This is a genomic window from Amycolatopsis sp. NPDC051045, from assembly GCF_040682955.1.
Taxonomy (GTDB): Bacteria; Actinomycetota; Actinomycetes; order Mycobacteriales; family Pseudonocardiaceae; genus Amycolatopsis.
In genome coordinates this window covers 342544-397863 of record NZ_JBFBCC010000005.1, presented here as the reverse complement: position 1 = coordinate 397863, position 55320 = coordinate 342544, and the positions used below count along the sequence as shown (strand labels likewise).

The 55320-nt window shown below is 70.8% G+C and carries 57 protein-coding genes, 1 tRNA gene and 2 pseudogenes (2 of these 60 cut by a window edge); 27 read left to right on the top strand and 33 right to left on the bottom strand.

Features of this window, described 5'->3' with window-relative positions:
- Positions 1-848: the 5' portion of a fatty acid desaturase gene (locus AB0M80_RS15695; protein ID WP_364564446.1), read on the bottom strand. 571 nt of this gene lie to the left of the window's left edge; the window shows 848 of its 1419 coding nt (coding positions 1-848); the start codon lies at positions 846-848; the stop codon falls past the left edge of the window.
- Between the two features lie 508 nt (positions 849-1356).
- Between AB0M80_RS15695 and AB0M80_RS15690 the strand changes: the two genes are divergently transcribed.
- The 7 genes from AB0M80_RS15690 (at position 1357) to AB0M80_RS15660 (ending at position 7955) form a co-directional block, all read left to right on the top strand.
- Positions 1357-3759, top strand: coding sequence for a nitrate- and nitrite sensing domain-containing protein (locus AB0M80_RS15690; protein WP_364564444.1), 2403 nt, complete (start codon positions 1357-1359; stop codon positions 3757-3759).
- A 54-nt stretch (positions 3760-3813) separates the two neighbouring features.
- Positions 3814-4239, top strand: a complete 426-nt coding sequence (locus tag AB0M80_RS15685) for a roadblock/LC7 domain-containing protein (RefSeq protein WP_364564441.1) — start codon at positions 3814-3816, stop codon at positions 4237-4239.
- Positions 4236-4607 carry a DUF742 domain-containing protein gene (locus AB0M80_RS15680; protein WP_364564438.1) on the top strand — a complete coding sequence of 124 codons (372 nt, stop codon included), beginning with the start codon at positions 4236-4238 and terminating at the stop codon, positions 4605-4607. The genes AB0M80_RS15685 and AB0M80_RS15680 overlap by 4 nt, the downstream gene beginning before the upstream one ends.
- Positions 4608-4623: 16 nt before the next feature.
- Positions 4624-5178, top strand: a complete 555-nt coding sequence (locus AB0M80_RS15675; RefSeq protein WP_364564435.1) for an ATP/GTP-binding protein — start codon at positions 4624-4626, stop codon at positions 5176-5178.
- Positions 5179-5478: 300 nt separating this feature from the next.
- Positions 5479-6462: a hypothetical protein gene (locus AB0M80_RS15670; RefSeq protein ID WP_364564432.1), complete on the top strand. Its 984-nt coding sequence runs from the start codon at positions 5479-5481 to the stop codon at positions 6460-6462.
- A 45-nt stretch (positions 6463-6507) separates the two neighbouring features.
- Positions 6508-7137, top strand: coding sequence for a hypothetical protein (locus AB0M80_RS15665; RefSeq protein WP_364564429.1), 630 nt, complete (start codon positions 6508-6510; stop codon positions 7135-7137).
- The gene (locus AB0M80_RS15660) at positions 7134-7955 is read left to right on the top strand and encodes a hypothetical protein (protein WP_364564426.1); all 822 of its coding nucleotides are present in this window, start codon (positions 7134-7136) and stop codon (positions 7953-7955) included. The genes AB0M80_RS15665 and AB0M80_RS15660 overlap by 4 nt, the downstream gene beginning before the upstream one ends.
- 47 nt (positions 7956-8002) lie before the next feature.
- Here AB0M80_RS15660 and AB0M80_RS15655 read toward each other — a convergent pair whose 3' ends face one another.
- The 3 genes from AB0M80_RS15655 to AB0M80_RS15645 all read right to left on the bottom strand — a co-directional run bounded on the left by AB0M80_RS15655 (position 8003) and on the right by AB0M80_RS15645 (position 11131).
- Complete coding sequence (locus AB0M80_RS15655; RefSeq protein ID WP_364564423.1) at positions 8003-9685, bottom strand: post-COAP-1 domain-containing protein; 1683 nt, start codon at positions 9683-9685, stop codon at positions 8003-8005.
- Positions 9686-9845: 160 nt separating this feature from the next.
- The gene (locus tag AB0M80_RS15650; protein ID WP_364564420.1) at positions 9846-10730 is read right to left on the bottom strand and encodes an RNA polymerase sigma-70 factor; all 885 of its coding nucleotides are present in this window, start codon (positions 10728-10730) and stop codon (positions 9846-9848) included.
- A 23-nt stretch (positions 10731-10753) separates the two neighbouring features.
- Positions 10754-11131 (bottom strand): DoxX family protein, encoded by a 378-nt coding sequence (locus AB0M80_RS15645; protein ID WP_364564418.1) that lies wholly within the window; start codon positions 11129-11131, stop codon positions 10754-10756.
- Between the two features lie 97 nt (positions 11132-11228).
- Between AB0M80_RS15645 and AB0M80_RS15640 the strand changes: the two genes are divergently transcribed.
- From AB0M80_RS15640 to AB0M80_RS15625, 4 genes are all read left to right on the top strand, one after another.
- Complete coding sequence (locus AB0M80_RS15640) at positions 11229-11792, top strand: TetR/AcrR family transcriptional regulator (RefSeq protein ID WP_364564415.1); 564 nt, start codon at positions 11229-11231, stop codon at positions 11790-11792.
- Positions 11793-11808: 16 nt separating this feature from the next.
- On the top strand, positions 11809-12537 hold the full coding sequence (locus AB0M80_RS15635; protein WP_364564413.1) for a cupin domain-containing protein: 729 nt from the start codon (positions 11809-11811) through the stop codon (positions 12535-12537).
- A 282-nt stretch (positions 12538-12819) separates the two neighbouring features.
- Positions 12820-14589 (top strand): DUF1996 domain-containing protein, encoded by a 1770-nt coding sequence (locus AB0M80_RS15630; protein ID WP_364564411.1) that lies wholly within the window; start codon positions 12820-12822, stop codon positions 14587-14589.
- 67 nt (positions 14590-14656) lie between these two features.
- Positions 14657-16105 (top strand): glycoside hydrolase family 43 protein, encoded by a 1449-nt coding sequence (locus AB0M80_RS15625; protein ID WP_364564409.1) that lies wholly within the window; start codon positions 14657-14659, stop codon positions 16103-16105.
- Here the strand turns inward: AB0M80_RS15625 and AB0M80_RS15620 are convergent.
- Positions 16087-16815, bottom strand: a complete 729-nt coding sequence (locus tag AB0M80_RS15620; protein ID WP_364564407.1) for a hypothetical protein — start codon at positions 16813-16815, stop codon at positions 16087-16089. The genes AB0M80_RS15625 and AB0M80_RS15620 overlap by 19 nt on opposite strands.
- A gap of 227 nt (positions 16816-17042) precedes the next feature.
- On the opposite strand from AB0M80_RS15620, the gene AB0M80_RS15615 reads away from it, so the two are divergent.
- A complete protein-coding gene (locus AB0M80_RS15615; RefSeq protein WP_364564404.1) occupies positions 17043-17774 on the top strand; it encodes a zf-HC2 domain-containing protein in 732 nt (243 codons plus the stop codon).
- Between the two features lie 124 nt (positions 17775-17898).
- Here the strand turns inward: AB0M80_RS15615 and AB0M80_RS15610 are convergent, their stop codons facing one another.
- The gene (locus AB0M80_RS15610) at positions 17899-18741 is read right to left on the bottom strand and encodes a TIGR03620 family F420-dependent LLM class oxidoreductase (RefSeq protein WP_364564401.1); all 843 of its coding nucleotides are present in this window, start codon (positions 18739-18741) and stop codon (positions 17899-17901) included.
- Positions 18742-18840: 99 nt separating this feature from the next.
- On the opposite strand from AB0M80_RS15610, the gene AB0M80_RS15605 reads away from it, so the two are divergent.
- Both AB0M80_RS15605 and AB0M80_RS15600 read left to right on the top strand, forming a co-directional pair.
- A complete protein-coding gene (locus AB0M80_RS15605) occupies positions 18841-19713 on the top strand; it encodes a LysR family transcriptional regulator (protein WP_364564399.1) in 873 nt (290 codons plus the stop codon).
- 124 nt (positions 19714-19837) lie between these two features.
- Positions 19838-20671, top strand: coding sequence for a MarR family transcriptional regulator (locus AB0M80_RS15600; protein WP_364564396.1), 834 nt, complete (start codon positions 19838-19840; stop codon positions 20669-20671).
- A gap of 113 nt (positions 20672-20784) precedes the next feature.
- Here AB0M80_RS15600 and AB0M80_RS15595 read toward each other — a convergent pair whose 3' ends face one another.
- The 4 genes and pseudogenes from AB0M80_RS15595 to AB0M80_RS15580 form a co-directional block, all read right to left on the bottom strand.
- Complete coding sequence (locus AB0M80_RS15595) at positions 20785-21762, bottom strand: DUF1707 domain-containing protein (RefSeq protein WP_364564394.1); 978 nt, start codon at positions 21760-21762, stop codon at positions 20785-20787.
- Positions 21763-21793: 31 nt separating this feature from the next.
- A complete protein-coding gene (locus AB0M80_RS15590) occupies positions 21794-22183 on the bottom strand; it encodes a fumarylacetoacetate hydrolase family protein (protein ID WP_364564391.1) in 390 nt (129 codons plus the stop codon).
- A gap of 108 nt (positions 22184-22291) precedes the next feature.
- Positions 22292-22666, bottom strand: a pseudogene (locus AB0M80_RS15585) (aldo/keto reductase); the annotation flags it as partial.
- A gap of 90 nt (positions 22667-22756) precedes the next feature.
- Positions 22757-23530 carry a FadR/GntR family transcriptional regulator gene (locus AB0M80_RS15580; protein ID WP_364564388.1) on the bottom strand — a complete coding sequence of 258 codons (774 nt, stop codon included), beginning with the start codon at positions 23528-23530 and terminating at the stop codon, positions 22757-22759.
- A gap of 153 nt (positions 23531-23683) precedes the next feature.
- Here AB0M80_RS15580 and AB0M80_RS15575 point away from each other — a divergent pair, with 153 nt between their 5' ends.
- The 5 genes and pseudogenes from AB0M80_RS15575 to AB0M80_RS15555 all read left to right on the top strand — a co-directional run.
- Positions 23684-24958, top strand: a complete 1275-nt coding sequence (locus AB0M80_RS15575; protein ID WP_364564386.1) for an extracellular solute-binding protein — start codon at positions 23684-23686, stop codon at positions 24956-24958.
- 44 nt (positions 24959-25002) lie between these two features.
- Complete coding sequence (locus AB0M80_RS15570; protein ID WP_364564384.1) at positions 25003-25866, top strand: sugar ABC transporter permease; 864 nt, start codon at positions 25003-25005, stop codon at positions 25864-25866.
- The gene (locus AB0M80_RS15565) at positions 25866-26693 is read left to right on the top strand and encodes a carbohydrate ABC transporter permease (protein ID WP_364564382.1); all 828 of its coding nucleotides are present in this window, start codon (positions 25866-25868) and stop codon (positions 26691-26693) included. Before AB0M80_RS15570 ends, AB0M80_RS15565 begins: the two co-directional genes overlap by 1 nt.
- Before the next feature lies 1 nt (position 26694).
- Entirely contained in the window at positions 26695-27870 is a 1176-nt protein-coding gene (locus AB0M80_RS15560; protein WP_364564380.1) for a mandelate racemase/muconate lactonizing enzyme family protein, read from the top strand.
- A gap of 11 nt (positions 27871-27881) precedes the next feature.
- Positions 27882-28139: pseudogene (locus tag AB0M80_RS15555) on the top strand (L-rhamnose mutarotase); the annotation flags it as partial.
- Here AB0M80_RS15555 and AB0M80_RS15550 read toward each other — a convergent pair.
- Positions 28049-28504, bottom strand: a complete 456-nt coding sequence (locus tag AB0M80_RS15550; RefSeq protein ID WP_364564782.1) for a DUF3253 domain-containing protein — start codon at positions 28502-28504, stop codon at positions 28049-28051. The pseudogene AB0M80_RS15555 and the gene AB0M80_RS15550 overlap by 91 nt on opposite strands.
- A 556-nt stretch (positions 28505-29060) precedes the next feature.
- On the opposite strand from AB0M80_RS15550, the gene AB0M80_RS15545 reads away from it, so the two are divergent.
- The 3 genes from AB0M80_RS15545 to AB0M80_RS15535 all read left to right on the top strand — a co-directional run bounded on the left by AB0M80_RS15545 (position 29061) and on the right by AB0M80_RS15535 (position 31040).
- Positions 29061-29375 (top strand): hypothetical protein, encoded by a 315-nt coding sequence (locus AB0M80_RS15545; protein ID WP_364564377.1) that lies wholly within the window; start codon positions 29061-29063, stop codon positions 29373-29375.
- A 160-nt stretch (positions 29376-29535) separates the two neighbouring features.
- Positions 29536-30486, top strand: a complete 951-nt coding sequence (locus AB0M80_RS15540; RefSeq protein WP_364564374.1) for a hypothetical protein — start codon at positions 29536-29538, stop codon at positions 30484-30486.
- Positions 30487-30548: 62 nt separating this feature from the next.
- On the top strand, positions 30549-31040 hold the full coding sequence (locus AB0M80_RS15535; protein WP_364564371.1) for a hypothetical protein: 492 nt from the start codon (positions 30549-30551) through the stop codon (positions 31038-31040).
- A 213-nt stretch (positions 31041-31253) separates the two neighbouring features.
- Here the strand turns inward: AB0M80_RS15535 and AB0M80_RS15530 are convergent, their stop codons facing one another.
- The 4 genes from AB0M80_RS15530 to AB0M80_RS15515 are packed head-to-tail and all read right to left on the bottom strand — an operon-like array spanning position 31254 to position 34051.
- The gene (locus AB0M80_RS15530; protein ID WP_364564368.1) at positions 31254-31550 is read right to left on the bottom strand and encodes a DUF1330 domain-containing protein; all 297 of its coding nucleotides are present in this window, start codon (positions 31548-31550) and stop codon (positions 31254-31256) included.
- A gap of 33 nt (positions 31551-31583) precedes the next feature.
- On the bottom strand, positions 31584-32984 hold the full coding sequence (locus AB0M80_RS15525) for an MFS transporter (RefSeq protein WP_364564365.1): 1401 nt from the start codon (positions 32982-32984) through the stop codon (positions 31584-31586).
- A 26-nt stretch (positions 32985-33010) separates the two neighbouring features.
- Positions 33011-33469, bottom strand: a complete 459-nt coding sequence (locus AB0M80_RS15520; RefSeq protein ID WP_364564362.1) for a MarR family transcriptional regulator — start codon at positions 33467-33469, stop codon at positions 33011-33013.
- A gap of 18 nt (positions 33470-33487) precedes the next feature.
- Entirely contained in the window at positions 33488-34051 is a 564-nt protein-coding gene (locus AB0M80_RS15515) for a hypothetical protein (protein ID WP_364564359.1), read from the bottom strand.
- A 477-nt stretch (positions 34052-34528) separates the two neighbouring features.
- On the opposite strand from AB0M80_RS15515, the gene AB0M80_RS15510 reads away from it, so the two are divergent.
- Entirely contained in the window at positions 34529-35506 is a 978-nt protein-coding gene (locus tag AB0M80_RS15510) for a glucosaminidase domain-containing protein (protein ID WP_364564356.1), read from the top strand.
- Positions 35507-35833: 327 nt separating this feature from the next.
- Here the strand turns inward: AB0M80_RS15510 and AB0M80_RS15505 are convergent.
- Positions 35834-35906, bottom strand: a tRNA-Asn gene (locus AB0M80_RS15505).
- A gap of 167 nt (positions 35907-36073) precedes the next feature.
- Here AB0M80_RS15505 and AB0M80_RS15500 point away from each other — a divergent pair.
- Positions 36074-36244, top strand: coding sequence for a hypothetical protein (locus AB0M80_RS15500; protein ID WP_003097798.1), 171 nt, complete (start codon positions 36074-36076; stop codon positions 36242-36244).
- Here the strand turns inward: AB0M80_RS15500 and AB0M80_RS15495 are convergent.
- From AB0M80_RS15495 to dnaG, 3 genes are read right to left on the bottom strand one after another with little or no spacing between them, the layout of a single operon-like run.
- Positions 36234-37001 (bottom strand): trans-aconitate 2-methyltransferase, encoded by a 768-nt coding sequence (locus AB0M80_RS15495; RefSeq protein ID WP_364564353.1) that lies wholly within the window; start codon positions 36999-37001, stop codon positions 36234-36236. The genes AB0M80_RS15500 and AB0M80_RS15495 overlap by 11 nt on opposite strands.
- A 47-nt stretch (positions 37002-37048) precedes the next feature.
- Positions 37049-37582 (bottom strand): hypothetical protein, encoded by a 534-nt coding sequence (locus AB0M80_RS15490; protein ID WP_364564350.1) that lies wholly within the window; start codon positions 37580-37582, stop codon positions 37049-37051.
- A gap of 3 nt (positions 37583-37585) precedes the next feature.
- Entirely contained in the window at positions 37586-39502 is a 1917-nt protein-coding gene (gene dnaG / locus AB0M80_RS15485) for a DNA primase (RefSeq protein WP_364564347.1), read from the bottom strand.
- A gap of 42 nt (positions 39503-39544) precedes the next feature.
- Between dnaG and AB0M80_RS15480 the strand changes: the two genes are divergently transcribed.
- The gene (locus AB0M80_RS15480; RefSeq protein WP_364564344.1) at positions 39545-40498 is read left to right on the top strand and encodes a sigma-70 family RNA polymerase sigma factor; all 954 of its coding nucleotides are present in this window, start codon (positions 39545-39547) and stop codon (positions 40496-40498) included.
- Here the strand turns inward: AB0M80_RS15480 and AB0M80_RS15475 are convergent.
- The 3 genes from AB0M80_RS15475 to AB0M80_RS15465 form a co-directional block, all read right to left on the bottom strand.
- Positions 40470-41240 carry a hypothetical protein gene (locus AB0M80_RS15475; protein WP_364564342.1) on the bottom strand — a complete coding sequence of 257 codons (771 nt, stop codon included), beginning with the start codon at positions 41238-41240 and terminating at the stop codon, positions 40470-40472. The two genes, AB0M80_RS15480 and AB0M80_RS15475, sit on opposite strands and share 29 nt — an antisense overlap.
- 62 nt (positions 41241-41302) lie before the next feature.
- Positions 41303-41869 (bottom strand): carboxymuconolactone decarboxylase family protein, encoded by a 567-nt coding sequence (locus AB0M80_RS15470; RefSeq protein WP_364564339.1) that lies wholly within the window; start codon positions 41867-41869, stop codon positions 41303-41305.
- 22 nt (positions 41870-41891) lie between these two features.
- Positions 41892-43250 (bottom strand): MFS transporter, encoded by a 1359-nt coding sequence (locus AB0M80_RS15465; RefSeq protein ID WP_364564337.1) that lies wholly within the window; start codon positions 43248-43250, stop codon positions 41892-41894.
- Positions 43251-43274: 24 nt separating this feature from the next.
- On the opposite strand from AB0M80_RS15465, the gene AB0M80_RS15460 reads away from it, so the two are divergent.
- Entirely contained in the window at positions 43275-43724 is a 450-nt protein-coding gene (locus AB0M80_RS15460) for a MarR family winged helix-turn-helix transcriptional regulator (protein WP_364564335.1), read from the top strand.
- Here AB0M80_RS15460 and AB0M80_RS15455 read toward each other — a convergent pair.
- Positions 43721-44431: a carboxymuconolactone decarboxylase family protein gene (locus AB0M80_RS15455; RefSeq protein ID WP_364564333.1), complete on the bottom strand. Its 711-nt coding sequence runs from the start codon at positions 44429-44431 to the stop codon at positions 43721-43723. The genes AB0M80_RS15460 and AB0M80_RS15455 overlap by 4 nt on opposite strands.
- A 101-nt stretch (positions 44432-44532) precedes the next feature.
- Here AB0M80_RS15455 and AB0M80_RS15450 point away from each other — a divergent pair, with 101 nt between their 5' ends.
- The gene (locus AB0M80_RS15450) at positions 44533-45132 is read left to right on the top strand and encodes a TetR/AcrR family transcriptional regulator (protein WP_364564330.1); all 600 of its coding nucleotides are present in this window, start codon (positions 44533-44535) and stop codon (positions 45130-45132) included.
- Positions 45133-45181: 49 nt separating this feature from the next.
- Here the strand turns inward: AB0M80_RS15450 and AB0M80_RS15445 are convergent, their stop codons facing one another.
- The 10 genes from AB0M80_RS15445 to AB0M80_RS15400 form a co-directional block, all read right to left on the bottom strand.
- Positions 45182-45721, bottom strand: a complete 540-nt coding sequence (locus AB0M80_RS15445) for a DinB family protein (protein WP_364564328.1) — start codon at positions 45719-45721, stop codon at positions 45182-45184.
- Between the two features lie 15 nt (positions 45722-45736).
- A complete protein-coding gene (locus AB0M80_RS15440; protein WP_364564780.1) occupies positions 45737-47542 on the bottom strand; it encodes a glycosyl transferase in 1806 nt (601 codons plus the stop codon).
- A gap of 2 nt (positions 47543-47544) precedes the next feature.
- A complete protein-coding gene (locus AB0M80_RS15435) occupies positions 47545-48639 on the bottom strand; it encodes a serpin family protein (RefSeq protein WP_364564325.1) in 1095 nt (364 codons plus the stop codon).
- Positions 48640-48734: 95 nt separating this feature from the next.
- A complete protein-coding gene (locus AB0M80_RS15430) occupies positions 48735-50015 on the bottom strand; it encodes a deoxyguanosinetriphosphate triphosphohydrolase (RefSeq protein ID WP_364564323.1) in 1281 nt (426 codons plus the stop codon).
- A 33-nt stretch (positions 50016-50048) separates the two neighbouring features.
- Positions 50049-50702 (bottom strand): YdcF family protein, encoded by a 654-nt coding sequence (locus AB0M80_RS15425; protein ID WP_364564321.1) that lies wholly within the window; start codon positions 50700-50702, stop codon positions 50049-50051.
- A 31-nt stretch (positions 50703-50733) separates the two neighbouring features.
- Positions 50734-51339: a response regulator transcription factor gene (locus AB0M80_RS15420; RefSeq protein ID WP_364564318.1), complete on the bottom strand. Its 606-nt coding sequence runs from the start codon at positions 51337-51339 to the stop codon at positions 50734-50736.
- The gene (locus AB0M80_RS15415) at positions 51336-52538 is read right to left on the bottom strand and encodes a sensor histidine kinase (protein ID WP_364564316.1); all 1203 of its coding nucleotides are present in this window, start codon (positions 52536-52538) and stop codon (positions 51336-51338) included. The genes AB0M80_RS15420 and AB0M80_RS15415 overlap by 4 nt, the downstream gene beginning before the upstream one ends.
- Positions 52539-52556: 18 nt before the next feature.
- Positions 52557-53297 carry an ABC transporter permease gene (locus AB0M80_RS15410; RefSeq protein ID WP_364564313.1) on the bottom strand — a complete coding sequence of 247 codons (741 nt, stop codon included), beginning with the start codon at positions 53295-53297 and terminating at the stop codon, positions 52557-52559.
- On the bottom strand, positions 53294-54226 hold the full coding sequence (locus AB0M80_RS15405) for an ABC transporter ATP-binding protein (protein ID WP_364564310.1): 933 nt from the start codon (positions 54224-54226) through the stop codon (positions 53294-53296). The genes AB0M80_RS15410 and AB0M80_RS15405 overlap by 4 nt, the downstream gene beginning before the upstream one ends.
- 97 nt (positions 54227-54323) lie before the next feature.
- Positions 54324-55320, bottom strand: the 3' portion of a protein-coding gene (locus AB0M80_RS15400; RefSeq protein WP_364564307.1) for a glycine--tRNA ligase. 392 nt of this gene lie beyond the right edge of the window; 997 of the gene's 1389 nt are visible here — the last part of the coding sequence; the start codon falls outside the window, past its right edge — the gene reads right to left on this strand; the stop codon is at positions 54324-54326.

The following is a 55320-nucleotide window of genomic DNA, read 5'->3' as shown; positions in this document are numbered from 1 at the left end:
GCCCGCTGCCGCAGCATGCCGTAGTGCTCCATGTAGTTGACCACCTCCAGCAGCGAAAACCCGACCACGGCCTGGATCACCAGGTAGGGCAGGATGCCCGCGCCGAGCCAGATCGTCATCGCCGCCCACAGCACCGCGGACATCAGCCAGGCGTTGAGGACGTCGTTGCCGAGCCGGAAGGGATGGCGGTCGCGCCGGGCGTAGCGCTTGCGCTCCAGCCGCCACGCCGACTTGAGCGAGCCGAACACCGTCCGCGGCCAGAAGCGGTAGAAGCTCTCGCCGACGCGGCTGCTCGCCGGGTCCTCAGGGGTCGCCACGCGGACGTGGTGGCCGCGGTTGTGCTCGATGTAGAAGTGCCCGTAGAAGCTTTGCGCCAGCGCGATCTTCGACAGCCAGCGCTCGTGGCTCTCCTTCTTGTGGCCGAGTTCGTGCGCGGTGTTGATGCCGATCCCGCCGATGCACCCGATCGACACGGCGAGCCCGATCTTGTCCGCCACGGCGAGGTCGCCGCGCGCGATCAGCCAGCACGCCGCCGTGAAGCCGAGGTACTGGACGGGCAGGAAGGCGAAGGTGATCCAGCGGTAGTAGCGGTCGTTCTCCAGCCGGGCGAGGACGTCGTCGGGCGGGTTGCTGCGGTCCAGCCCGGCGAGCAGGTCGATGACGGGCACGACCACCAGGATCACGACCGGTCCGATCCAGAACCAGCCGCCCCACCCGGTGGCGGCGTGCAGCCCGATGGCGAGGAACGCCAACGAGGGCACCACCAGGCCGATCAGCCAGAGGTACCGCTTGCGGTCGCGCCACCGCTCGGTCGAACCGGCGGGCACGGTCCCGGTCGCTTCGCTCATCACACCCTCCTTGGCGGCTGAGTTGACAAGACGATAGGCGCTGTCCAGCTCACTTGACAAGTAGCCCATGCGTGTAAATCAGCGCGGCGTCGGCCGCCCTCGGCGCGCGGTCGGCGAGGAGACTTCCGGGCACCGCGCGTTCCCGTTCTTTCCCGCGCCCCGGACACGCGGCACCCCGATCCGGCCGAATTCATTTTCACCCGTTCGGCCCAGTCGCCTGCGTCTCTCATTTACCGGCGGGGCCAGTACCTGAGGAAATGCCGGTAATCGTCTCGAAACACACGGTAAACAGCGTTCGCCGTCAGCCGGACCACTGTCCGGAAGGCGGGTCGCGAGGACCACCCCCGAGGGGTTCGTGGTAAAAAACGGACCCTGATCGATTCCGCGGCAACACGGAGGGTGAGGCGAAGACGGGTGACGGCGGCCGCTGTGTCCCATCGCCGTGTCCGCTTCCTCGTCCGGGTCCCCCTTTCCTCGCCGACCGTCACTCAGGAGTTCGTGAACCGCCGTGCTGAACAAAGACCCCAGGGACGAGTCGGACAAGCCGTACGACAAGTCGATCCGCAAAAGGCTGACCAGGACCGTTCTCATTCCCAGCGTGACGCTGCTGGTGCTGTGGATCGCGGTCTCCTCCTACTTCCTCTTCAACGGGGTTTATGTCCGGTTGGTCGCGGCTTCCGTGCGTGAGGTGTCGATCCCCGCCGCGACCGCGCTGGCCGAGTTCCAGAAGGAACGCCAGACCGCGCTGCAGTACCTGGACGACCCGTCGCTCGGCCCGGCCCGGCTCCAGCAGCAGCAGAAGGCCACGGACGAAAAGCTCGCCGCGTTGAAGGACGCGTTCGCCGCGACGATCTCCAACGCGCCGGACGAAATCGCGTCCAAGGTCAACGCGCTGAAGTCCCAATTCGACCAGCTGCCCGTGCTGCGCTCGCAGATCAGCTTCCGCAGCATCGACCGCGCCCAGGTCAACACCTACTACAACGGCGTGATGGACACGGCGTCGAACCTCTTCGACACCCAGGCCCGCATCGTCCCCGACTCCGAAGCGGCGACCGGCGGCATCACGGCGACGTCGGTCTTCCGCGCCGGCGACATGATGTCGCGCGAGACGTCGCTGGTCTCGACGGCCTTCGCCGCGGGGACGTTCGCGCCCGACGACTTCACCCAGTTCGCGCGGCTGTCCGGGCTCTACCGGACCCAGCTGACGCAGATCGCGCCGTTCCTCGACCCCGGGGTCCGCGACCGGTACCAGGCGCTGACCACCAGCACGGCCTGGCGGCAGCTGGGCACCGCCGAAGAGGCGATCGTCAAGCACGGCCCGTGGTCCGCCGGCGAGCAGAACTCCGTGCCGGTGTCCGAAACGGACTGGCAGAACGCGACGAACCAGGTCGCCCAGGGCCTCAACGACCTCGCCATCACCCAGGCGGACAAGGTTTCCGCGGCCGCGATCGACGCCGGTGACGCGCAGCTGCGCAACGTGATCATCGGCAGCATCGTCGCCCTGCTGGCGTCGCTGGCGGCGATCATCGTCGCGGTGCGGGTGTCCCGCTCGCTCGTCGACCGCGCGCTGATGACGCGTCTCGCGCGGCTGCGCAACGACTCGCTCGACCTCGCCCGCAACCGGCTGCCGGACATCGTCGAGCGGCTGAAGAACGGCGAATCCGTCGACCTGAAGCAGGAGCTCCCCCGGCTCGACCACGGCCGCGACGAGATCGGCCAGGTGGCGGAGGCGTTCAACGTCGCCCAGCTGACCGCCGTCAACGCCGCGGCCAGCGAGGCCAAGGCCCGCAGCGGGGTGCACAACGTCTTCCTCGGCATCGCGCACCGGAACCAGGTCCTCGTCCACCAGCAGCTGCAGATCCTCGACGAGATGGAAGCGCGGGAGGACGACTCGACGCAGCTGGCGTCGCTGTTCCAGCTCGACCACCTCGCCGCCCGCGCCCGCCGCACCACCGAGAACCTGATCATCCTCGGCGGGAAGCAGCCCGGCCGCCGCTGGCGCAAGCCGGTCCCGTTGATGGAGGTGCTGCGCGCGGCCGTCTCGGAGACCGAGCAGTACGCGCGGGTCCAGGTCGAGCAGGTGGCCGACGTGGCGATCCTCGGCGCCGCGGTGGCGGACACGATCCACCTGGTCGCCGAACTGGTCGACAACGCGACGTCGTTCTCGCCGCCCGGCTCGCCGGTCGAGGTGACCAGCCGGATGGTCGCCCGCGGCGTCGTCGTCGACGTGTCGGACCAGGGGCTCGGCATGAAGGACGGCGTCCGCGAGTGGGCCAACGCGATGATGGCCGAGGCACCCGAGTTCGACGCGATGGCCCTGCGGGCCGACTCCAGCCTCGGCCTGTTCGTGGTCGCGCGCCTGGCGGCCCGGCTCGGCATCACCGTCACCTTCGACCCGTCCCGCTACGGCGGGCTCCGCGCCACCGTCCTCATCCCCACCCAGCACCTGGCCGGCGAGAACGACGGCCAGGCCGACGGCACCGGATCCACGCCGGCGGAGGACACCGCGGTCCTCGCCCCGGTGGGCGGTCCCGCGCCACAGGCAGCAGAAGGCTCGCTCCGCACGATGGACACGCCCAGCTCGTTCAGCGGTCAGATCCCGATGAAGCGAGACACCAAGCCGAGGCCGTACCCGGCACGCGCGCTCACCCCGCCCGACGCCCTGCCGTCCGTGCCGGCGGCGGTGCCGGAGCCGGTGGTCGCCGCCGATCCGGAACCGGACGTGCGGCCGACCGACGACCGGCCCCGGTTGCCGCGGCGCGAGCCGCAGCAGAACCTCGTCGCCCAGCTCGAGCACGAACCGGACGACAGCGCCGACGACGTCGTGGCGCCGGGGGAAGGCACCGCGCGCACGCTCGCGGCGTTCCACAAGGGCACCCGCCGCGGGCGCGGCGGGCCGGGCGACTCGTAATCCGCGACAGCACACAGGAAAGTCCACACACCGAAAGTCAGGGTCTGACGTCGAATGAACGAGTACGGGAACCCCAAACCCGATCTCAACTGGCTGCTTGACGACATGGTGAACCGCGTGGTCGGCGCGCAGAACGCCATCGTGCTGTCCGCCGACGGGCTGCTGATCGGCAAATCGGCCGGGATGAGCAAGGACGACTCGGACCAGCTGTCGGCCATCGCCTCCAGCCTGCAGAGCCTCGCCAAGGGGGTGAGCAAGCAGTTCAGCCGCGGCCCGGTGCTGCAGAACATGATCGAGATGGAGCGCGGCTACCTGTTCGTCTCCGCGGCCGGCCAGGGCGCCTGCCTCGCCGTGCTGGCCGCGGACAACGTCGACGTCGAGATGATCGCCTACGAGATGAGCCGGCTCGTCAAGCGCGTCGGCGACTACATGGCGTCCGCTCCGCGTGAAGCGGCGGCCGTCCTGCGGGAGGCCACGTGAGCGGGGACGAAAGCTGGTATGACGAGGCGGCCGGGCCGCTGGTCCGGCCGTACACGATCACCAGCGGCCGGACACCGGCCGGCACCGCGCGGCTCGACCTGTCCACGCAGGTGATGACCCTGCGATCGGAGCAGGAGCCGGCCGGGCTGGGCCCGGAGCACGTGGCGATCGTGCAGCTGTGCCGCCACCCGGTGTCCATCGCGGAGATCGCGGTCTACGTGAAGATCCCGCTGGGGGTGGTGCGCGTGCTCGTCGGCGACCTGATCGAACGCGGCCTCGTCATCACGCGGTCCCCTGCCCACAACCCGGCGCAGGCGCCGGACCTCGAAACACTCCAGGCGGTTCTCGATGGCCTCATCAAGTACTGACGGTACGGGGACGGACATGGTCCCCGCGCCGGTCAAGATCATCATCGCGGGCGGTTTCGGTGCCGGGAAGACCACGATGGTCGGTTCGGTCAGCGAGATCCCGCCGCTGACCACCGAAGAGGTGCTCACCGAGGCGAGCGCCGGTGTCGACGACCTGTCCGGCGTCGAACGGAAGACGACGACCACGGTCGCGCTGGACTTCGGCCGGATCACCATCTCGCCGCGGCACGTGCTGTACCTGTTCGGGACGCCGGGACAGGCGCGCTTCTGGTTCATGTGGGACGACCTGGCCCGCGGGGCGATCGGGACGATCGTGCTGGTCGACACCCGGCGGCTGGAGACGAGCTTCGCCGCGATCGACTTCTTCGAACGCCGGAAGATCCCGTTCGTCGTCGCGGTGAACTGCTTCGACAACGCGCCGCGCTACACCAACGACGAGATCCGCGAGGCGCTGGTGGTCCCGGACCGGGTGCCGATCGTCATGTGTGACGCGCGTGATCGCGACTCCAGCAAGCTCGCGCTGATCCGGTTGGTCAAGCACGCGATGACGGTGGTGCCGGCCCGGGTCTGAGACCTGCCGGTTGTCCAGTGGTTGTCCACCGGTGTCCGCTTTTGTCCGCACTGGACGCCGCCGGTGTCCGTTGTGGCCCTCCGTGGCCGCGGCGGGCACCGGCGTACCCACATGGCGCAATTGGTTGGACCACCCGGGTGCAGCCTTTTAGTTGAGCATGCATCAAACTGGTAGCATCCGCTCGTGACCAGTCGCATGTCGGAATTTCCTGATTATATAAGGGAAAACTATCCGGCACAGGGTCGGCTGTTCGGTGACTTTCTGTGTGGACTGTGGTCCACAGCGTGCGAAGCGCTCGACGTGCCGTTGGAGCAGTCCGTCCGGACCATCCGGATGCTGCGCGACCTGCTGCCGCCGTGGGCGCACGAGCGGATCGGGCCGGCACCCGCCCAGCCGTCCTATGTGGCGGACGACGGCTTCCCGGCCGAGATGTCGGTCAACTGGTCCGGACGGCACCCGGAACTGCGCGTGCTGTTCGACAGTCTCGGCCACGACGTGGTTTGGCCTGGTGAGAGCGTTTTCCGCACCCGGCGTCTCGACCACGTCCGCGAGACGTTCACCCCGCGGGCGGGCCGGCCCTCGCCGGCGCCGCTGTGGCACTCGATCGCCTGGCGGCCACCGTCCGGAGTGGTTCACAAGACGTACTTCGGGCTGTACTCGTGGCCCCACGTCCAGCGCGAGGCGGCGGTGGCCGAAGCCATGGCCCGGCTCGGCCTGGCCGCGGCCTGGACCGAGACCCGCCGCCGCGTCGAAAATGTCGAAGGCGATCGCGAGATCGAGTTCTTCGCCGTCGACCTGACCGACGACGCGCAGGCCCGCGTGAAGATCTACTACCGCAACCACGAGGCAGGCCTCGACGCGGTCGACCGCCTCGCTGCGGTGGCGCTGCACCACGACGCGCAGCGGGCGCAAGCCGCCTACCGGACGTTGACCGGCGGCGACGCCGGCGCCGGCGAAGCGGCCTTGAGCTGCCTGGCGTTCCGGTCCGGCGTGGACCGCGCCGCCGAGTCCACGACGTACCTGCGGCTGCCCGCCCTCGCGCCGGACGACCTCGAAGCCGTGGAGCGCACCGCCGCGCTGCTGCACGACCAGGGCATCGACCCCGGCCGGTTCCGCACCCTCGTCGCCGCGCTGGCCCCCGGACCGCTGGCCGGCAGCCGGGGCGTCCTGGAACTGGTGAGCTTCCGCGCGGCGGACCGGCGCGGCGACGTGACCACGTACTTCCGGTTCCCGGTCTACGACCGGCCCCCGCCGTCCCCCCTTTCGCCTGTTGATCTTGCGTAGCCGCCCCGGAAAGATGATCCCGCGCAGGACCGGAAGGAGCAGATCGTGACCGAGCAGGACGTCGAACGCGTCGCCCGCCACAACGAGCAGCGGCAACGGGAGTACGAGGCGTCGGACCTGATCCGGCTGCTGACCGACGAGAACACCACGGCCGAGACGAAGAAGGCGGTGCTCACGTACCTGCAGCCGTGGTCGAACGCCTTCCAGCGGATGATCAGCGCCCGGGTCACCTTCGAGAGCGACCCGGAGCTGCGGGCGCTCGCGTGCGAGCACCAGGAGGAAGAGGTCGGCCACGACAAGATCCTGGCCCGCAGCCGCGCGGACGACCGGGAGCTGATCTGGGACCCGGTCATCGAGATGGGGGCGTCCTGGTTCGTCGACCAGTTCGCGATCCTGCCCGGCGTGCAGCGCGCCGTCCTGGCGCACCTCGCCCTCGAAGCGGGCAGCCTGGTGTTCAGCCAGGCGGGCACGCGCGCGTTCCCCGACGACGAATACTTCGAGCTGCACGACGAAGCCGACGTCGAGCACCTCGAGATGGGGTACGAAGTGCTGCGGCGGCGCAGCGACTGGACGCCGGAGGCGGCGATCACGGTGCTGGACCGGGCGTGGCAGGTGATCGGCGTGGTTTCCGACCGCATCGCCGAGTGCGCCCGCCGCGATACGGTGGCGGCATGACGACCACCGAACCGGCCACCGCGGCCCGCGCCATCGCCGCCGAGGCCGCCCAGGCCTACCAGGAAGCCTTGGGAGAGCGCCTGATCGGCGCGTACCTGCTGGGCAGCCTGTCCTACGGCGGCTATTCCGCGGCCGCGAGCGACATCGACCTGGCCCTCGTGCTCACCGACGTCGGCGACGGCGACCGCGAGACCGTCGCGACCACGACGGAGGCACTGCAGGAGCGAAGCCCGTTGCACCGCAAGCTTTCGGTGTTCTGGGCCTCCCTCCCGGCGCTGCGCGAAGGCCGCGACGACGGCCGGTTCCCGGCGCTGGACCGCCTGCAGCTGGCCGACGACGGCCGCGTCCTGCTCGGCGACAACGTCTGCGCGGAGGTGGCCCGCCCGTCCGCGACGGAGCTGCTGCTGGAGAGCGCCGCCTTCGCGATCGCCATCCTGGCGACCGACGAGGTCACGGCCGAGTTCCGTGCCCCGCGCCGGTTGCTGGCCGACAAGGTGTGGTTCACGAAGGCGGTCCTGTTCCCGGTCCGCTTCCTGTATTCGGGAACGACATCGACGGGCCGCGCGGCCAACAACGACGAAGCGATCGAGTGGTACCTGGCCCAGCCGGAGGTACCGGCGGCAGCACTGGTCCGGCTGGCGGAACGGGTCCGGGCGGGCCACCCGCTGGACCCGGCCGAAGCGGGACCGGAGCTGGCCGCGGGCCTGGTTCCGCTGTACCGCTACTACATCGAGGCGGAAACGAAGCGGCTGCGCGACACCGGCGCGCCCGAAGACCTCATCGACGCGTTCGCCGACTGGGAGAAGCGGCTGGGGTAAAGCGCTTCCGGCGGTGTCCGGCCCGGGCCGGACACCGCCGGCGCCGCTCAGTGGATCTGCACGTTCCCCCCGTCGAGTGTCCGGTCGTACCCCGCCGAATAGCCGTTCGCCAGGAGCAGTTCGAACCGGTCCGCGGTGCCGGGTTCACCCGCGTCCACGAGGTGGAGCCGGAAGCCCGTCGTCACCCCGTTCAGCACCGCGTGCCCGAACACGTAGGCGTCCGGACCCGAAACCGAGATCCCGGTGATGTCCGACGTGTGGAGGTCGATCCCGTTGCCGTGATCGTTGTATTCGAGCGTGCCGCGAGGTCCTTCCTTGCGCTGCATGAACTCGAACCCGGCGGTCGCGGTACCACCGGGCACCAGGATCCGGATGCCGCCGGTGATCTTGCCCGGCTGCGAGGTGACGAACGCCGGCGCGACCGCGGTCGTTCCGCACTCGGGCACCGTGACCGTCTTGACGATGGCGAACTTGCCGTCCAGTGAGGTGAGATCCGGGTCGGTGGTGAAAACGCCGTCCGGCAGGGTCAGCGTCACCCGGTAGGTGCCGGGCAGCAGACCGGCAACGGTCGCGGTGCCCGACGCGATGCGGGGAGCCGTCGGCTCGTTCACGAGGACACCCGGGACGGTCACCTCGTCGACGCGGATCGCCACGCCGGCGGGGGCGGTCACCGCGATCGCGCCGAGGCAGACGTTGCCGAAGTCGACACCCCCGGCGACCTGGCCACTGGCGACGGTGACCGTCGTGCTTCCCGAGGCCGGCGTCGTCCGGCGCCATCCCGCCTGCTGCCGCTCGCGGACCGTGTACGTTCCCGGCCGCAGACCGGAGAAGCCGTATCCCCCGTCGGCCCCGGTCACCGCGGTCGCGCCGCTGTCCAGGTCGAAGGTCCAGTTCGCCAGGCCGGGGTCGCCGGCCCCACTGCCGTCGGCCCCGTGGTCGTCGAACTTCCGCCCGCCGATCGCCGCCGGCCGGTAGTTCCCGAAGTCGTTCCCGCCGAAGTGCGCTTCGCCCACGCCGTACCCGACGACGACAGGAGCCGGCGCGTGCGACTGGACCCAGCCCGGCTGGGCGCGTTCCGTCACGGTGTACGTCCCCGCGCCGATCGGGATGGCGTTGGCGTTCAAAGAGAACGTGTAAGCGCCCCCGGCGTCGGTGACGGTCGTCGCGACCACCGTCCCGTTGTAGGACAGGTCGATCGTCCAGCCCGGCAGACCGGGTTCCGCGGCCTGCCGGGCGCCGTCGCCGTCGACGTCCTCGTACTTCGCCCCGCTGATCACCGGAACCGGCCCGGCGCCGCCGTGGTTCCAGTTCCCGCAGGCCACCCCGATGAACGCGCCGTGCCAGTACTTGACGTGGATCTGGCCGTTGCCGATCTCGTCGTCGATCCGCTGGAGGCCGTCGCGGACGTCCGGGCAGAGGCCGCTGGTGTTCCCGTTGCACGCCTTCCAGTATTCGTGGGGCCGGTCGATCGCCACGATCGGCGCCCAGACCGTGAAGTTGCGGTCGAAGCCGCCCTTCGCGCCGTAGAACGCGGCGACCGCGGGCTGCGCGAACTGCTCGGCGGAGATGGAGTTCCCCACGCCGACGTCGTAGACGTAGGTGGATCTGTAGGTGCTCGTGGTGATCATCGCCTGTTCGTCGGGCCAGAGCACCGCCGCCGAGGCCACCGGCGCGAAGCCGCAAACGGCGAGCGCGACCGCGGAGAACAACACCAACGGAATGCGGAGCACTCCGGAGATTCTTCGCATTTGTGTCAACCCTTCCCCTGGCGTGCCAGGATTCCGATCCGCCGAGGCCGGGGACGAGCCGTCGTTCACCGCGATTTCGCGATGCGCAGCCAGGGTCGCGGCGCGCCGGCTCCGCGTTACGGAAACCGGCGCCTCACCACCCTCAGCGCAGCGTCAACGGCGTCTCGGAGTCCACGCGGGTCAGCTTCTCCGGGTTGCGGACGTAGTAAAGACCGGCGATCCGGCCGCCCTCGACGCGGACCGCCATGATGCCGTCGAGCGAGCCCGCCAGGTGCAGGGCCAAGGCCGGGTTGCCGTTCACCACCATCGGTGCCGTCGTCAGCTCCTCCTCCGTCCTGCCGACTCCGCCGACGATGAACCGGCCCACCTTGCCCGACCCGGTGACCGGGCGCATCGCTGCCTGCTTGACTCCGCCGCCGTCGCTCAGCAACACCACGTCCGGTGCGAGCACATCGAGCAGTCCCTGCAGGTCCCGGCCTTCGAGCGCGCGCTGGAACGACTCCAGCACCGCCCGGGTTTCGCGCGCGGAGACCGTCTCACGCGGGCGGCGCGCATCGACGTGCCGGCGCGCGCGGTGCGCGATCTGCCGGACCGCCGCGGGGCTTTTGCCCACCGCGGCCGCGATTTCGTCGTATCCGAGGTCGAACACTTCGCGCAGCACGAAAACGGCGCGTTCGGTCGGCGCCAGCGTCTCGAGGACGAGCATGAGCGCCATCGACACGCTTTCGGCGAGCTCGACGTCCTCGGCGACGTCCGGCGTCGTGAGCAACGGCTCGGGCAGCCAGGGCCCGACGTACGCCTCCTTGCGCCGCTTCATCGTGCGCAGCCGGTTGAGCGAGAGCCGGGTCGTGATGCGGACCAGATACGCACGCTGGTCGCGCACCCCGTCCGGGTCGACCTCGGCCCAGCGCAGCCAGGTCTCCTGGAGGACGTCCTCCGCGTCGGCCGCCGAACCGAGCATCTCGTACGCGACGGTGAACAACAGGTTCCGGTGGGCGACGAAGCTCTCGGTCGCGGGGTCGCTCATGGTCTCTCCTTCGCAGTCGCCGATCACGCGGTGAAGGGACCGAAGCGGCCCCAGGCGACGAACGCCGCCACGGCCAGGTAGACCAGGTTCAGCGCGACGAACCCGGCGCTGCCGTGGCGGACGTGGGTGATCATCGCACCCACCATCAGCAGGACCCAGCAGACGGCGGTCACCGGCACGAGCACCGGGGCGATCCCGGTCGCGGCGGGCAGGATCAGGCCGAGCGCCGCGAGGAGCTCGAGCACCCCGAGGGTCTTGACGAAGCCGGCACCGGCGCCGGCGGTCCACGCCCCACCCGGTGCGGCCGCCAGCTTCTCCTTGGGTACGAACGCTTTGCCGACGCCTCCGGTCAAGGCCACGACGGCGAGCAGGCCGGCGGCGATCCACGGTGCGAGGTTCATGCCCTTCCCTTCCTTCCCGGTCGGCCTCAAGACACCGGCGAGCGCACTGTTGTGACAGCGTTGCTTCTGTACCTACTAGTATGTACAGTCAGGTCTCATGGGAACCAGGGACCAGCTCGTCGACAGCGCCCGCGAGCTGCTGTGGGAACGCGGCTACGTCGGCACCAGCCCCAAGGCCATCCAGCAGCGGGCGGGCGCCGGCCAGGGCAGCATGTACCACCACTTCGCCGGCAAGAAGGAGCTCGCGCTGGCCGCCGTGCGGCGCAGCGCCGAGGAACTGCTGGCCGCCGCCGACGCGCAGCTGCGCACGCCCGGCACCGCCGTCGAGCGCGTCACCGCCTACCTGCGACGCGAACGCGAAGTGCTCAAGGGCTGCCCGATCGGCCGGCTCACCCAGGATCCCGACATCGTGGCCGATCCGGCCCTGCGCGCCCCGGTGGACGAGACCCTCACCCGCCTGCGCGCACGGCTGGCCGAAGTGCTCGACGAAGGCCGCGCCGCGGGCGAGCTGCCCGCCACCCTGGACACCGCCGCGCTGGCCGTCACGATCGTCGCCGTCCTGCAGGGCGGCTACGTGCTGGCCCGCGCCGCGAACGCCCCCGAGCCGTTCGACCAAGCCGTCTCCGGCGTGCTCGCCCTGCTCGCCGCCCACGTCCGCTGACCCCGGGAGAACCGAAGTGCACGTCCGCCGCGTTCCGTCCACCAGCACCGCCGCCCCCGCCGACGCGGTCACCGGCAGCGCGTGGATCACCTCGCTCGCCGTCCCCGACGGCCCGTCCCGCACCCGGGTCGACCGCGTGCAGTTCGCCCCCGGGGCGCGCACCCACTGGCACCGGCACCCGCTCGGCCAGGTCCTCGTCGTCACCGACGGCACCGGCTACGTCCAGCGCCGCGGCGGCCCGGCGCAGCTGATCAGGCCGGGCGACACGGTCCGCGTCGACGCCGGCGAGTGGCACTGGCACGGCGCCACCGACACCACGCCGCTGACCCACCTGGCGATCGAGGAACTCCCCGCCGACGGCACCCCGACCGAGCTCGGCGGCCCGGCCGGCGAGGGCGAACCCGCCGCCGTCCCGGCCGTGACCCGCACGCTGCTGCTGGACCAGCAGCTCCCGGTCCCCCGCGTGGTCGGCCACGTCGAGGTCCGCCGCATCACCATCGCCCCGCACGAAAGCCCCGGCCTGCACGTCCACAACGGACCCGTGTTCGGCAGCATCGAAACGGGCTCAGCTGTCTACCGGATCGAGGGCGAACCCGAATCCGTCCTCACCCCCGGCGACATCTTCTACGAGCCCGAATCGACCCGCATCGCCCGCTTCGACGCCCAGGACGATGGCGTCACGTTCCTCGCCTACTTCCCCGTCGGCCCAGGGGAAACCCCGCTTCTGACGCCGCTGGACAGCTGACCGTCCCCGCTGGTCACACTGCACGCGACACCTGGGTACACGGCTCCCGGTTCATTTCGGTTCAACACATTTCCGAACTCTTTCGCCGGGTCACAAAACTCTGGACATCGCGGCTCGCGCGGGTCACGATTACCGTCGTGCCCGCCCCGCAATGATCTCCCGAAAAAATCAGTCACCGCTTCACGAGACGGGCATTGTTATCGCTAACAACCAACCGCTTCGCTGGTGTCGGGCCAGCGGATTCCGCGGTTTCCTCTTCCCTGCACCCATCGGAGTCACCCCATGCCCGGAAACACCGGAAAGCATCGCCTCTCCCGACGGACCAAGATCGCCACCGGTGCCCTCGCGCTCGCCGTGGCCGCCGGCGGAATCGCGCTTTCGACCACGTTCGGCGACCCCGGACAGGCCAGCGCCGACGAGGCCGACCCGGCCCTCTACATCGACATCCTGAAGGTGAAGCCGAACAACGCCGAACCCGCGAACTCCCGCGGCGCGGCCACCGGCACCTTCACCGTGGACTGCGGCCGCAACGAGAACCAGCACTTCAACCCCGACAACTTCGTCGCCCAGCCCGGGATCCGCAACGGCGCCCAGCACCTGCACGACTACGTCGGCAACCTGTCGTCCAACGCGGACTCGAACAACAAGAGCCTCGAAGCCGCCGGGACCACCTGCAAGAACGGGGACAAGTCCGCCTACTTCTGGCCCGTGGTGCGCATCGACACCGCCGACGAAGAGAAGAACCCGCCGGCGCAGTCCCCGGAAGGTGACCGCGACCAGGCAGCCCAGGACGGCGCCAGTCCGCTGATCACCTGCCCGGACGTCGCCAGCAAGCTGCCCGACGTCCCCGACTCGGCGATGGCCGAGGTGAACCGCAACCTGGACCTGCTCGACACGCAGATCGACGAAGCCAACAAGCGGCTGGTCAGCACCCGCGGCCAGGGCGGCCCCAACTTCGTGCAGAACGCCATCCTCGGCCCGCTCAAGGACAAACGCGTCGCCACCATCGACCGCATGGCCATCGCCATCGGCCGCACCGCCGCGCGGCCCCAAGGCCTCGACGCCCTCGCCCCCTGCACGCTGCGGGAGCAGGCCGGCGCCGGCGGCAATCCCGCGAGCAACGGCGGCGGCGCCCCCGCCGGCGCGGCGCAGCAGATCACCTGCCCGGACGTCGCGAGCAAGCTCCCCGCCGTCCCGGCCTCGGCCAAAGCCGAAGTCGACCGCAACCTCCAGCTGCTGAACACCCAGCTCCAGGAGGCGAACAACCGGCTCGCCACCAGCCAGGGCCAGGGCGGCCCCAACTTCGTGCAGAACGCCATCCTCGGCCCGCTCAAGGACAAACGCGTCGCCACCATCGACCGCATGGCCATCGCCATCGGCCGCACCGCCGCGCGGCCCCAAGGCCTCGACGCCCTCGCGCCCTGCACGCTGGGCACCGCGCAGCCCGGGACCGGCGCGGGCAACGCCGGTGGCGCCACGCCGCTGCCCGGTCCGGACGCCAACAACGAACTGCCCGACAACGACGGTCAGATCCAGCGCCCGGCGAAGGTCGGCATCACCTTCCGCGGCAGCCCGGCCGGCAAGGTCACCGCGATGCCGAAGTTCCTGCGCGCCCTCACCGGCGACGCCAAGCCGTCCATCAACGGGACCAAGAACACCCGGGCGGCGTGGACCTGCACCGGCTTCGAAAACCGGCTGACCGACAAGTACCCGATCTGCCCGGAAGGCAGCAAGGTCGAACGGCTCCACACCTTCCCCAGCTGCTGGGACGGCAAGAACACCGACAGCGCCAACCACCGCACGCACATCGTGTTCCCGGACGCCGCCGGGCGGTGCGCCGCCGGGTTCAAGGCGGTGCCGCAGCTGCGGATCACGCTCGTCTACGACATCCCGCACGACATCCAGGTCAAGAAACAGTACAAAGTGGACTCGTTCCCGTCCGAAAAGCACAACCCGCTGTCCGACCACGACGACTTTGCCAACGTGATGTCCCAGAGCATCATGAACCAGGTCGTGAACTGCATCAACCGCGGCAAGACCTGCAACGCCTGACCTGACCGCCGGCCCGGGTGCCCGCCGCCGCGCCATCCCCGCGGCGGGCACCCGCAAGGAGACAGCGATGACCCTCCCGATCGTGGCGGGCTTCCACCCGGACCCGTCGATCTGCCGGGTCGGCGACGCCTACTACCTGGCGAACTCGAGCTTCGAGTACGTGCCCGGCGTCCCGATCCGGCGCAGCACCGACCTCGTCTCCTGGGAGCTCCTCGGGCACGCGCTGACCCGGCCCGATCAGCTGCCGCCGAGCGACGGCGCCGCGAACACCGGCGTCTACGCCCCGACGCTGCGCCACCACGACGGCCGGTTCCACCTCGTCACCACCGACATCCTCGAGGCGCACCGCGGGCACCTGATCGTGACCGCCGAGGATCCGGCCGGTCCGTGGTCCGGCCCCGTGCACGTGGGCGGCACCACCGGCATCGACCCGGACCTCTGCTGGGACGACGCCGGGGTCTGCCACCTCACGTGGGCGTCGTTCGCGCCGGAGCTGCCCGGGATCGCCAGTGTGCCGATCGACCCGGCCACCGGGGCGATGCTCGGCGAGCCGCGGCTGCTGTGGAACGGCACCGGCCTCGCCGCCCCCGAGGGGCCGCACCTGTACCGCGTCGGCGGCTGGTGGTACCTGCTGCTCGCCGAAGGAGGCACCGAACGCGGCCACGCCGTCACCATCGCGCGCGCCCGGACCCTGGCGGGTCCCTTCGAGCCCGCACCCGGCAACCCGATCCTGAGCCACCGCAGCACCACCCACCCGGTGCAGAACACCGGCCACGGCGACCTGGTCGAGTGCGCCGACGGCAGCTGGGCGATGGTCTACCTGGGGGTGCGGCCCCGCGGCAAGACGCCCCAGTTCCACGTCAACGGGCGCGAAACCTTCCTGGCCGGCGTCGATTGGGTGGACGGCTGGCCCGTCGTGGCCGAGGACCGGTTCCCGATCGAGCCCGCCGACCACAGCTTCACGGACGGCTTCGCCACCGCCGCACTGCACCCGCGCTGGGTCGCCCCCGGCGTGGGCCCGGAAACCTTCACCCGCTGGGCCGGGCCGGGCGAACTGGTCCTCACGAAGGGGCGAGCGCTGCTGACCCGCGCGCTCGACGAACAGTGGACGGCGGTGGCGCACCTCGACGTCTCCCGGGGCACCGCGAAGTTCCTCGTGCGCATCGACGACCGGCACTGGTACGGCCTCACCGCCGACGGCGCCACCGTCACGGCCACGCTCGCCATCGGCCCGGCTCGCCACCCGGTCACCACCGTCGCGGCGGGGGCCCTGGTGTCCCTGCGGATCCGCGCGCTCCGGCCACCCGTTTCCGGCCCGTTCAACGAGGCGGCCGAGCCGGATCTGCTGGAGCTGTCGGTGCTCCGGGACGACGGCCGGGCGCGGGTCCTCGGCTCGTTCGACGGACGGTACCTGTCCACGGAGGTCGCGGCCGGCTTCACCGGACGCATGATCGGCGTGGAGGTCCTCGACGGAACCGCGACCCTGCGCGAATTCGGCTACTTGACCGGCAGGTAGGCGGCGACATCGGCGAGGGCGTCCAGGGTGCCGTGGTCGACGTGACCGGTGGCGGTGTCGGCCTCGGCGACGACCATGCCGTAGCCCTCCGGACGGGACTTGTAGTGCAGCCCGGTCATCCGCACCCCGGCGACCCCGAGGACGGCGGCGATTTCCAGCGGCCGCACGTCACCGCTGCCCTGCACCGCCTCGACCTTCTCGAAGGCCTTCGCCTGCTTCTTCGAGCGGAACCCCACCCGCACCACCGAGATCACGGCGGCGTTGCCGTGGCCGTCCCCGACCGCCAGCAGCATCCGGTCCAGCGACGTGCACGGCGTCCTGGTCAGGAAGTCGCGCACCTGGTCCGTCGCGGCGGCGACACAGTCGCCTTCCCGCTGCAGGCGCCGCACCGCACGCTTGAGTTCCTTGAACTTGAGCTTGCTCCACGCTTCTTTCGACTTCCCCCGCTTGGCCGACTCCCGCCCCTCGGCGCGCCGCGTCTCGAGAGAACGCCCGGGCAGGGAATCGACGACATCACCGGCGGTGTTCCCGGCCAAGACCTCCGGCGCGGCCCCGGCACCGCCGGCCCCACCGAACGCCCCGACCCCACCAGCGCCCCCGGCGACCGCCAGCGCAGCCACGGCGGCGACCACCACCCCTTTGCCCCGGCCACCGTCGCGGATGAAGATCCGACGGCCGTCCTTCGTGATCCAGTGACCCTTTTCCGCCATCCGAGCTCCCCTCGTCGTCCGGCCGGACACGCCGCTACCGAACTCCTACGCTCGCCCCGGTGGGAAAGTTGCCCGCCAAACCGCACTGCGCGGCAACTGTCACGGATCTGTCCAGTGCTCACACGACGATGACCGAAAGCGACGGCCGTGGAGGTCGCCGTGCTCCACTGGCGAGGGCGGGGACACCCGCCGGGAACCAAGCCGGGCCGTTGGCCGACTATCTATTCGTGAACTGCTCAGATATCCGCGAGTCGCTGTCGGCGCGGATCGACGGCGAGACCGCCGCACTGCCGGAAGCTGTGCTGGACCGGCACGTCGAGGGCTGCCCGGACTGCCGGAGCTGGCAGGAGCAGGCCCTCCGCCTGCGCCGCACGATGCTCGTCCGGGAAGCGCCGGTGGTGCCGGATCTGAGCGCCCGCATCCTGGCGGACGTTCCGGCGCCACGCGCCGAGAAGTGGGGCGTCCGGATCGCGCTGGCCGTTGTCGCGTTCGCGCAGAGCGGGCTGGGACTCGCCGAACTGCTCGGCGAAGGCGACGCACACGCCGGTCACGGCGCGCTGGTCGCGGCCACGCACCTGAGCAACGAAAGCGCGGCGTGGAACGTCGCCGTCGGCATCGGCCTGCTCTGGGCCGCGTTACGCCCGCGGGCCGCGGGTGGACTGCTCCCCGCGTTCGGCGGGTTCGTCCTGGTGCTGGGGGTCATGTCCGCGATCGACGCGTCCGGCGGCCAGGTCACCGTCGGACGGCTGCTGTCGCACTCCCTCGTCGTCGCCGGGGTCGGCCTGCTGTTCGCCGTCCACCGGCAGGTCCGCCGCACGCCGGTCCCCGGGCCCGACCTCAGGACGGCGATCCACACCGGGGACGACGTCGAACTGCCGGGCGCGGGTCCGGTGGCGGCGCCGAAGCCGGGTCGCCGCGGCTACCCGCAACGCCCGGCCAGCCGGCGCCACGCCGCCTAGGCGAGTTCCCGCACCAGCTGGGTGTTCGCGCCGACCTCGGTGGCCACGGCCGGCGTGACGACGTTCCTGCCCGCCGGACGCTCCTTCGAGACCGGGGCGATCGACACCGTCCTCGTCGTCCCGGCTACGTCCGCAGGACGCGCTGATCGGGCACGGCCTGGGCGATCGTGCGCAGAACGCCGATCGGGTCTTCGCCCATGGCGTGCAGGCCGACGTGGTTCGCCCCCGCCGCCAGCTCCGCGTGGATGCCGGCCGCGATGGCCGCGGCGTCGCCGTGGAGCACCAGCGCGTCGATCAACCGGTCGCTGAAAGGTTCGGTGAGGTCCTGGTCGGTGTAGCCGATCCGCCGGAGGTTGCCGGCGTAGTTGGCGATCCCGAGCAGCGGGCCCACCGCGGCCCGGCCGGTCGCGCGGGCCCGTTCGACGTCGGTGGCCAGCAGCACGCCGTGTCCGGGCACCACCAACTTGTCCGCGCCGACGATTTCCCGGGCGCGCCGGGTGTGTTCCGGCGTCACCTGCAGCGTGACCGTGCCCGCTGCGCGGTCGGCGGCCAGCCGGAGCATGGTGGGCCCGAGTGCGGCCAGCAGCAGCCGGTCGGCGGGCACACCGGCCGCGGTCAGGGTGTCCAGGTAGGTCGTGATCTTCGCGACCGGGGACGTGTACCCGGCGTCGATTTCCCGATGGCCGGCGCCGATGCCGAGGACGAGCCGATCGGGGTGCTTCGCCGCGATCCGGTGATAGGAATCCGCGACGGTCCCCGCGTTGGCCTGCCAAGCGTTGATCACGCTGGTACCGACGACGATCCGGCTGGTGGCGTCGAGCAGGCGCTCCGCCGGGAGGAGATCGGCGGCCGGCGACGCGGCCAGCCAAACCGCGCCGTATCCGGCGTCTTCCAGCGCGACGGCCTGCGCCGCAGTCGCGTCGGCGGCGGTCAGGTAGGCGCCGAGGAGTCCCAGATCGATGGTCATGGTCATGAGTTCAGCACCGGTCGGCGAGGCGAGCCAGATTCAACCGGCCCGTGCTGCGATAAGCTCGCCTTATCGTCGAGACCGGACCGGGCGGAGGCCATGGAGCTGCGGGCGCTGCGCTATTTCGTCACCGTCGCCGACGAACTGCACTTCGGCCGGGCCGCCGAGCGGTTGCACATCGCGCAGCCCGCCGTCAGCCAGCAGATCGCCCGGCTGGAACGGGAACTCGGGGTCCGGCTGCTCGACCGGTCACCCCGGCTCGTCCGGCTCACCGCAGCCGGACAACGGGTGCTCGACGCGGCACGCCGGACACTCGCCGCGGCCGCGGAGGTCCAGGTCGCGGCCGGGCAGGTCACGACGACCGTGCGCATCGGCACCGCCGCCGGCCTGACCGCCCGCCTGGAACGCGGCATCGACGCCCTCCGCGAGCGCGCGCCCGAGTTCGACGTGGTGCTGGTCGATCTGCCGATCGAAGCCCGGCTCAACGCGCTGCGGCAGGGTGACCTCGACCTGGCGCTGACTCGTGGCGTGCGCTCCGTGCCCGGGCTGACGGTGCTGCCGACCTGGACCGAACGCCTGTTCGCGGTGGTGTCCCAACGCCATCCGGCCGCGGACCGCCCGGCCGTCGGCCTGGCCGAACTGGCCGGCGACACGCTGCGCGTTCCCGCCCGTGAACACGACGTGTCGCTGCACGACGCCGTGGTCCTGGCGTTGCACGAAACCGGGCTGTGCCCGAAGGCGGGCCGGCCGACCGGCACACTCCAGGACACGATCGTCGAGGTCGGCTCGGATCCGCGGAGCTGGACCGTGCTCCCCGCCGACCAGGTCGCCGAGATCCGCTCGACCCGCGTCCGGTTCCTTCCGCTCGACCCGGCGATCACGATCGTCGGCAGCGTCGTCGTCGCCGCCGACAAGGCGAGCAGTGCAGCCGAGTGCGTCGTGGCCACGTTCCGCGACGACGCGACGAGCTGAGCCGGCTGCCGCCACGCACCCACCTGCCGAAAGAAATCCGGCTCGGTGTCGGATCCCGGGTGAGCCGTTCGTGGAGGAGGTGAGCGGCCGCCACGAGGGCACCGCCAGGATCGCAGGAGACGAGATGTCGCACCCGGAGGCCGTAGCCCGCCGCATGTACGACCTGATCGAGCCCATCGGCCTCGTGCCCTACTTCGCCGACGAGTCGGACGAGGCCCTGCTGGCTTTGGGCCTGCGCAACCCGTGGGACGCCTACTTCGCGGGACGGGCCGCGCCTTTCGGCCCCGGGGTGCCGGCCGAGGTCGTCCACGCCGTCTTCTACAGCTTCGCCCCCGGCGAGGTGGCCCACCACCTCCCGAAGGTCTGGGACCTGACCACGCCCGAAGCAGCAATCGCCGCCCGCGAACGAGGATGCGTCGCGGGGATGCGGCGCATCCTCGGCGAACTCGCCGACGGCCCCGGCGTCGCGAGCGCCGGCGACCTCCTGCTGAAAGCGGCGACCAGCGCACCGGTAGAGGGCCGCGCCCTCTACGCCGCTCTGCGCGCGCTCCCGGTACCGCAGGAGCCCGTGGCGCGGCTGTGGCACGCGGCCACCCTGCTCCGCGAGCACCGCGGCGACGGCCACACCGTCGCGTTGCTGACCGAGGGTGTCGGCGGGACGGAAGCCCACGTGCTGCACGCCTTGTCCGTCGACATGCCCGCGAAGGAGTTCGGCCGGCTCGGCCACCTCCCCGCCGCGCAACTGACCGCGGTCATCGACGGCATGCGCGCCCGCGGCCTGGTCGGGGCCGACGGCTGGCTCACCGCCGACGGTCGCGCCACGAAAGAACGAGTCGAGGCGCTGACCGACCGGCTCGCGGAGGCGCCCTACAACGCGCTGAGCCCCAGCGAACTCGACCGCCTCGTCACCGACCTCGAACCGATCTCGGCTGCCCTCCGGACGGTCTTCCCGTCGTAGCGGTCGACGACGCCTTCGTCTCGCCGCGTTCGTTGATCACCTCGATCGTTGCCGACCGTAGCGATCCGCGCGCGCATGCGGCTGACCGGTCGTCTCGGCCGATGAGCGGTTGGCTACCAGCCGGGTGGCAGGCCGGTGGTCGCCGGCGTCAGTTCCTCGAAGGTGCCGGCTTTCACTGCCACGTCCAGCCGGGTCTCGTACTCCCACAGGGTGAGCACGCCGCCGGCCATCGCGCGGGCCAACCGGTCGAGCACGACCTGGCGGTGGGCCGGGGTGATCAGGTCGTCGGAGTGGGGGTCCGGTTTGCGGTCACGCAGGGGCTCATCGACCGGCAACGGGAGGTCGACCACCAGCTTCGCCAGCTCGCGGGTCGTCGTCGCCGACCAGACGGCGATGGTCCGGGCCGCGTGCTCGCCCGGACCGAGTCGTTCCGCGACCAACGCCTGTTCGAGGTACTTGGCGATCCGGGCCCGGTCGACGTCGAGCGCCGGCGGGTCGCCGACCGCGGGCTCGGCCACGACAGGCTCGACCACCACCGCCGGCTCGACTGCGGGCTCTGCAGCCCGGTTGCCGCCGTGGCTGTACGGCCGGCCGGCCTGACGGCGGCCGTCCAACGCGCCGCGCAGGATGTCGAGGCTCTCGCCCGAGGCCGCGCGTTCGAGGAAGCTGTCGAACTCCGCCCTGCTCAGCCTGCCGCGGCCTCTGACCAGGAGGGCTTCCTGCACGAACGCGAGCCGCTCGAGACCCACCGCCATCGCGGGATCGTTCCGCCGGTGCCTCAAGTGCGGTTCGATGTCGAGGAACAACACGAGCAGATCGGCCGCGGTTCGCGCCTTGGCCGCAAAGACGGTCCGCCACTTGCGGTCGGCGCCGCTCAACGACTCGTTCTGGACTGCGATGTCCAGCAGGGCGACCGCGAACTCGCGCTCGAGGTCGCCGACGGGCGTGGTGCCGGGCACCGTGTCCCACCTCGGCGCGGGCAGGTCGGCCACCACCGCCGGCAGGTCGTGATAGCCCGCTTTCGCCACCGCCTGACGGAGATCCTCGTAGCGGTTCTGGTCCAGCCAACCACAGGCCAACGCGTAGTCCACCACGGCCAACGCATGGTTCCGCCGGGGACCCCTACGTACCTGAGGACTCCACCACCCGACCAACGATCTTCGCATCCTCCCGGCACGCCCAGCGACCCCCGGGCCGAACACTCCGGCCACGAGTCTGACGGCAGCGCCGCCACAGATCAACACCTTGCCATTGGCCGCCCCGCTTGTGCTGGAAGTCGCGCTCGCTGACGTCGTTCGAGATCGCGTAGCCCGCGATCACCGCCGCCGCGTCCTGCGGGCTGTCCAGCGCCGGGAGGTCCGCCAGGGCGTGGCGTAACCGCGAAAGGCCGCCGCCCGCCAGGAAGTCACCGTCGATCTCACTCGTCACGGGCCGCAGGTCGCGTGCCTGGCCGGCCTGGGCCAGGACCACAGGCACCGCTGATCCGGAGTCGCCCACTCGCAGCAGTCGCATGCCGTTCCTCATTCTGTCGAAGCGGTTCTGGTTCAGGGAGCGGGCGCGCCGGCCGCGAGCAGTCCTTCGTCGCGCAGATCCGCCCACAGCTCAGCGGGAGAATCCGGCCAGCGCGGGCTGTTCCAGCAGGGTGTAGCGGCCCGCGAGCATGACGACGTCCACAGTGTCCGAGCCGGACTCGCGCACGGCTGCTCCCAGTGGTCGTCCGGGTCGTGCAGGTAGACCACGTCCACCCGGTCGAGACCGAGGCTTTCGAGCGAGGACTCCAGGCTGCGCAGCACGCCGGCCGCGCTGAAGTCCCATACCCGGCGATGGGTCGCGGGGACCGCGAAGCCGCCGTCGTCCTGCCGTCCCGCTCCGGCCGGATCGGGCACCAGCAGCCGTCCCACCCTTGGTGGACAACACGAATTCCGAACGCGGACGGTCCGCCAGCGCGGCGCCGAGCCGTCGTTCCGCCAGGCCCAGTCCGTAGTGCGGAGCGGTGCCCAGCCCCAGCCGGGACAACGGGTTCTGGCCGGTGGTCATCGTTCCTCGTCTCGGGCGCAACCGGTGCTCGAACCCGCGCCGCCGGGGCTAACGGTCCAGGCGGCCGGGGTCGCCGGCCGCGCTGCGGCGCACGAGCCAGGCTTCGGTGATGTGGTCGAACATGGCTTCGGCGGCGCCGGCCGGGTCGCGTGCTGCGATCCGTTCGCAGATGCGGCGGTGGCCTTGGTTGGACGCCACGCACTGTGCGCGTTCGCTGGTGCCCATGTAGCGGGCGGTGTTGATCACCTGGCTCTCCAGCGCGCGCACGACGCCCCTGGCGATGCGGTTGCCCGAGACCTGCATGATCGTGTCGTGGAAGGCGATGTCCTGGTCGCGATAGGCGAGCGGGTCGTCCACGAGCTGGTCCATGAGGTCCACGAGCGCGCGCAGCCGGTCGACGGCGTCCTGGCCGGCGGTACGGGCGGCAACCAGGGCCATGTCCGATTCGAGCAGCCGGCGGGTGACCACCAGGTCGTCCAGGACGGCCAGGGTCTCGTCCTCGGCGATGACGGCCCCGAGAACGAGCTGGTCGAGCATGTTCCACCTCGATGGCGGGTTGATCACCGTGCCCGCGCCCTGACGCACTTGGACCAGGCCCTTCTCCTGAAGGCTTTTCACCGCTTCGCGGATGACGGTCCGGCTGACCGAGAAGGTCTCGCCGAGAGTGGGCTCGGCCGGCAACGACGTCCCGGGCGGATGAACCCCGCCCACGATGCGCCCCACGAGCTCGGCGGTGACCGCCCTCGCGAGGTTCGCCGGCCGGCGCGCCCACTCCGGGGCGGCGGGAGCGCTCGCGCTGGGTCGCTGGCCTGATGCCGTCATCGTTCCTCCGGTCGTGCTCGCGGCGACGTGCGACGAGCGTGCTGAGAGTGTACGGGAGCTGACCGTTGACGTCATACGTCATACGAGTTACGTTTCTGCCCACTCAGTCGGGCCCGTCCGTCGCCCGGCCACCGTCTGCAGAAGTGAGCAGCAATGAAGCAGCGCACACTATGGTCCGCCGCCCTGGTCGTGGGACTGGCGTTGACCGCGGGTTGCGGGAGCGCCGCAGGGCCGGGTTCCCCCTCCGGCAACGCCAGCGGCAAGCTCGTGGTCTGGGACTGGAAGTCCGGTGACGCGAAGGCAGCCGGCTACGTGGCGAAGGCCAAGGCCGAGTTCGCCAAGCAGCATCCCGATGTCGCCGTCGAGTTCGTGGCCCAGCCCTACGACCAGTACTACACCCTGCTCGGGGCCGCGATCCAGTCCGGGAAGGGACCCGACGTCATCCTGTTCAACGGAGGCGGGAAGATCCGCGACCGGGCCGACGCGCTGGCCCCGCTGGACTCCTACGTCGCCGACGACAAGCAGCGGCTGGCCGGCTGGGACGCCTTCACCCAAGCCGGGAAGATCTACGCCGAACCGGTGACGCTGCAAGGTCATCCCTTCTACTACAACAAGTCGCTCTACGAGAAAGCCGGGCTGAACCCGGACGCTCCGGGCCGGACCTGGGACGACTTCGTCCGCGACTGCGGCGTCATCACGCAGAAGACGGGCGCGAAGTGTTTCGCGCTGGGCAACAAGGAAGGCAACGGCATCCAGTTCTTCCTGTCGGCCATGGGATCGGCCGTCCTCACGCCGCAGGAGTACGACGACTGGATCGCCGGGAAGCGGAACTGGTCCTCGCCGGACGTCAAGCGGATCTTCGAACTCTGGAAGCAGACCAACGACGCCGGCCTGAACAACGAGGGGGCCAACTCCACCGCGATGTTCAACGACTCGTTCGCGGTCTTCCAGTCCGCCAAGGCGGCCAACATCATCGGCCTGATGTCCGACATCGGGCACTGGAAGGACTTCGCCGAGTTCCTCGGCGCGGACAAGGTCGGCGTCATGGACGCTCCCGTGGTCAACCCCGCGGCGCAGCCGAGCCTCCCGTACGACGGCGGCATCGGCTACGGGGTCGCGAAGTGGACCAAGGACCCGAAGCTGGCCGCGGACCTGGTGCGGTCGCTGTCTTCGAGCGACGCTTTGAAGGCTTTCTACGCCGACGGTGGCGCGATCGCGGCGGACACCTCGATCGACGTCTCCGCGGGCGGCCCGGCCGTCAAGGCGATCGTGTCGGAGGTCAAGACCGGCAAGCCCGCCCTGCACGTCGCCCTGTCCTCCAAGACGGTCGACCTGATGGGACGCCTCTCCCAGCAACTGCTCAGCGGATCGATCACCGTGGACGAGGCGCTGCGGCAACTCGCCGCCTCCGACAAGACGACGGGCTGATCGGCGTGGCTGGAGGGCCTTTGTCACGGCGCGGCCGTTCCGGGGTGCGGGCCGAGCGTTTCGCGCCGTTGGTCCTCGTGGCGCCGGCTGTGCTGATCATCGCCGCGCTCCGGCTGTGGCCGCTGTTGCTGGGGGTCAACTTCTCCTTCACCGGTGACGGCGACCGCAACGGCGCTTCGGTGGGCTTCGACAACTACGTGACCCTGTTCGGCGATCCGCTGTTCCGCACCACGTTGCGCAACGTCGGCCTGCTCGTGCTGCTGCTCCCAGTGGCGGTGGTGATCCCCGGCCTGCTCGCCACGTTCATCTACCTGAAGGTGCCGGGGAACCGGATCTACCGCGGCGTCTACTTCTTCCCCGCCGTGCTTTCCCCGGTGATCGTCGGGGCGATCTTCAACCTGCTGCTCGCCTTCGACGGTCCGCTCAACACGCTCCTCGGCAGTGTGGGTCTCGGGCCGGTGGACTGGCTCGGCGATCCGGACGTGGCGATCTTCGCGGTCGTCGGGGTGCACATCTGGGCGACGTTCGGCATGGCGCTGGTCGTCTTCCTGGCCGGCTTTTCCACCCTCGACGCCTCGCTGCTGGACGCCGCCGAGGTCGACGGCGCGTCCTTTCCGCAGACCGTCCGGCACGTGATCATCCCCAGCCTGTCCCGCACGATCCAGTTCGTCTTCGTGACCACGATGATCGGCATGCTGACGTCGATGTTCGGCCTGCTGTACGTGATGACCGGCGGCGGGCCCGAGGGATCCACCTACCTGCCCGAGTACTACATCTGGATCCAGCAGGGACAGCTGAACCAGCCCGCGCTCGCCTCCGCGGCGTCGACCGCCCTGTTCCTGATCATGCTCGTGGTGGGACTGGCGCAGATCGGCATCCTGCGACGCGCCACCGGCAAGGAGGACTGATGTCCGGCACCCGGTTGACGAAGTGGGTCGTCGCCGTCCCGATGGCCGCGCTCGCGTTGGCCACCATCTATCCCCTGGTGTTCACCGCCAACGTCGCCATGAAGACCCGCCGCGACTACACCCTCGACCGCTTCTCCCTGGCCGACGCGCTGCGCTGGGACAACATCGTCAAGGCGTGGACGAGCGTCGGGATGTCGAAGTACTTCCTGAACTCGGTGATCGTCGTCGCCTGCTCGGTCGTGCTGCTGTTGCTGCTCGGGTCGATGGCGGGCTTCGCGCTCGGCCGGCTGCGCTTCCGCGGCTCGTCCACGCTGTTCCTGGGTATCCTCGCCGCGCTGTTCATCCCGTTCCAGGTGATCATGGTTCCGCTGGCGCGGGTCATGGCCGGCACCGGCCTCATCGACACCTACCCCGGGCTGATCCTCGCGTACGTGGCGCAGTTCCTGCCGTTCACGATCTTCCTCATGACCAGTTACTACTCGACCGTGCCGGCGGAGATCGTCGATGCCGCGCGCATCGACGGGAACAGCGTGTACGGGGTCTACTGGCGGATCATGCTGCCGATGGGCGCCCCGGCGCTGCTGTCGGTCGGCGTGCTCAACGCTCTCTTCTGCTGGAACGACGTGCTCATCTCGTTGCTGATGATGCCGTCCGCCGAACACCGCACGCTGATGGTCGGGGTCACCGCGTTGCGCGGGCAGTACTCCGACGACATCCCCACGTTCGCCTCCGGTGTGCTGATCGCCGCGATACCCGTCCTGGTCGTTTACCTGTTCCTCCAACGCCAGATCGCCGACGGGGTCACCGCCGGGTCCACGAAGGGCTGACATGCGCATCACGGGTTACCGGACACTGACGGCCGTCCATGACTGGGGCCGGCCGATCGGCGACGCCAACGGCGTCCACGCCGACGGTGTCCTGGGGGTGCCGATCATCATCGTCGAGACCGATGTCGGCGTCACCGGGGTCGGGCTCGGGTCGCACGTGGAGGCCGAGACCGTCTTCGCCGCCATCGAAGGCGAGGATCCGCGCTGTGTCACCGCCCTCTACGACCGGATGCTGCGCCGGACGTTCAAGGCGGGCCACGCGGGCGCGGTGTTCGGCACCATCGGCGCCCTCGACACCGCGCTGTGGGACATCAAGGCGCAGCTGGCGGGGGAACCGCTCTGGCGGCTGCTCGGCGGACGCGACCGCCGCGTGCCCGCCTACGCCTCGGGTCTGGACATCGCCCTGGACGACGGCGAACTCGTCGCGCTGTACCAGGCCTACGCCGAGCGCGGACTGCGCGCGGCGAAACTCAAGGGCGGCCTCGACATCGAGCGTGACCGGCACCGCCTCACGCTGGTCCGCGACGTCCTGACCGAGGCGGGCCAAGGGAAACGCCCGGGCCTGATGCTCGACGTCAACGAGACCTGGACGCGCAAACAGGCCGTCCGCCACGTTCACGAGCTCGAACAGACGCTGGACCTGACCTGGATCGAGGAACCCGTCCGGCGATGGGACGCGCACGGGCACCTCGCCGTCGGCCAGGGAATCCGCGCCTCCGTCGCCACCGGGGAGAACCTCACCGGGCTCGAGCAGCACCGCCCGCTCATCGCGGCCGGCGCGGTCGACATCGTCCAGACGGCCGCGGTCTGGGGCATCACCCACTTCCTGCGGGTTGCCGCCCTGGCCCACGCCCACGACCTGCCCGTCAGCCCCATCGGCACCTCGCCGGTCGGTCTGCTGCACGCCGCGACTTCGGTGCCCAACCACCTGGTCAGCGAACTCCAGGACCTCACACCACCGCTGGGCGTCACCCTGGACCTGCACATCGCGGACGGGTCCTACATCCTCGGCGACGGTCCTGGCCTGGGCATCCACCTCGACGAGGAGGCGATCGCCACCGCAAGTCCGCTGGTGCCCTCACCGTCGTCCGGCGGTTCGCACATCCGCCCCGAACGCGCGGGCCATCGCCTGCACGCGGCCGAACCGAACGCCGAAAGCGCCGCGATCAACGCCTAGAGGAGACCGGCATGGACAGTCCCCAGCGCTACGGCATGGTGATCCGGCTGCGCCCGGAGCGACGCGACGAGTACCTGCGGCTGCACTCGGCGGTCTGGCCCGGCGCCGAACAGGCGATGCTCGACGCGAACATGCGCAACTTCACGATCTTCCGGCACGGCGACCTGCTGTTCGGCTACTACGAGTACATCGGCGACGACCACGACGCCGACCAGGCCCGCATCGCCGCCGACCCGGAGTCGCAGCGCTGGTGGACGTTGACCGACCCGTGCCAGGAACCCATGGCGCCGGCCGGTTCCGGTCTCCGTTGGGCGCCGATGCAGGAGGTATCGCCATCCGGGTCGAGCACCCGGTCACCGTGGGTCAGCCGCACCTCGCCGGCCCGCGCGAGCTCGCGTGCCGATTCCCGGGCCTGTGGCAGCAGCGGACGCCACTCGTCCGCCAGCGCCCTGGCCGCGTCGGAAGGACAGGTGCTGCTGCCTTCGCCTCGCGCGGAAGCCAAGGCGATGATCGCGGCCCGCAGCCGATCGGGCAGCGGCCCGGCGCCCAAAGCCGCCCGGGAATGAGCCGAACCCGGTCCACCGCTCTCCCGGATCCGCTCCAGTTCTCGTCGTGGCCCTGGGCGATCGGTCATCCCGCCAGGGTCGCACCGATCGCACCATCTCGCCGCGTAGGCAAATCGGTGCAGCCCGCCGCTTGATCAGTATTCGAGGCACCTGACCCATCGCCACCGCGCCCCAGCCTCGTCGCCGTCTCCGCCGAAATTACGCCACACCGCCGAACAGAGAAACTTTTCGGGCTCCAGGACCGATACAGGTGGCTGCACCACCTACGTCCAGGAGGCTCAGAGTCAAATGACACCCAGAAGTGACCGTTGGGCCAGGTTCGGCAAGTGGGGCGCGGTGGTCGCATTCGTTACCACCGCGGTGGTCGTCGCAGCCAACTTGGACGGCGCTCTGTCTTTCGTCGAACGCTTCACCGGCACCAGCGAGTCATCCGAAACCACACCCCGTCAATCGGCAGGACAGCCGAGCACGGCAGACCTTATTGCGTCAAACTCATCAACGCCTGCACCTCGCGAGGAAGCTCCCAGCACGATATCCAACCCCACTTCCCCCGAGGTTGCAAAGTCACCACCCGCGCCGGCGGCCGCAACGGCCGGTGCAAGACCGACGCGGGCAGGCGCGCTCGTGATCACCATCAAAATGGGCACAGGCGGCAAGGTCGGCCCATCAGAATACCGAACAGGAGCCACCCCAGGCGCAAATGTCAACGTGTACGACGATGCCGGCCAGCTCAGTTCGGGATGCTACCCCTCCTGGACACTTCTACGCGCCGGATCCGCGGTTCACAAGGGACGCAACGGCAGGTGCACCTCCGGCGGCATCACGATGTTCAACTTCGGTGAGTCCCTTGACACGCCCGGCAGCTACCGGCTCCAGGTGGACATCGTCACCGATGCCGGACAGAGTGGCGGTGCCTCCGCCGACTTCACCGTGCGGTGATCACGGGGTCACCACCCGCCCGGTTCGTCGGCTGCAGCCGTAGGCGAGGTCGGTGAAGACCCGGATCAAGTTCCAGTAGGATCGGGGCTCCTTTTCGCGGGAGCGGCAATCGCGGCGAGGTGAGTCGCGGTATTGGCGTTCAAGTGATCTTGGGAGTTCGATGACCGGCGGTGCGTCCCCCGATCCGGCTGACGGCGGTGGCAGTTCTTCGAGGAACGTCCAGTGGGGAAATACCGATCAGGTCGTCCAGGCACGCGACATCCATGGCGACGTCCACATCGGCCGGCGCCAGGCACGGTTGTTGCCGTGGCTGGTCGGCGGGCTGGTGGTTGCCCTCACGGCAACGGGTGTCGTCTGGCTGTGGCCATCCGGTTCCACGGCCGGCGACCGGCCGGACCAGGCGCCATCCGCCTTGCGGGTGACCGCGGATCTCTCGGCCAACGACCACGCGCCATGGGGTTACGCAAGTGAAGATCCCGGCTTTCCCGGCGCCGGCCTGGCCGCGAGGCTGTCCCGGCCGATGGCGGCCACGGAGGATCAGGCCCTCGCGCTCGACGTTCGGCTGACCGGCGCCGCAAGCTTGGAGCACCAGGCCATCAGGCTGCACTTGGAGGGCCCGAGGGCGGGACAGGTCGTCGTCACCGACATCAGGGTCGTGATCCGCAAGAAGACACCTCCGTTGAACGGCGGTCTCGTGCGAGTTCCACCGCAAGGAGCGGAGTATTCGGCGCAGACGCTGCTCGACCTGGACGACCGATTTCCGGTTCTGCAGGAGGCGGTGCAGAACAAGAACACAGACCGGAACTATCCCGCAGGCCCGTACTTCCCGTCCCACACGATCAAGCTCACCGACGGCGAGACCAGTGAAGTGGTCGTGACCGCGTTGGCGTCCAAGAGCGCCTACGACTACGTTCTCGCCGTGGTCTACCAGGTTGGCACGGAGATCAAGCAGACGATCATCGACAATGCCGGGAAACCTTTTCGAGTGACCGGGTTCTCCTGCGCCGGAAGCCACGTGGCGTCGTACCGGACCGCCTACGAGCTCGAGCCAGATTTCAGTGTCAGCCCGCAACCGGATCCACAGCACCTGAAAATCTTGCCAGGGTGCTGACACCGATCACTGGGGACGTCATGCGAAGAACAGCGTGGTACGCGGCGGGAGCCGTACTCCTCTTGTTGCTGATCGCCGGGGCGGTCTGGCTTGTGCTCGGCAGGACGGACACCCCAGCGGACGAACCCGACCTCGCGGAAAACCCTGTGCCATCCCAGATCACGCCGACGTGCGGTCCGGTCACGGCCGTCGACCGGACGGGTCGACCCCTGGAAGTTGAGACCCTCGGCCTTGTGCGCGTCGTGCACGAAGCGGCCTGCCACCACGACTACGAGACGCTGGCCGACCTGATGGACCATCCTTTCGGAACGCGAACCGCGGACGAGGCCATCGCCGAGTTGCGCGCAAACGACGGCGCCTCGCTGACGATCCTCACCCAGACGCTCGAGGCCGCCGCCATCGCCGGCCAAGGCGGCCTCATCTATTGCCACCCGCACGGCGCGATCGCGATCTTCGCGCGGGGCACATCCGAGCACCAGTGGAAATTCACTGATTTCAGCCTCACCGCCGATAGCCCGGCAGCGTCGACCTGCTTCGAATCCGGCGTCAGGTAGACCTTGTCGCCGCTCCGCACCACTCTGTCCCGCCTGTGCCGCCCCAGAGGCACGTTCTGCTTCTCCCCCGCCGCACCGCCGGGAACCGTCGCCGGACTGGACATCACCGCCGATGCCACTGGCCCGGCGCTGTTCGCGACGGTGCGGCGCGTTGACGAGCCGGGGTGATCCCCGCAGTCGGCTTCGTGTTCGTCGCCGACGCGGCCTCGATCGTCAGTCGAGGCCTTCGATGATGCGGAAGTCGCGCTCGAAGCCGTCGGGGAGTTCGGCCAGCGCCTCCTGGTAGGCCGCACTCTCGTATGCGGCGACCGCCTGTTCGAAGCTGTCGAACTCGACCAGGACGACGCGCTCGGCGATTCCGGCTTCGTGTGCGACGACCCGGCTGCCGCCGCGGGCGAACGTCCGCCCGCCTGCGGCCTTGACGGCCAGACCGGCCAGTTTGTTGTAGGCAGCCAGCTTCTCAGGGTCAGTGATGGTGGGGTAGACGCTGACCCAGTAGCCCTTGGGCATGGAACCTCCAGTGTTGGAATGAATGCATCTGACTTACAGGGTGGTCTCGGACGAGCGTCGGCGGGCGAGAGCAAGGCTGGCCAGCGTCGTGATCGCCATGGCACCGATGCCGACCAGCGCCGCGGTCGTGTAAGCGTCGTCGTTCGGGAAAAGGCGGCCCGTGGCGGTGCCCGCGGCGAGGACCAGGCCGCCGATGGCGCTGCCCAGGGAGTACCCGACGCTGCGGACGACGTAGTTGAAGCTCATGGCGCTCGACGTCTCGCTCTTGGGGGTGACGGCCAGGATGACGCCGGGCATGGCGGCCGAGAAGCTGCCGACGCCGAAGCCCAGCACGCCCATGGCCGCGAGCAGTTCGGCCAGGTTGGACCGGGCGGTGGCGAACAGGACGAACCCGCCGCCGACGATGGCGGCGCTGCCGGCCAGGAGCAGGGGGCCGTCGATCCGCGTCCGGACCCGCGGCGTGAGCTTGCCGGCGACGAACCCCAGCACGGAGAACGGGATGAGGACCAGCCCCGCCACGAAGGTGGTCAGTCCGAAGCCGTAGCCGGCGCTGTGCGGCGTCTGCGCGTAGCGGGTGATGAGCGTGAGCAGGAGGTACATGCCGCTCCCGCCGACGAACATGGCGATGTTCGCCCCGGCGACCGCCGGGTGCCGTACCGCCCGGACGTCGACCAGGGGCGTCTTGGTCCGCAGTTCGGAAATGGTCCAGACGCAAAGCAGGAGTACGGCGGCGACGGCCAGGGTCACCGCCACGGCGAGGTGCCGGCTCCACAGGCTCCTCTCGCCGGCCAGGAACAGGACGAGGAACAGTCCACCCGCCAGGACGAGCGCACCGGCCACGTTCACGTGAGCGGAGCGGCCTTGCGGAGCAGCGGGCATGGAGCGCCACGCGGTCACGAAGGCGATGGCGGTGACGAGCAGGCCGAGGCCGTAGGCGGCCCGCAGTCCGCCGAACTCGGCGAACAGCGCGGCCAGCGGGTAGCCGACGCCGGCTCCGATGATGGAGACCACTGAGATCAGGGCGATCGTGGCCGCGCTGCGCTCCTCGGGGAGGTGGTCGCGGGCCACGCCCATCATCAGCGCCGTGAGACCGAGTCCGACGCCTTGGGCCGCTCTGCCCACGAGCAGCCAGGCGAACGGCAGCGGCAGCACGGTGAGCGCGCTGCCGGCGACGACGATCGCCAGCGTGGCGAGAATCGTGGCCCGCCGGTGCGGACCGGCTCCGAGCCGGCCGAGGACGGGTGTGGCGACGGCGCCGCTGAGCAGGGCGATGGTCAGCGTCCACTGCGCGCTGTCGAGGGAGACGTGGAACGTGGTCGCCACGCTGGTGATGAGCGGCGTCCCGAGGCTGGCGACCGCCGCCACGACCAGGGCGATGAACATCAGAGCGGGGACCAGCAGACGTGCCTCGGAACGCATCAAGGCAGTGCTCATGGGCTGGTCGTGAGCCTGGCCCGCGGTCACCGGTCCGGCTCCTCGCGGGCGTGGCTTTCGAGCTCCGCCAGGTGCAGCAGCGCCGGAAGGGCTGCTGCCAAGGCCTCGACCTCGTCACCCGTGAGTTCGCCGATCAACCGCGCGTACGCGTCGACGCCCGCCTGGCGTCGCGTCCGGACGTACGACGCGCCGGCCTCGGTCAGGCACACCAGCGTCACCCGCTTGTCGGACGGATCACCCTTCCGCTCGACCAGCCCGGATTCCTCCATCACCCGGACCAGGACGGTCATCGCGGGCTGGGTGACGCCCTCGGCCACCGCCAGATCGGTGATCCGTCGGGGGCCGGTCTTGTCCAGGGTGGCCAAGGTGGCGGCGGACGTCAGGCTCATGTCGCGGGGGAGGCGTCTCACGGCCCTGGTGGCCAAACCGTAGAGGGCCGACCCGATGGCCTCGGAAGCGCCGTGCGCGGCGTCTCGGCGACTCACGCCTGAAGCATAGCAGATTTATATGAATCCTTTATGCATCTCCGGACCGGGGTTCGGCGACAGCCGGTACCCGACGCGGTCTGAGCCCGGCGCCGCCGAGATCATCGCCGCCGAACTGTCGTCCATTTTGGACGAAGCGGCGCGCGCGGAGCTGCTCGACGAGCCGGAAGAGTGTTCGAAGCGGAGCAGGCCGGCCTCGTCGCCGTCGTCGAGCGAGCGGCCGCGCTCGACCTGAGCACGCTCGCCTCCTGGCTGGCCGCGTCGCTCAGCTCGTCGTCGTTCGCCCTCACCAACCAGTTCAGCCTCTGGTGGCGCACGCACCAGTCGGCCTTGGCGGCCGCCGAGCGCGCCGGTGACCGGGCCGCGGAAGCCCGGCTGCTCGGCGGTCTCGGCTGGCTGCGCTACGAACAGGACCGCCTCGACGAATCGGCCGTTTACTACGAGCGGGCCCTCGCGTGCTGGGTCACCGCAGGCGACCTGCGCGAGGACCCGGCTCGAGCTCAGCCGCGTCCACCGCGAACGCGGCGACCTCGCCGGCGCGACCGAGCTGATCGAAGGCACCATCCCGGTGCTGCGCGTCATGGGCGACCCGATCCTGCTCGCCCGTGCCCACCACACCGCGGCCTTGACCCACACCGAACGCGGCGACCTTTCGGCCGCTTGGAGCGCCGGTGACCAGGCGCGGCGAAGGAACTCCTCGAGCACGCGCTGCAGTGGTGGGACGCGCTGAGCCTGCTCCTGTGGCGGGCGCGGACGCTGCGCGACCTGTCCGTCGCCCACGCGACGGCCGGGGACCCGGCGGCGGCCGACGCAGCGTGGGCGGAGGCGTCGGCGATCTTTCGGCCGCCACGGCAGCCGCGAGGCGGCCGAGCCGCGGCCGCCCGTGGTGCCGTCTCAAAACCGGCTCACAGGTTCTCCGGAGACCCCCGCCGCACGCTGACCACCATGACCAGACCCCCGCCCGGCGACGTCTCTTCACGATCGCCGTCACCCTGTTCGCGGCCCAGTTCGCCGGCGGTGTCGCCCAGGCTGCGCCACCCCCATCGGAGCCCCCCCGCGGTGATCGCCGACGCCGCGCGGGACGGCGAGGCCGCGCGGGTCGCCGTCACGGCCGGCAGCCAGGAGGACTTCATCAACGCCGCCGGGCCCGCCGCCCAGCGCGGCCAGACCGACTACGGCGTGCCTGCGTCGGTCACGGTGGCGCAGGCCATCCAGGAATCCGCCTGGGGCACGGCGGCACCGAACAACAACCACTTCGGCATCAAGTGCGCGGGCGGCAACGCCGGCCCCATCGCCACCGGGTGCGCGCGGTTGAAGACATTCGAATGCAACCCGGACGGCACCTGCTACGAGACCTACGCCGACTTCCGGACCTACGCGTCCATGGAGGACTCGTTCCGCGACCACGGCCGGTTCCTCCGCGAGAATTCGCGCTACGCCAACGCATTCAACGACACCGGCGAGCCGGACCAGTTCATCCGCGAAGTCCATCGGGCCGGCTACGCCACCGACGTCAACTACTCGAACACGATCATCAACCTGATGGTCACCTACAACCTCTACCGCTTCACCACCGCCACCGCGCTCGCGCCCGCCCCGGGCGCCCAGGGCACGTACAACGGCCTGACGGCCTCCGTCGAAATGTTCACCCGCGACACCGACGGGCTGCTCGCACACACCTACCTGAGCCCCGACGGCCGGTCGGGCGCCTGGAGCACGCACGGCGACTGGCACATCGTCGGCAAGCCCGTCTCCGTGTACAACCCCAACTCCGGTGCCGTCGAGGTCTACGGCCGGGACGTGAGCGGCCTGCTCATCCACAACTACCTCGACCGCGACGGCCGCACGGGCGTGTGGTCGACCATCGGCGACTGGCCCATCACCGGCACCCCGACACCGATCTACCACCAGTCCCGGCGATCGATCGAGGTCTACGCCCGCGACACCCTGGGTCTGCTGATCCACACCTGTCTGGGCCCGGACCTCCAGCACGGTCCGTGGTCGGTGGTCGACTCGGACCACCACATCACCGACTGAGGATCGCCCGAGCCGCGTGGCCGGGTTCGGCGTACCGAACCCGGCCACGCCTCCACAGCAGCCTTGACGACTTCGTCCAAGAGGTGGCCGAAAGCGCGCGACGATTCCGACGTCCGTCGCGCCGGACATTCCCACCGCACAGTAGGTCGTACTGGAGCTGGTCTTGCAGAATTCGAGCCTTCCCTCGGCTTGATCGAGAAGCTCACCCCAGGTCACGACCCAAACCCAGCCAGATGGCTCCCGCCCCGGTTGCGGCTTGACAACCGCATAGGGTCGCCGCCCGACCGTAGACGCAAAGAAGACCCAGGTCGATGACCTGGGCCTCTGCTCCCCCGCTTGGACTCGAACCAAGAACCCTCCGGTTAACAGCCGAATGCTCTGCCAGTTGAGCTACAGGGGAATGTGGCTCACTTCCGGTGCCGGTCTCTCCGACCGACGAGAAGAACTTTAACCCATGCCCCCGAAGGCCTTCACACCACCCCCCACTTAGCGCAACCGTCCCCGCGGGGCCCGTTTTCCTGGACAATGGACAGTCGGACGACCTAACGACGGAAGGCGTGGACGCGGATGAAGAAGTTCCTGCTGGGGGCAGGCCTGGGGTACGTACTGGGCGCCAAGGCAGGCCGGGGGCGGTACGAGCAGCTCGTGCGCACCTACCGCCGGGTCGTCGACCATCCGATGGTGCAGGGCGCCGCCGGGGTTGCTCGGGCCAAGATCGGGGAGAAGCTCAAGCGCTGACCTGGGCCACGAAGAACACCCTGCGGAACTCGAACCAGGTGGTCCCGTCGCCCCGAGCCGGGTAGGCGGACGCCAGCCGGGGGGCCAGTTCCGCGCGGAACCGGTCCCACTCGAGGTCGGACAGGGCCGCGCGGATCGGGCGCAACGCCGTGCCGGTGATCCACTCCAGCACCGGGTGCGGCCCGTGCAGCGGCTGGACGTACGTCGTCTCCCAGGCGTCGACCGCGCAGCCCGCGTCGGCCAGGAGGTTCGCGTACTCGAGCGGGCTCGACACCGCGTCGTCCTCGCGCAGCACCACGTCGGCCAGCCGGGACGCCCACGCCGGGGACGTCGCCAGTTCGCGCGTCAGCACGTGTGACGGCGCGTGGAAGTTTCCCGGGACCTGGACGGCGACAACAGCACCCGGTGGCAGTTCCGCAACCCACCGGCGCAGGAGCGAGCCGTGGTCCGGGACCCACTGGAGGACCGCGTTCGACACCACGACGTCCGTGTCGGGCGCCGGCGTCCAGTCGCGGACGTCGAACACCGTGGCGTCGAGGCCGCGGGCGCGCGCGGCTGCCACCATTTCGGGTGAACTGTCGCCGCACTCCAGCACGGCCGAGGGCCAGCGTTGCCGAAGAGAAACCGTCAGATTGCCGGGACCGCAGCCGAGGTCCACGACCCGGCGCGGGGAAGAAGCGCCGATCCGGGAGATCAAGTCGTAGAACGGCCGGGCCCGCAGGTCGGCGTAGTCGAGGTACTTCGCGGGATTCCACACGGTCGCCTCCCGGTAACAGTACGCCTGTACTGAGTACGAGCGTACTGCTATTCGGCGGGGTTGACCAGCTTCGCGGCGGCCTGCTCGGCGATGGCCTCGACCAGCGCGGTGTCCGTGCCGGGGTCCGGCCGGACCTGGAGCACGGTGCCGTCGCGGCCGGGGACCTTGCGCTGGACGAACCACGCTCCCCCCGCGCCGATCTCCTGCCGGTGCCGCGACCGCACCGAGCCGTCGACGCGCAGGCGCACGTGGTGGGGCACCTTGCCCGGCGCCGGCAGCCGGAACCGCACCGGCGGCAGGTCGGCGAGCACGACGGCCGATCCCGCCGTGCCGGTCTCGGCCGATTCGGTCAGCGTGAAGACGCCGTCCGCCCACGCCGCCTTTCCGACGAGGTGCCAGCCGACGCGCCGCGTGCCGTCGCCGTCCGGGATCCACAGGCCGAGCGCCGTCACCACCAGGTGCCCACCGCCGTCGACCGGGGCGCTGTCGACGACGTCCTCGCCCGGGTCCAGCGTCCCGGGGAAACCGGCGGGCGTGCGGTCGCCCAGCAACCGGCGCAGGAAACGAACGCGGCTACCCATGACTCAGCCCCACGCGCCGGCGGCCGCCTGCTCGCCCAGCGACTTCTTGTACTGCTCCAGCGCAACGAGGTCGCCGAACAGCGCGCGGTAGTCGTCCGGGGCTTCGACCGGCGACAACCGCTGCAGCTTTCCCTTGATCTCCGCGATCTGCCGCCCGACGAGGCTCTCCTGCAGCCGCGCGAGGATCGACGAGATGTACCGGGAATCGACTTCGTCCTTGGCCTGCAAGGGTTCCACGGCCAGCTCGGAGAGCACCCGCCGGACCGTCCCTTCCGGACAGTGCGGGGCGGCCGCGTCCAGCAGCGCCGGACCGGTCAGGCCCGAACCCGCACCGCCCGCCTTGAGCACGGCTTCGTGCACCGCGACGTACACCGGGTGGGTGAACGCCTCCAGGGGCAGCGCGTCGTATTCCGGCCCGGCGATCGCGGGCTGCTGCAGCGCGGCCTTCAGCGCCTCGCGCTGCACGGCGAACCGCGGGTCCTTCGGAGCCGGACGGGCGACGTCGGCCTCCGGGGCCTTCACCTCGGGAGCGCCGACCCGCGCGGGCTGACGCAGGGGCGCGCCCCCGCGCTTGTCCGTCGCGCCCGCGCTGCCGCGGACGCGGTTGACGACCTGCGCGACGTCCTGCCAGCCGACCCACCAGGCGAGCTTCGACGCGTAGCCGTCCCGGGCCGCCCGGTCCTTGATCGACGCCACCATCGGCACGGTCTTCTGCAGGGCCGCGACCTGGCCGTCGACCGAGTCGAGGTCGTAGTTCTTCAGCGTGCTGCGGATGACGAACTCGAACAGCGGCGTCCGCCGCGCGACCAGGTCCTTCACCGCGCTGTCGCCCTTGGCCAGCCGCAGTTCGCAGGGGTCCATGCCGTCCGGCGCCACCGCGATGTACGTCTGGCCGGCGAACGTCTGGTCGCCCTCGAACGCCTTCAGGGCCGCCTTCTGGCCCGCTTCGTCGCCGTCGAAGGTGAAGATCACTTCGCCGCGGAAGGCGTCGTCGTCCATCATCAGCCGGCGAAGCACCTTCATGTGATCTTCGCCGAACGCCGTGCCCGACGAGGCCACCGCCGTCGGCACGCCCGCCGCGTGCATCGCCATCACGTCGGTGTAGCCCTCGACGACGACCACCTGGTGCCGCTTCGCGATCTCGCGCTTGGCCAGGTCGAGGCCGAACATGACCTGGGACTTCTTGTAGATCGGCGACTCGGCGGTGTTGAGGTACTTCGCCGAGATCCGGTCGTCGTCGAACAGCCGCCGCGCGCCGAAGCCGACGACCTCGTTGCCGACGTCGCGGATCGGCCAGACCAGCCGGCGGTGGAACCGGTCCATCGGGCCGCGCTGGCCCTCCTTGGACAGCCCCGCCGTGAGCAGTTCCTTGACCTCGAACCCGCGCGTGAGCAGGTGCTTGGTCAGCTTGTCCCAGCCGCCGGGGGCGTACCCGCAGCCGAACGTCTTCGCCATGGCGGCGTCGAACCCGCGCTCGGACAGGAAGTCCCGCGCCGGGCGCGCCTCGTCGGTGACCAGCTGCTCGGCGTAGAACTCCTGGGCCGCGCGGTGCGCCTCGATCAGCCGGCTGCGGCTGCCGCGGTCGCGCTGGATCGTCGCGCCGCCGCCCTCGTAGGTGAGCCGGAGGCCGACCCGGTCGGCCAGCCGCTCGACGGCTTCCACGAAGGTGATCAGGTCGATCTTCTGGACGAACTTGATCACGTCGCCGCCCTCGCCACAGCCGAAGCAGTGGAAGGTGCCGTGCGCCGGGCGGACGTTGAACGACGGGGTCTTCTCGTTGTGGAACGGGCAGAGCCCCTTCAGGCTGCCCCCACCGGCGCGGCGCAGGGCCACGTACTCCCCGACGACCTCGTCGATCCGGTTCCGCTCGCGCACCTCCGCGATGTCGCTCTCCCGAATCCGTCCTGCCACGCCGACCACTCTAGGCCTTCACCCCTGCACCCCATACGGCACACTCGGGACATGGCCTCCACGCCCACCGCCCAGGACACGCTCGCCGCGGAGTTCGCCGCGCACCGCAGTCACCTGATCGGGGTCGCCTACCGGCTGACCGGCACGCGCGCCGACGCCGAGGACGCGGTCCAGGAGTCCTGGCTGCGGCTGGCCGGCCTGGACGACGCGGGCCGCGCCGCGATCCGCGACCTGCGGGGCTGGCTGACCACGGTCGTCGGCCGGATCTGCCTCGACCGGCTGAAGTCGGCCGCCGCGCAGCGGGAGAGCTACGTCGGCAACTGGCTGCCGGAGCCGGTCGTCACGCCGTTCGGGCGGCCGGTGAGCGAGGACCCGCTGGACGTCGCGGTGCGCGACGACGGGCTGCGGATGGCCGCGCTCGTGGTCCTCGACAAACTGACGCCGGAGCAGCGCGTCGCGTTCGTGCTGCACGACGCCTTCTCGGTGCCGTTCGCGGAGATCGCGGACGCGCTCGGCGTCTCGGTCGAGGCCGCGCGCCAGCACGCGTCCCGGGGCCGCAAGGCCCTCGCCGACGCCGACCCGCCGCCGCGGGTGCCGCTGGACGACCAGGCGAAGATCCTGGAGAAGTTCGTCAGCGCGTTGCAGGCCGGGGACATCCGGGCGATGACCGAGCTGCTGGCCCCGGACGTCGTGCTCATCGGCGACTCGAACGGCAAGGGCCGCACCGCCCGCCAGCTCATCCTGGGCCCGGACAAGATCGCCCGGTTCTTCATCGGCCTCACCCGCAAGTACGCGCCCGGGATGGCCGAGCGAGGCCTGCCGGTGCTGGTCAACGGCGACCTGGGGATGTACCTGCCGCCGATGCCGGGTCGCGACGGCTTCCTCGCGCTCGACGAGCACGTGCAGTCGGTCAGCATCCGCGACGGCCGGATCGTGGCCATCTACGACGTCGTCAACCCGGACAAGCTGGCCGGGATCACGCGTCCCGGCGCCGGGCCTTCGTGATCCCGGCCGCGAGCAGAACCACGGCGAAGCCACCGAAGTAGGCCAACGCCCAGCCCGGACTGAGCGGAGAGTCCGACAGCACGGCGGCGTTGCCGCCGTCCCGGCCCGCGTTCGCCTCGCCGGCGCCGCTGAGGAACTTCGTGACGGCGTTCAGCGGCAGCCACCGGTGGATCGCCTGCCCCGCCCGCGGGATCAGCTGGACGACGTTCTCGGCCATCAGCGGGTAGGCGACGAGCAGCGCCACCGCGCCCGCGGTGTGGCGGACGAGCAGGCCCACGCCGACCCCGCACACCGCGGCCAGTGCGAACACCGGGCCGGTGCCGGCCACGATCGTCCAGTCGGCGGCGCTGTTCAGGGCGAGGTCGGCGTCCGGGGCGAGGACCCGCGCGACCAGCCAGGCCGTGAACGCGGCGGCTTCGCCGAGCAGGAAGGCGTACCCGGCGACGACCGCGGCCTTCGCGACCAGCGCCGGCGTCCGGCTCGGCACGGCCTGGAAGGTGCTGTGGATCGTGCCGGAGTGGTACTCGCCGGTCACCGCGAGCGCCGCCAGCAGAAGCACGGCGACCAGGCCGAGCTGGTAGCCGAACTGGGTACTCGCGACGGTGGGCGGCAGCCGGGACTCCGTCGCGGTCAGGGCGGTGAGCGCGGCCGGGGCGGCCAGCGCGACGAGCGCGAAGACGCCGCACACCCAGGGCGTGGCGATGCTGAAGAGCTTGATCCGTTCACTGGCGACGAGGTGCATGCGTGCACGGTCCCGCGGCGGACCCCGGCGGCGCGTCCCACCGGGGTCCGATCCCCGGCGTCCTACGGGAGCGGGACCCGGCACGCGTCCCCGGAGGTGAAGCCCTGGTCGGCGACGCCGAGCGCGCTGTTCATCCGGGCGCGGGAGTTCTCCAGCGCGATCTGGTAGGTCAGCTCGACGACGCCGTCGCGGCCGAACTCGCGCTCGAGCTCGGCGACCTGCTCGTCGGTCACCGTGACCCGGTCCGAGGACATCGCGTCGGCGTAGGCGATCGCGAGCCGCTCCTGGTGGCTGAAGGCGGGCGAAGTCGCGTAGTCGTCGATCTGCTTCAGCCGCTCGATGTCGAGACCGTCGTGCTTCTGCAGCATGGTGCCGAAGTCGACGCACCACGAGCAGCCGATCCGCGTCGCGACCCGGTAGACGGCGAGCTCCCGCACGTTCGGCGGCACCTTCTTCGACGCGCGCTCCACCAGCAGTTCGTGCGCGATGTTCGCCCGCAGCAGGCCGGGGTGGTGTGCGACGACGGCCATCGGCTCCGGCACCGCGCCGTAGCGGCGGCCGGCGATCCGGTAGAACAGCTTGAGGACCGGTCCCGCTTCGGCGGTCTTCTTCGCGGTGATGCGCGGCATTTCGGTCTCCTTCGACTCGGTTCTACGGGCTGGACGAGACGGCGTCCGTGGACGTGACACGCGGCGATGTGAGCCACGCCACCAGCATCGTCGCGGCCGCCGCCGCGAACACGACGGTCAGGCCCGGCGCGGTCAGCGCGCCGGTCGCGGCCAGCGCGAGCCAGCCGAACACCGCGGCCCCGGCGAGCCCGCCGGCCTGCCGGGCGAAGGTCAGCGACCCCAGGGTGACGCCCATCAGCTCGCGCGCCGCCCGGGTCTGGCCGAGCACGGTGTAGGCGGAGGTGCAGACGGCGAACGCGGCCCCGATCGCGAACAGTCCCGGGGCGAGGAGCCAGGGTGCGCCACCGAGGGCGGCCGCCGCGGCGATCGCGCCGAGCCCGGCGGTGCCGAGCAGGCAACCGAAGCGGCCCCACGCCGTCATCTCCGGGCGGCGGCGCGCCAGCGCGGCGAAGGAGGCGGAAAGGGTGAGCTGCCCGGCGGTCATCGCGACGAGCAGTACCCCGGTGCCCGCCGCGCCCGCGCCGAGGGCGGCGACCAGCGCGACGTAGGTGAACGTGCCGTAGAGGGCGGCGCCGGCGAGGCCGTTGACCACCACCGCGCGGGCCAGGACGGCGTCGGCGAACACCTTCGGTGCAATCAGCGGGCTCGGCGTGCGGCGCTGCCGCCGGACGAACAGCACCGCCGCCACCACCGCCGTGGCGAGCAACATCGGCGTCCACAGTGGACTGCGCGCGAGTGCGTCCACCGTGCCCAGCGCGACGACGGCGGCCCCCGCGACGGTCAGCAGCACACTGCCCGGTACGTCGAACTTCTCCTTCTCCCGGCGCGGTTTCCCGGGCAGCCCGCGCAGCCCGAGCACCAGGGCGGGCACGCTCAGGGGCAGGTTGGCCAGGAAGATCCACCGCCAGCCGGGGCCGGCCGCGAGCAGCCCGCCCAGCGGCGGCCCACCGAGGGTGGCGGCCGCGAAGACGGCCGTCTGCCAGCCTTGTCGGCGCAGCAGCTCGTCGCGGTCGAACAGTTCGCCGAGCGCGCTCATCGCCGTCACGATCAAGCCGCTGCCGCCCAGCCCCTGGAGGGCGCGGGCGGCGATCAGCGAGCCGATGCCGGGGGCGGCGGCACACCACGCGGAAGCCGCGGCGAACAGCACGACCGACCCGGCGAAGGCCAGCCGGCGGCCGTACAGGTCGCCGAGCCTGCCGTGCAGCGGCGTCGCGACGGTCAAGGTCAGCAGACCGGCGGCGGTCACCGCGACGAGCCCGGTGCGGGCGTGCAGATCGGCGCCGATCGAGGGCAGGGCGGCGGTGAGGACCAGGCCGTCCAGCTGGGCCATGGCCATGCCGAGCAGGAGCCCGGCGTAGGCGAGGTTCCGAGATGCGTGCATTAAGCACACGTTATAGCGTGTCTTATGCACACATCAAGCGAGGGCGGCCCGGCACTGTTCCGGCTGGTCCGGCACTGGGCGCGCCAGTGGGGACCGGACGTCGTCGAGCGCTTCGCCGCCGACGTCCCGGCGTCCTGGACGGTGCCGAACCTCTTCGTCCTCCAGGCGGTCGACGGCGCGGCCGGCGACGAGGTGACCGTCGCGGACGTGGCGCGCCAGCTGGGCATCGACCGTTCGGTGGCCAGCCGGATGGTCAGCGAAGCGGCGCGAGCGGGTTTCGTGGTGCGCTCGACGTCGACGCGCGACGCGCGACGCGCGGTGTTGACCCTCACCGACGCGGCGAAGGAATTCCTCGACGCTTCGCGGGCCCACCAGCGTCAGGCGTTCGAAGCGCTGGTGGGCCACTGGGCGGAGGAGGACCGCGAGCGGTTCGCCGGCTACCTGGGCCGGCTCGCGGACGAGGTCCTCGGCTAGCTTTCCGCCAGGATCACGTTCAGCGCTTCCCAGGCGTGCCAGGCCCGCGTGACGCCGAACTGGGCGTTGAACCGCAGCGCCGCGCGGACGTCCTCCGGCGCCGCGCCAGCCCGCAGCGCCCGGCCGACGTGCGTGCGGAACGTGTCGGCCAGGGTTTGGTAGTGGACGTCGACGCTGAGGCTGACCAGGCCGCGCTCGCGTTCGCTGAGCGTGCCCGGCCCGTGTCCGGCGCGCATCCGCGACTGCAGGTCGAAGTAGCCGGTGAAGTGCGGGTCCAGTTCGTTCAGGCGCGCCCGCACCGGGTCCGGCAGCGGGCTGGGTGCCGCGTCCGGCCCGGTCGACACCAGCTCCGGGGCCAGCGGTTCGGCGTCCGGACGGGCCAGGCCGAGCTCCGCCTCGAGCTCGGCGATCCGCTCGATACCCGCGGCCGCGGCGTGGTAGCCGCAGTCGTAGGAGACGAACCGCAGCAGCTCGCGGACGTCCGAAGTGGACACCCCGGCCGCCAGCCCGGTGCGCACGTGCGCCGCGAACGCCAGGCCCAGGCTCCCCTGGCAGACGTCGGCGGTCACGCACAGGAAGGTCTTCTCGCGGTCGGTCAGCTCGGAGATCGACCGGACGTACCCGGCGGTGGCCCCGACCATCTGGGCGAACACGGGGTCGAGCGCGGCCAGCCGATCGAGGTTGGACAGCGTGGAAGCGGTGGTCAAGGCAGGGCTCCCTCAATTGATGGACATGCGTAGCGCTACAGCTGTAGTGCAAATGACGCTACACCTGTAGCGCCAAGGGTGTCCAGCTACACTGGGCGACGATGGAAGAGACCAGACGCCGGCCGAACGCGCGCGGCCAGGGCGAACTGCTGCGCGAAGAAATCGTCACGGCCGCCGTCCGGATGCTCGACGAGCTCGCCGACGACGAGGCGCTGTCCCTGCGGGCGGTCGCACGTGCGGTGTCCATCGCAGCGACGTCGGTCTACCTGCACTTCCCGGACCGCGACGCGCTGGTCCTGGCGGCCATGCAGCGCTGCCACGAAGACCTCGTCGGCGCCGGCGACGAGGCCGCGGCGGCCGCCCCGGGCCCGGCGGCCGCGCTGCGCGCCCGGATCCTGACGCAGGCCGCGTGGGCGCAGGAGCACCCGGGGCTCTACAAGGTGCTGCACGAGAGCAAGGTCCACCGGCGGCACGGCATGCCGTTCAAGGAGGTCATGGTCGCCCGCACGACCGACGCGGTCCGGCGTTGCATGGACGCGGGCCTGGCCCCCGCCGACGACGCCGCGACCGTCGCGATCGACCTGCGGACCGCCGTCAACGGCATGCTGGCCCAGCGGATCAACGAGCCCGACCTGCCCTGGCCGCCCGTCGTCGAACAGCTCGACCGGTTCCTGGTCAAACTGGTCGGCCTGCGGCTCTGACCCGTGCCCCGCGAGGCCGGAAGCGCCGGCCACCGAGGTCGAAGCCGGGCTACTCCCCCGTGCGGCCGTCGATCGACTCGCGGACGAGGTCGGCGTGGCCGTTGTGCCGGGAGTACTCCTCGATCATGTGCACCAGGATCCAGCGCAGGCTCGGCGTGCTGCCGTCGCGTCGGGCGCGCTTGGCCCGCTGCGCCAGGTCGCCGTTCGCGAGCGATTCGGCCACCGCCACCCGTGAACGCTCGACGGCGTCCGCCCAGAGTGCGCGTAGCTGCTCCGGGGTGTCGTCCGCGGCGGAATCCCAGTCCCAGTCGGGCGTCGCGGCCCAGTCGACCGTGTCGAACGGCGCCATCCGCTCGCGACCGGACAGCACGTGGGAGAACCAGTTGTCCTCCACGTAGGCCAGGTGCTTGAGCAGCCCGCCGAGCGTCATCGTGGACGGCCGGACCGTCGCGCGCAGGCCCGCGGCGTCCAGGCCCGCGCACTTCCAGGCCAGCGTCGCGCGGTGGAAGTCGAGGAAACCGAGGAGGGTGGCGGTTTCGTCACCGTCGAGGGGTGGTTCGGGCCGGCCCTGTTCGTCCAAAGAGGTCACGGACACCGACTTTACTCACGCCGTCAGCGAGCGGACGTCCCAGATCCACACCCCGCCGACGAACTCCGCCGGCTTCCGCAGCAGCAGCTCCACAGTGGACTTCAGCGCTTCCTGGTTCTGGCGCGGCCCGACCACGAGCACGTCCGCGTTCCAGTACCGCAGGTCCGCGAGTGCCTGGGTCCGGTCCACCTCGGTGACCTCCGCCGCCTGACCGGTGCGCTCCACCAGTGCGAACAGGTCCGACGTCGGCCGGGGGACGGCGCCGTACCGGCCGCGGCGGTCGTCCGGGGACGTCGGGCCGACGAAGTACCCCTCCGGCATCGGGTAGCCGAGGCCCGCGTCCACCTGCCAGTGCAGCGGCTCGGCTTCCCCCGTGCTCGGCAGCGGCACCGGCACCAGGGAACCGCCGGGGGCGACGTACTGGCGCCAGATCCCGTCGGCGAAGAACGGCGGCGAGAGGGGGCGCTGGTGGGTCACCAGTTCCGTTGGCGCGATCGGGAGCAGCACCGCCACGACCGCGCCGATCCAGATCATCCGCAGCGGCAAGGCGGACTTGCCGTCGAGCGGCTGCGGCTGCTCCGCCGCCGCCGTCCAGACGCGGTGCGTCGCGATCGCCAGGAGCGCGCCCACCACCGGGATGCAGCCCATGGCGAGCCGGGATTCGAGCAGCGAGTCGAGCAGCGGCAGCTGGCCCAGCCACTTCCACGGGCCGGCGATGCCGGTGTCCTCGTGCGCCACCGTGATCTCGACGCCCAGCGAAAGGAACGCCATCACGTACATCGTGATCGCGAGCGCCCGCGACACGACGTCGCGCCACAGCCAGACCGTGAGCACCACCATGAGCACGATCAGCGGCCAGCCGAAGAACGCGTTCTCCTCGGTGCGGTTCATCGAGACGTCCGCGGCCGCTTCGGGCGCGCCGGCGATCGACTGCGTCGCGAAGCGGGTGAACGCCGCCGTGTCGTTGCCCGCCGGGCCGTGCAACAGCGAGTGGAAGCTCTGCGGGCCGAAGAACTGCCAGTACAACGGGAATCCGGCGATGAGCAGCGCGACCACCGCGCCGATGCCGATCCCCTTGCCCACCGGTGCCAGCATGCCGCGGATTTCCGCGCGGTGCGGGATCAGGTACGCGATCGCGAACACGAGGAAGGTGAGCGCGAAGATGGCAAGGGGTTCTTCGCCCAGCAGGATCTGCCACGCGACGAGCAGGCCGAGCACGATGCCGTTGCGCAGCGGGCGTTGATTGTGCGCGATCTGGATCGTCTTGAGCGCGATGAACGGCAGCACGAACAGCACGACGAAGTTGGGGTGCGCGTTGCCGTGCGAGATCATCGGGGGCGCGAAGCCGCAGAACGCGCCGCCGATCGCGGCCGCCGTCCGGTTCGGCACCAGGTGGCGCGAGAAGACCCAGTACCAGCCGATCGCGGTGCCGGCGAGGCCGGCGGTGAGCACGATCGCCCACGTCAGCGTCGCGCCGAAGGTCAGCGTGATCGGGGAGAGGGGGATGTTCAAGCCGAACATCGCCGCGTTCGCCGCCATGTTGACGCCGAGCGGGTAGTTCTGCAGGTCCGTGGTGAACGGGTTCTGGAAGTGGAGGACGGAGTTCGCGACGACCGTCGAGTACCACTCCCACTGGCTCTGGTCGGCCGCGCCGTTCCAGAGGTAGCCGCGCTTGAGGTCGAACCACAGCCCGTTGTAGAGCAGGATCGTGAACAGCAGGAACCCGCCGGCGATCGCGGAGTCCTGCCACGCCCAGCGCTTCGGTCCTTCGGGCGGTTCGGGAGCGGGCGGCACCAGCTCGGGGACGGCTTCGGACTTCAAGCTCACGGTTCGACCACCCTGGCGAGGAAGTAGAGCGCCCCGGTCCCGGCGTGCCGGACCAGCAGCAGGAACGGCCGGTCCACCGCGACGGCGACCGGGTCGTCGATCATCATCGAGGTGAGCCGCATCGTCAGCGCGGTGGCCGCGGCCCCCTCGAAGCCTTGTTCGTCGAGCCGCAGCACAGCCTGGTGCAGCACTTCGGACACGGTCAGCCGCGGATCCGGGGAGAGGCCGCTCAGATCGGCGTCGTCGGTGAACATCGTGCGGACGCCGAGGCCGCGCAGCACGCCGGTCAGCGAGCTGGGCACGTCGAGGGAAACCTTGGGAAGCGCGAGTTCCACGGGCTTGAAGCGGATTTCACCGAGCAGGTTCGTCAGTGACGCCTGGTCGAGCGCCGTCTCGGCTTCGGCGAGGTCGCCGTCGGGCAGCAGCACCACGGCCTGGAGGCCACCGGCCGCGGCCAGCTGCACCGCCTGCCAGCCGCCGGCGTGCGCGTAGCCGACGTTCTCGCTGAGCCACATGGTCGGCACGTCCCGGGAGCCGGACGGGGCGTGGAACGGCGCGTCGGTGGTGTTGGCCTCGCGGAACGGCAGTTTCCACGCGGCCTTCAGGTACAGCGCGTTGACCAGCACGGCAGCGACGTCGGAGTCGATCGAGCCGGGCGGCAGCAGCTGCGGGATCAGCCCACGCGTGGTGCGGCCGACGTCGTCGTTGATCAGCGCGCGGGCGGCTTCGGGCTCCTTTTCGAACGGCGCGCTCGCGACGGCGGCCCCGGGCCACTCGGCGAGTTCGGCCTTGAAGGAGTCCTCGAGCGGCAGCCGGTCGTCCGCCCACAGCGTGTTGGCGACGGCCAGCTCGGGCTGTTCCTTGCTCTGCGCCTCTTCGACGAGCTGGGCCGCGTCCCGCAGCAGTGTGGTCTGCTCACCCGGGTCCCCGAGCAGGGCGACCAGCTCGTCCCGGGTACGTCCCCGGGCGGCGCGCGCGGCGAGAGTCAGCGCACTGGCCACCGAATACGGCGAAAAGCAGGTGTTCCCGCCCCCGGCACCGAGGGCCGAGTGGACGGAAAGGGCGAACCGGAGGTGGCTGTCCGTGGCCATGCGGGCGAGAGTACCGGAACGGCAACCCCCATCGCTGGGCCACGCGCAACTCCCCCCACGGGTGACAAATCCCCCACCCCCGTGTACCCCGCCGGTCAGCGGTGCAGGCGGGTGACGTGCCAGGAGTACCAGGCGTGGGCTTGGGCGTCGGTGAGCGAAGCGACCTGGTCGACCACCACCCGGAGCAGGCCGGCGTCGTCCTCGGCCGCGTTCCAGGCCGGGACGAACAGCGGGTCGAGCGACTCCGGGGCTCGCCGCGCGAGCGCGTGCACCAGCTCCGCCAGCAGCTCCCTCTGGCCCTCCTGCATCGCCAGGCGCCGCCGGTCGCTCATCACGTACCGCAGGGCCAGCGCCTTCAGCAGCGCCACCTCCGCCGCCACCTGCTCCGGGACGCACAGGCGCGCCCGGTAGCGCGCCAGCGGCCCCTCGCCGAACTTCTCGCGCGTGCCGGTGACCGCCGCGGTCGTGAAGCGGCCGACCAGTTCGCTCGTCAGCCGCTTGAGGGCGACCTGGGCGCCCGGCGAACCGTCCGGCTCGGCCGACACCAACGCCGCCACCACCGGCAGTGCCAGCAGTTCCGCGGCCGCATCCTCCAAAGTGGACACCGATTGGCTCGAAAAGTGCTTGGCGGCGGCCTCGGCGACGGCCGCGCGTTCGTCCGGGTGGGCGAGCACGCGCAGCTTGATCCGGCCCGCCAGCACCCCGTCCTCGACGTCGTGCACCGAGTACGCGACGTCGTCGGCCCAGTCCATGATCTGGGCCTCCAGGCAGGTCCGCTCCGCCGGGACGCCTTCGCGGAACCACTCGAACACCGGGACGTCGTCGCCGTACACGCCGTACTTGACCTGCCCGGGTTTGCGCGGCCACGGGTACTTCGTGGTCGCGTCCAGGCACGCGCGGGTCAGGTTGAGCCCCGCCGGGTCGCCGCCGGCGGAGAGGAGCTTGGGCTCCAGCCGGGTGAGGATGCGCAACGTCTGCGCGTTGCCCTCGAAACCGCCGCACGCCGCGGCCACCTCGTCGAGCGCGCGCTCGCCGTTGTGCCCGAACGGCGGGTGGCCGATGTCGTGCGCCAGCCCCGCGGTGTCCACCAGGTCCGGGTCGGCGCCGAGCTCCTCGGCGATGCCGCGGCCGATCTGGGCGACCTCCAGCGAGTGCGTCAGCCGGGTGCGCGGGACGCCGGTGACCTCGGCGCCCTCCCCCGGCCCGACCACCTGGGTCTTGCCGGCGAGCCGCCGCAGCGCGGCGGAGTGCAGCACCCGGGCCCGGTCGTGGGAGAACGCGCTGCGCCCGTCCGCCCGCGCGCCGGGCAGCGCGGCGCCCTTGGCCGGCTCCGGCAGCAGGCGGGCGGTGTCGTGCTCGGTGTAACCGTCGTTCACCTGGCCAGCTTAAGCGGGCGGCCCGACAAAACCTCAGCCCAGGAAGGTGGCGAACAGGTCGTCGGCCGGGGTCTTCGTCAGCCGGTAGTACAGCAGCGCGCCGGTCTCGCGGACGATGTACCGCACCTGGGTGACGCGCTCCTGGACGATCGGCCCGCTGTGCGTCGGCGCGGTCCAGGCCTCCAGGCCCAGGTCGCCGGCCATGGTCCGGGCGCGGAAGGAGTGCCACGGGTCGCTGACCAGCACCGCCGTCCGCCAGCCGCGGGCCTCGACCTGCTGGGCGACCGCGCGCAGGCTCCGCAGCGTGTCGCTGCCTTCGCCGACGGCGAGCGTCGCCGACGCCGGCACGCCGCGCCGGGTCAGCCAGAGCTGGCCGGCCCTGGCCTCGGTGAAGTTGTCCTCGGCCTTCTTGCCGCCCGCGGTGACGATCGTCTTCGCGACGCCCGCGTCGTAGAGCTGCTTGGCCTTCTCCAGCCGGGCGGCGTAGATGTCCGACGGCTTGCCGTTGTACTGGGCCGCGCCCAGCACCACGATGATGTCGGCGGGGGTCCGGTCGTTCTCGCGGGCGACCTGCCACACCCGGAACGCCGTGCCGCCGACCAGCGCCAGCAGCACGAGGGCCGTGCCGAAGGCGATCCGGCGCGCCCAGCTCGCGGGCGACGGTTTGGTGCGTTCAGCGGTACCCACCCGCCCATCTTGTCAGAAGGCCGCGGACCGCTCAGAGCCAGCCGCGCTCCTCCGAGACCCGGACCGCTTCGGCCCGCGTCCGGGCCCCGGTCTTGCCGATCGCGGCGGACAGGTGGTTGCGGACGGTGCCCTCCGACAGGTGCAGCGCGCGGGCCACGTCGGCCACCGTGCTGCCGTCCTTGGCTTCCCGCAACACGTCGCGCTCCCGCCCGGTGAGCGGGCTGGCGCCGGTGGCGAGCGACTCCGCGGCCAGCGCCGGATCCACCACGCGGAGTCCGCTGTGGACTCGGCGGACGGCTTCGACGAGCTGCTCCGGTGGAGCGTCCTTGACGATGAACCCGGCCGCGCCCGCCGCCATCGCGCGGGCGAGGTAACCGGGACGGCCGAACGTCGTGCAGATGATCACCCGGCACGACGGGAGCGCGGCCCGCAGGTCGGCCGCGGCCTCGAGGCCGTCCTTGCCCGGCATCTGGACGTCCAGCAGGGCGACGTCCGGCCGGGCCTCGCGCGCGGCGGCCACCACCTCGTCGCCGGAGCCGACCTGCCCGACCACTTCGATGTCGTTCTCGAGGCCCAGCACGGTGGCCAGAGCCCCGCGAACCATGGCCTGGTCGTCGGCCAGCAGCACCCGGATCAAGCGAGTCCTCCCGCGGGTTCGGTGCGCACGGCCGGGGTGGCCGGGCTCGGTTCGGGCAGCGGGACCTCCGCCCGCACGACCAATCCTCCCCCGGGCCGGGCCGACGTCCGCACCGTGCCCCCGACCGCGGCCAGCCGCTCGGAGAGCCCGCGCAGGCCGTTGCCCGCGACGACCTCGGTGGCGGTGCCGTCGTCCTCGATCTCCAGCCAGGTGTCGCCGAGCTTCACCTTGACCCGCTTGGCCCCGGAGTGCCGCAGCACGTTCGTCACGGTCTCCCGCAGCACGTAGCCGAAGGTCGGCTGGAACTCGGGCCGGACGTTGTCGACGGCGTGCGGCAGGTCGGCGTCGATCTCCGCCGCCCGCAGCGCCGCCCGAGCGCCGACGAGCTCCGCCGACAGCGACACCTCGCGGTTGGCCGACACGGTCGCGCGGACGTCGGAGAGCGCGCTGCGGGTGAGGGCCTCGACCTCGCGGATCTCCTCCACCGCGCGCGGGATGTCGCCGGCGCTCTCCAGCACCCGCCGGGCCAGCCCCGCCTTGACCGTGATCGTGGTGAGGCTGTGCCCGAGCAGGTCGTGCAGGTCGCGGGCCAGGCGTTCCCGCTCGTTCGCCACGGCCAGCGTGGCGATCTCCTCGTTCGCGCGTTCCAGCCGCCGGACCGCGCGGACGAGGTTGCCCATGAAGAACATCGCCAGGGTGATCGAGGCGACCGTGATCAGGTCGCCGTAGTCCGCGAGGAACCGGCCTTGCGCCAGCAGGATCACCGCGCCGACGGCCAGCGTGGCCAGGTCGACGATCACCGACCAGGCCGCCGGGACCAGGAACACCAGCACCGCCGTGCCGTAAAGCAGGACGAACGCGCTGCCGCCGGCCACCGCGAGCGAGGCGAGCCCCAGGACGTTCATCGTGATCCCGAAGGCCAGCTTCACCCGGCGTTCCAGGCGGAAGAAGAACGGGAACACCGCGTAGCACGCGGAGTAGGCGTAGACGAGAACGGCGGTGAGCACGAGCCCGGGGGTGACCGCGGACTCGGCCAGCAACGAGCGCGTGACCGGGATGAGGAACGGCAGCAGGAAGACCACCGACATGATCGGCCAGCGCGGGCCACCCGGTCCGCGGTTGCGGGCGTCGGGCAGCGGGTCTTCCCACCACGATTCCTTGTTGTCCAGCCCGAACCTGCGTTTTCCGGACTCCGCCATCGCCGTCCCCTCCGGCCCTCAGACGCGGGCGCTGTCTTTACGGTAACGCCTGATCACCAGCGCCCCGAGCACCACCGTCCACGCACCGAGCACACCCACGGCTTGGGGCAGCGAGACCACCATGTCGCTGGTCACCGCGGGCCGCGCCACCTGCAGCACCCAGTACGTCGGCATGATCTGGGCGACGTCGTGCATCCAGCCCGGCATCGACTCGATCGGGATCCATAGCCCGCCCAGGAACCCCATGCCGAGCGTGACGATCATGTTGATCGGCTGCATCGAATCCGGCGTGCCGAACTGGCCCAGCAGCAACCCGAGCAGCACCAGCGGGATCGTGCCGAGCCAGATGCCGGCGAAGATGCGCACCCAGCCGCTCGCGTCGACGTGCACCCCCTCGGCCAGCACGCCGAGCACCGGCACCAGCACCAGCGCGGGCAGCCCGACCAGCATGCCCGACAGGCCCTTGCCCGCCAGGTACCCCGAGCCGGTCAGCGGGGTCAGGCGCAGCTGCCGCTGCCAGCCCACGGCCCGCTCCAGGGCGAGCCGCGCCCCGCTGTTGGTCGCCGCGGCGAAGACGCCGAACGTCATCATGTTGACCATGATCACGGCGGCGATCTTCGCGTGGTCCGGGTCGCTCGTCTTGGTGAAGACGTTGGCCTGCAAGAGGAACATCAGCACCGGGAACGCGACGACGAAGATCAGGAACCGCGGCGCCCGGAAGTTCCGGCGGATCTCGGTGACCAGGTAGGTGGCGTTCATCGCACGGACTCCGCGGGCTCGTCGGCGGTCAGGGACAGGAAGGCGCCTTCGAGGCCGACGGCGCCGATCTCGACGTCGTGCACGCCCGGCACCGCGGCCTTGAGCGCCCACAGCGTGGCGTCGGAGTCGGCGCTGGAGATCGCGACGCGGTCGCCACGCAGCTCGAACTCCTTGACGCCGGGCAGCGCGGCGATGACCGCGTCGGTGGCGCCCGGGACAGCGGCACGCAGGGTGCGGCCGCCGGCCAGCGCGCGGACCTCGGCGACGCTCCCGTCGGCGACGATCCGGCCGCGGCGCATCAGCACCACCCGGTCGGCGAACTCTTCGGCCTCTTCGAGGTAATGCGTGGCGAACAGGACCGTGCGGCCGGACTCGGTGAACGAGTACATCGACCGCCAGAACTCACGCCGGGTGCCGACGTCCATCGCCGCGGTCGGCTCGTCGAGGATGAGCAAGTCGGGGTTGCTGACCAGCGCGACGGCGAAGCGCACGCGCTGCTTCTGCCCGCCGGAGAGCTTGTTGGCACGGCGGCCGGCCAGCTCCTCGACGCCGGCGGCACGCAGGGCCTCGGCCACCGGCATCGGCCTGCGGTGCAGGGCCGCGACCATGCCGACGGTTTCCCCGACGGTCAGGTCGTCCATCAGGGCGCCGCCCTGCAGCATCGCGCCGATCAGGCCGGCGCGGACGGCGTCGATCGGCTTGCGCCCGAACACGCGCACTTCGCCGTCGCCGGGATGGGTCAGGCCGAGGATCATGTCGACGGTGGTGGACTTGCCCGCGCCGTTCGGGCCGAGCAGGGCGACCACCTCGCCCGGGGCGATCGTCAGGTCGACGCCGTCGACCGCGTGGACTTCGCCGTAGTGCTTCCGCAGGCCGGTGAGGTGGATCGCGGCCCCCGCCGCCACCGCCTGGCTGTCTGTTTCTCGCATGCCCCCAGGCTGCCGCCCGGACGGCCCCGCTCCCCAGACCGTGCGTCACGACTTGGCCGTGACAGCTGTCAGGGGTACCGGGGCCGAAAGCCGGGGATCAGCAGCCGATGAGGCGGCCCGCCAGGTAGGACTCCAGCTTGTCGATCGCGATGCGCTCCTGCGACATCGAGTCGCGCTCGCGCACCGTCACGGCCTGGTCCTCGAGCGAGTCGAAGTCGACCGTGACGCAGTACGGCGTGCCGATCTCGTCCTGACGGCGGTAGCGGCGGCCGATCGCCTGCGCGTCGTCGAAGTCGACGTTCCAGTGCTTGCGCAGGGTGGCGGCGACGTCCTTCGCCTTCGGGGTCAGGTCGGCGTTGCGCGACAGCGGCAGCACCGCGACCTTGAACGGCGAAAGCCGCGGGTCGAGCTTGAGCACCACACGGGTGTCGGTGCCGCCCTTGGCGTTGGGCACCTCTTCCTCGTGGTAGGCGTCGACCATGAAGGCCATCATCGACCGGCCGACGCCCGCCGCCGGCTCGATGACGAACGGCCGGTACCGCTGGCCCGTGGCCTGGTCGAAGAACGACAGGTCCTGGCCCGAGTGGTTCGAGTGCGTCGTCAGGTCGAAGTCGGTGCGGTTGGCGATGCCCTCGAGCTCGCCCCACTCCTGGCCGGCGTTGAACGCGAAGCGGTACTCGATGTCGACGGTGCGCTTCGCGTAGTGCGAGAGCTTTTCCTTCGGGTGCTCGAAGTGGCGCAGGTTCTCGGCCTTGATGCCGAGGTCCTTGTACCACTTCGTGCGCTCGTCGATCCAGTACTGGTGCCAGGTCTCGTCTTCGCCCGGCTCGACGAAGAACTCCATCTCCATCTGCTCGAACTCGCGCGTCCGGAAGATGAAGTTGCCCGGCGTGATCTCGTTGCGGAAGGACTTGCCGATCTGGCCGATGCCGAACGGCGGCTTCTTCCGCGTCGTCTGCTGGACGTTGGAGAAGTTCACGAAGATGCCCTGCGCGGTCTCCGGGCGGAGGTAGTGCAGGCCCTCTTCGGACTCCACCGGGCCGAGGTAGGTCTTCAGCATCATGTTGAAGTCCCGCGGCGCGGTGTACTTGCCG

Coding starts and splice junctions, on each gene's coding strand:
- AB0M80_RS15685 (WP_364564441.1), top strand. CDS start 3,814: ATGAACGAGTACGGGAACCCCAAACCCGATCTCAACTGGCTGCTTGAC.
- AB0M80_RS15675 (WP_364564435.1), top strand. CDS start 4,624: ATGGTCCCCGCGCCGGTCAAGATCATCATCGCGGGCGGTTTCGGTGCC.
- AB0M80_RS15660 (WP_364564426.1), top strand. CDS start 7,134: ATGACGACCACCGAACCGGCCACCGCGGCCCGCGCCATCGCCGCCGAG.
- AB0M80_RS15650 (WP_364564420.1), bottom strand. CDS start 10,730: ATGAGCGACCCCGCGACCGAGAGCTTCGTCGCCCACCGGAACCTGTTG.
- AB0M80_RS15645 (WP_364564418.1), bottom strand. CDS start 11,131: ATGAACCTCGCACCGTGGATCGCCGCCGGCCTGCTCGCCGTCGTGGCC.
- AB0M80_RS15640 (WP_364564415.1), top strand. CDS start 11,229: ATGGGAACCAGGGACCAGCTCGTCGACAGCGCCCGCGAGCTGCTGTGG.
- AB0M80_RS15630 (WP_364564411.1), top strand. CDS start 12,820: ATGCCCGGAAACACCGGAAAGCATCGCCTCTCCCGACGGACCAAGATC.
- AB0M80_RS15625 (WP_364564409.1), top strand. CDS start 14,657: ATGACCCTCCCGATCGTGGCGGGCTTCCACCCGGACCCGTCGATCTGC.
- AB0M80_RS15620 (WP_364564407.1), bottom strand. CDS start 16,815: ATGGCGGAAAAGGGTCACTGGATCACGAAGGACGGCCGTCGGATCTTC.
- AB0M80_RS15610 (WP_364564401.1), bottom strand. CDS start 18,741: ATGACCATCGATCTGGGACTCCTCGGCGCCTACCTGACCGCCGCCGAC.
- AB0M80_RS15605 (WP_364564399.1), top strand. CDS start 18,841: ATGGAGCTGCGGGCGCTGCGCTATTTCGTCACCGTCGCCGACGAACTG.
- AB0M80_RS15600 (WP_364564396.1), top strand. CDS start 19,838: ATGTCGCACCCGGAGGCCGTAGCCCGCCGCATGTACGACCTGATCGAG.
- AB0M80_RS15590 (WP_364564391.1), bottom strand. CDS start 22,183: ATGCGACTGCTGCGAGTGGGCGACTCCGGATCAGCGGTGCCTGTGGTC.
- AB0M80_RS15580 (WP_364564388.1), bottom strand. CDS start 23,530: ATGACGGCATCAGGCCAGCGACCCAGCGCGAGCGCTCCCGCCGCCCCG.
- AB0M80_RS15575 (WP_364564386.1), top strand. CDS start 23,684: ATGAAGCAGCGCACACTATGGTCCGCCGCCCTGGTCGTGGGACTGGCG.
- AB0M80_RS15565 (WP_364564382.1), top strand. CDS start 25,866: ATGTCCGGCACCCGGTTGACGAAGTGGGTCGTCGCCGTCCCGATGGCC.
- AB0M80_RS15560 (WP_364564380.1), top strand. CDS start 26,695: ATGCGCATCACGGGTTACCGGACACTGACGGCCGTCCATGACTGGGGC.
- AB0M80_RS15550 (WP_364564782.1), bottom strand. CDS start 28,504: ATGACCGATCGCCCAGGGCCACGACGAGAACTGGAGCGGATCCGGGAG.
- AB0M80_RS15540 (WP_364564374.1), top strand. CDS start 29,536: ATGACCGGCGGTGCGTCCCCCGATCCGGCTGACGGCGGTGGCAGTTCT.
- AB0M80_RS15530 (WP_364564368.1), bottom strand. CDS start 31,550: ATGCCCAAGGGCTACTGGGTCAGCGTCTACCCCACCATCACTGACCCT.
- AB0M80_RS15525 (WP_364564365.1), bottom strand. CDS start 32,984: ATGAGCACTGCCTTGATGCGTTCCGAGGCACGTCTGCTGGTCCCCGCT.
- AB0M80_RS15515 (WP_364564359.1), bottom strand. CDS start 34,051: ATGACGCGCAGCACCGGGATGGTGCCTTCGATCAGCTCGGTCGCGCCG.
- AB0M80_RS15500 (WP_003097798.1), top strand. CDS start 36,074: ATGAAGAAGTTCCTGCTGGGGGCAGGCCTGGGGTACGTACTGGGCGCC.
- AB0M80_RS15490 (WP_364564350.1), bottom strand. CDS start 37,582: ATGGGTAGCCGCGTTCGTTTCCTGCGCCGGTTGCTGGGCGACCGCACG.
- AB0M80_RS15480 (WP_364564344.1), top strand. CDS start 39,545: ATGGCCTCCACGCCCACCGCCCAGGACACGCTCGCCGCGGAGTTCGCC.
- AB0M80_RS15475 (WP_364564342.1), bottom strand. CDS start 41,240: ATGCACCTCGTCGCCAGTGAACGGATCAAGCTCTTCAGCATCGCCACG.
- AB0M80_RS15470 (WP_364564339.1), bottom strand. CDS start 41,869: ATGCCGCGCATCACCGCGAAGAAGACCGCCGAAGCGGGACCGGTCCTC.
- AB0M80_RS15465 (WP_364564337.1), bottom strand. CDS start 43,250: ATGCACGCATCTCGGAACCTCGCCTACGCCGGGCTCCTGCTCGGCATG.
- AB0M80_RS15460 (WP_364564335.1), top strand. CDS start 43,275: ATGCACACATCAAGCGAGGGCGGCCCGGCACTGTTCCGGCTGGTCCGG.
- AB0M80_RS15450 (WP_364564330.1), top strand. CDS start 44,533: ATGGAAGAGACCAGACGCCGGCCGAACGCGCGCGGCCAGGGCGAACTG.
- AB0M80_RS15435 (WP_364564325.1), bottom strand. CDS start 48,639: ATGGCCACGGACAGCCACCTCCGGTTCGCCCTTTCCGTCCACTCGGCC.
- AB0M80_RS15415 (WP_364564316.1), bottom strand. CDS start 52,538: ATGGCGGAGTCCGGAAAACGCAGGTTCGGGCTGGACAACAAGGAATCG.
- AB0M80_RS15410 (WP_364564313.1), bottom strand. CDS start 53,297: ATGAACGCCACCTACCTGGTCACCGAGATCCGCCGGAACTTCCGGGCG.
- AB0M80_RS15405 (WP_364564310.1), bottom strand. CDS start 54,226: ATGCGAGAAACAGACAGCCAGGCGGTGGCGGCGGGGGCCGCGATCCAC.